Origin of the sequence: Kribbella sp. NPDC023855 (genome assembly GCF_040639475.1) — a bacterium.
GTDB lineage: Bacteria > Actinomycetota > Actinomycetes > Propionibacteriales > Kribbellaceae > Kribbella.
The window spans coordinates 168,009-223,476 of the sequence record NZ_JBFAAA010000011.1; the positions used below are offsets into that span (position 1 = coordinate 168,009).

Genomic DNA, 55,468 nt, shown 5'->3' on the forward strand with positions numbered 1-55,468 from the left:
GGCCAGTGGCGCCTGATCCGCGCGGGTCAACAACTGAACAGTGGAACGTCCGGTAGCGGCAAGGGCGAACAAGGCATAGAGGGCCGTGAGTGTTCGGCCGGCTCCGCTGGAAATCGAGCGGACGGTGGCTTCAGACACTGGCCGCGTCCCAGACCTGCTGGACTCTGGCCGCCATCGCGGGGACGGCCAGGCAGGCCAGGATGATGACCGCGGTTCCGAACCGGCTCTGTTCGACCAGCGCCCAGAGGGTCGACGCGGGAGCCAGGATCAACATCGCAACCAGGTAGGCGATGACAGTCCCACGCTCGACGGGCAGATCGGTACGCAGTACCTGCAGTACGCCGATCACGCAGGCAGCCAGTAACGCGAGCTCCAAGGCGGCGAGGGCGCCGATCAGGTACCAGCCGGGGAGTCGATCGCGAATCACACAGACCGCGGTGGCGGCTGCTGTCAGCAAGGCGATCCCGCTCGCGATGATGAGGGGCAGGTCAGTCATCCAGGTACTCCGGGTGGTGGCGAAGGTCGCTCACAGGCCCGCATAGGAGTGCAGGCCGGTGAACCAGACATTGACTCCGACGAAGTTGAACAACAAGGTGCCGTAGGCAACGATGCCGACCACGGCGGTGGTGCGTTTGCCGACTCCCCTGGTGTGTCGGGAGTGCAGGTACGCGGCCAGGAAGATCCAGGTGACGAACGCCCACACCTCTTTGGGGTCCCAGCCCCAGTAGCGGCCCCACGCGTACTGCGCCCAGACCGCGCCAGTGGTCACCGCGAACGTCCAGACCGGGAAGGCGAATGCATAGGCGCCCCGCGCCACCGCATCCGCCCGACCGACCGCGTCGGCATCACCACGGCGCTGGGCGCGCAGTTGCAACGCACATCCGACGGTGCCGACCGTGACCGCCCCGACCGCGAGGGCGGCCGCTGTCACGTGGATGGTCATCCAGTACGACTGCAGGGCCGGCACCAGCCCGCCCGGTTCGTCGTACAGGACGACGAGGGCGAGGGTCAGCGTGATGGTCACCGGCAGAATCGCCAGCAGCCCCAACTGCCGGGACTGCCCGGTCTTTCGGCCGATCAACAAGAAGGCGCCGGTCGCAGTAAACACCGAGACGATCGCAAACTCGAACATGTTCCCCAGCACCGGCTGACGCCCAGCCACCGTCCGAACAACCACCCCCACCCCAACCAGCCCAAACGCCAAGACGGACAAACTCACCCCAACCATGCCCGCCACATCCCGCCCCACCACCGCGGTCCGCACCTCCCCGCGGTCGGGTGATGCGCTGCGGAGTAAAGCTGACCGCACGCTGAAGGCGAGCGTCGCCAGTACATAGACGACCAGCGCGGAGACCAGCAGGCTCTCGCTCAGTGAGGTCCACAGTCCGACCATCCGCCCAGCTCCCCACTCGTCTTGAAGTGCTACAGCTTGTAACACTACAGTAGATAGCAGATCAGTTGCAGTCGCCCGTGCGTGGGACGATGGGCTGCGTGACTGACGATCCAGGCCTGACCCGCGAGGGGCCGTCGCGGCCGGGCACACTCGAGCGGGCTTTCCTGGAGGTTCTGTGGTCGCGCGACGCGCCGACCTCCGCGCGGGAAGTGCAAGCCGACTGCGCCGAGCGCAAGCTCGCCTACGCGACCGTCCGAACGGTCCTGGAACGCCTGGTCCGCAAAGGGCTGGTGACACGCACTCGTGACGGACGTTCATGGTCGTATCAGGCAGCGGGCCGCCGGGAGGAGTTCGTGGCCGAACTGATGATGCAAGCCCTCCAGCTGACCACCGACCGCGACGCCGCGCTCGCGTACTTCGCACGATCCGTCACCCCAGACGAGGCCGACACCCTCCGCGGCGCCCTGGACGACAGCGGCAGCGCCAGCAGCAGCGGGATTGGTGGCAACAGCGGGAGTGGTGGCGGCGACGGCGGTCGCCGCAGCGGCGGCGGCGGTCGGCGTCTGTAGGGCTGAGGATGGTTTACGTCTGGCATCATGCGGCGGCGCTGCTGGGGTCGCTTGCTCTGTCCGGCGCTGTGTATGGGCGGGCCTGGACTCGGGCTCATCCGCGTCAGGCCGTGGTTCTCTGGCATCTGATCGTCTTCACCGCCGGCGCCTCGCTGATCGGGCTGCTCGTCACGCTGGCTCTCAACAGCCTGGGACTCGGAGTGGTCCCCGCGCTCGGCGCCACCCGGCCGCTCCGACTCAGCCTGCCGCAGACGGCCGGACTCCTGGCTGCTCTGGGCATCGTCGCGATCGGGGCGGGCCTGCAACTGAGCACGGGCGTCAGCCGGTCACGCAGCCGAGCCAGACATCGCGCCCTGCTCGACATCATCGCGGACGCCAGCCATCCACAGCTGACCGTCGTACCGCACCAGGGCGTACTGGTGTACACCGTGCCCGGGAGGAACCCCCGCATCGTCGCGACGTCCGGAGCGCTCGAGCGACTCTCTCCCACGGAACTGGAGGCGGTCCTCGCACACGAGCACGGCCACATCGACGGCCGTCACGACCTCGCGAGGTTCCCGTTTTCCGCACTCCGCAAGGGGTTCCCGCGTTCCAAGGCGATCGCGGCCACCGAAGCCGAGATCAACCTCCTCCTCGAACTCTGCGCCGACGCCGAGGCGGTCCGGCGCGGCTACCGCGAACCGCTGCTCACAGCGATGGACCACTTCTCCCCGACTGCCGACCAGGCCTGCATGCTGTCAGGACTCCGGATCCGGCGCGAACGGTTGCTCGCGGCACCTTTCAGGCGACCGGCCACCGTCGCCGCCCTGTACACAGCCGTCATCACCCTGAGTCTCACCAGTCTCAGCCTGTACGTCCTGCCCAGCTGAGCCACAGCACTGCTGGGCGGCACCCCCGGGACAGGAGGCGCCGCCCAGCGGGCGTGGCTGCGTTCTGACTGACGGTCTGACTGGTGGTCAGGCCGCCGGGGGCATCAGGACGGTGTCGATCAGGTACACGGTCGCGTTGGCGGTCTTCACGCCGCCGCAGATGACCTTGGCGTTGTTGACCATCAGGTTGTCGCCGGAGCCGGTGACCGTGACGGCGCCCTTCTGGACGGAGGTCTGCTTACCGACGACCGCGGCCGGGTCGAGCTGGCCGGGGATGACGTGGTAGGTCAAGATGCTGCTGAGCAGCGCGTCGTTGGTCTTGAGCGTGTTGATGGTCGCGGCCGGGATCTTGGCGAACGCGGAGTCGACCGGGGCGAAGACGGTGAACTCGCCGCCGTTGAGGGTGGAGACCAGGTCGACCTTGGGGTTCAGCTTGCCGGAGACCGCGGCAACCAGGGTCTTGAGGAGCGGGTTGCCGGAGGCGGCGGTGGCCACCGGTTCGGCCGCCATCCCGTCGACCGAACCGGCACCGGTCGGGTTCGCCTTCGCGTAGTCGGCACAGCCCGGCCCGACCAGACCGGCCGCGTTGTCCATCGACGCAGAGGCGGAGGGCGTCTCGGCCGGCGCGGACGAGGTGGCCGTGCTCGAGGGTGCCGAGCTGGCGGCGTCGTCGCCACCGCCACAGGCGGCAGTTGCGAAGAGCAACGAAACGGCGGAGGCAGCCAGGGCGACGCGCTTGATGGTGTTGGACATGACGATCCTTCTCCTTCGGATGGATTCCCGGCGCAACACTGATGTGCCGCCAGGGCGTGCGATGAGGAGCACTGCGGTCTACGCGGTGCGGTCGTGCGCGGAGCGGTAGGTGGTGTGTTGGTAGGTGATGCAGGGCCGGTTACTCGACCATGACGACGGTGTTGTGAAGACCGCTTGAACCGTTGGGTCTCGGGGCCGCGCGGTCGGCTGTCTGAACCTCGCCGGTGGCGTCGGTCGCCCGGACGGTGAGTTTGTGGTTGCCCGGCGTGGCGTTCCAGCGGAACGTCCATTGCCGCCAGGTGTCGATGGTGTCCTCGGCCGCGAGCGTCGCGGACTGCCAGTCACCGTCGTCGACCTGCACTTCGACCTTCGCGATCCCGCGGTACTGCGCCCAGGCGACGCCGGCCGCGACGGCCGGTCCCGCCTTGATCCGCGCAAAGCCTTTCGGTACGTCGATCCGCGAGGAAGTCTTGATCGGCGCCTCGACGGACCAGCCGCGATCGGTCCAGTACGCGCTGAACTCGGAGAACCTGGTGACCTCGAAGTCGACGATCCACTTGGTCGCGGAGACGTACCCGTACAGGCCGGGCACCACCATCCGGACCGGGAAGCCGTGCTCGAACGGGAGCGGCTCACCGTTCATGCCGACGGCCAGCATCGCGTCGCGCCCGTCGGTCAGTGCCTGCAACGGCGTACCGATGGTGAGACCGTCGACGCTGGTCGACTTGACCGCGTCGGCACCGTCGCGGACCCCGGCCTCGCGCAGCAGTTCGGCGATCGGTACGCCGATCCAGCGGGCGTTGCCGACGTACGGGCCGCCCACCTCGTTCGAGACACAGGTCAGGGTGATGTCGCGTTCGATCAGCCGCCGGTTGAGTAAGTCGGCGAAGCTCAACCGGAGCTCGCGGTCGACCAGCCCGTGGATCCGCAGTTCCCAGGTCCGCGGGTCGACCTTGGGCACGGTGAGCAACGTGTCGACCCGGTAGAAGCTCGGGTTCGGCGTGACGAACCGGCTCACACCTTGCACCTCGGACATCGCGGCGGCCGGTATCGCCTTCGCCCGGCTCGCGGGCAGTGGCAGTCTGATCGCCCGCCGCGTCGCTTCGCTGACACCTCCCGGCAGCACCAGCGAAGTACCAAGCCCGCCGACCCCGGCAACCCCTAGAGCCATCGCAGTCCCCATAAATCTCCGCCGATCAAACCCCTCCGGCGCTGCGGCCTCGGTGGTGGTGGGGCCTTCGGCGGCGGGGATCTTCCGGCGTCCGGCGCCGCCGAAGGGATTGGGGGGCAGTGCTCGGAGGACGAGCAGCATGCCGATTGTGGCTATCAGCAACGTGATGACGCCGGGCAGGACTTGAACGAAGTGATTGGTGGCGAGAGTACGGCCGGTGGCGGCCGCGAGGATCGCCAGAGCACCGAGAAGAACGGTCAGAGCGACGGCAACCCGAGGCTTGGTGGCGCCGATTGCGCCTGCTACCAAGGCGAAAACGGCGACCGCCAGCAGAACAGTACCGATGAGAACCGGTTTGTCGGCCGTGCCCAGGTTCTTGACTGCGAAGTCCTTGGCGGCGCCCGGTGCCAGGTCGATCAGTTGGGTGCCGACCCCGACCACGGGCGACGTACCACCGGCCAGTGCCGCGGTGAGTTCGCCGAGGCCGAGTCCTGCGCCTGCGGCGAGCAAACCTCCCAGCGCTGCCAGGGCCCGTCGTTTTCTCGTGGTCATGCCGGTACTTCGGACCGATCACCGCCCCGGATGGGTGAGAACCCAAAAGAATTCCGGGCAACCAAACATCCCTTACCGGTCAGACGTTGCGCGGACCCGCGTAGTCGCCCGGCCAGTCGGCGTACCGGATCCGGCTGATGTCCCGGATCTCGCCGAGGGTGGACCACTCGTTGCGCCCCAGTCGCGCGAGCGGTTGCAGCTTGGTGATCTCCGGATGGTTCCCGTCCAGCACCGACTCGTCGATGCTGATCCACCGCACCCGGCCGATCACCACGGTCGAGTCGCCCAGTTCCAAGGTGGTGTGCAGCGAACACTCGATCGCGACCGGCGACTCGGCCACCCGCGGCACGGCGACCGTCGTACTCGGCTCGGGGTGCAGTCCGACCGCGGCGAACTCGTCCACCTCGGCCGGGAAGTTCGTCCCGGTCGCGTTCACCTGCTCGAACAGCGGCTCGGCCGCGAAGTTCACCACGAACTCGCCGGTCGCCTCGACGTTCACCAGGCTGTCCTTGCGCCCGACCGAGGTGAACTGCACCATCGGCGGCCGCACACACGCCACCGTGAAGAACGAGTGCGGCGCCAGATTGAGCACCCCGTCCGCCGACCGGCTCGACACCCACGCGATCGGCCGCGGCACCACCACCGCATTCAGCACAGCGTAGAAATCCCTACCACTGACACTCTCCGGATCCAGATCTCTCCGCACATCCGCCAGTATCTCCCCCATGCACCCACCCCTCCGCCACGCCCTCGCCACCCGCTACGGCATCCCCGAGCACACCATCCACGAAGTGCCAGGAGGAGTCGCCAACCACGCCTAAACCCTTGGCGACCACCTCTTCCTCCGCATCCCCCGCACCGCCACATGGTTCTCGAGAAGGTCCGCGGCACAGACCTGGTCGACGCCCTCCGGTACTGCGAACTGGCTTCTCGCCGCGTTCGACCATCTGCAGACCCTCATCCCCCAGGACCAGTCGCAGGTGCTGCTGCACGGTGACGTGGCGTTGCAGAACTTGATGGCCCACGACAACCAACTGCAAGGGCTGATCGACTTGGGTGACGCCGCTTGGGGTCCGCCTGGCATGGAGTTCGCCAAGCTGCGGTTGGAGCAGGTGGTGGCCATGCTCGCCGACTACCGCGGTGGTGAGGGGCTGGAGGCGAGCATTCTCTGGTTTCACCTCGGCTGGGGGCTGGGCAACCTCACCCAAGGGCCCGCAACCCGGGCAGCGGCACTGGACTGCTCCGCCGGCCAGTCGGCTACTCGGCGTACTGCGGTTCTACGCGTCGTCACCGCCTCCACCGTGGGCTGGGTTGATCAAGAAGCCCCGGCTCTGAGACTCACAACCCGCGGAAAACAAGGGTTCGCGGACTTGTCACGACATGGGGCAGACTGCTGAGTTGTGACTGACTACGTAGCCGCTCCGGACCGGTACGACGACCAGATGCCCTATCGGCGCAGTGGCCGCAGTGGGCTGCAGCTGCCGGCGATCTCGCTGGGCCTGTGGCACAACTTCGGTGGTGACAAGCCGCTCGACACCCAGCGCGACATCCTGCGCCGGGCGTTCGACCTCGGCGTCACCCACTTCGACCTGGCGAACAACTACGGCCCGCCGTACGGCTCGGCCGAGACCAACTTCGGCGGGCACTTCGCGCGCGACTTCAAGCCGTACCGCGACGAGCTGCTGATCTCCACCAAGGCCGGCTACGACATGTGGCCCGGTCCGTACGGCCAGGGCGGCGGGTCCCGCAAGTACCTGCTGTCCTCGCTCGACCAGTCGCTGGGCCGGATGGGCCTGGACTACGTCGACATCTTCTACTCGCACCGCTTCGACCCGGACACCCCGCTGGAGGAGACGATGGGCGCGCTCGACGCGGCCGTCCGCTCCGGCAAGGCGCTGTACGCCGGCATCTCGTCGTACTCCGCCGAGAAGACCCGCGAGGCGGCCCGGATCCTCGACGAGCTCGGTACGCCGCTGCTGATCCACCAGCCGTCGTACTCGATGCTGAACCGCTGGATCGAGGAGGACCTGCTCGACGCCGTCGGCGAGCTCGGGGTCGGCGTGATCGCCTTCTCGCCGCTGGCGCAGGGAGTGCTCACCAACCGCTACCTGAACGGCGTGCCGGAAGGCTCCCGGGCGACCCAGGGCAAGTCGCTCAGCACCGACATGCTGACCGAGGAGACCCTGAAGCACGTCCGCGCGCTGAACGAGATCGCCCAGCAGCGCGGCCAGTCGGTGGCCCAGCTGGCGCTCGCCTGGACGCTGCGCGACGACCGCGTCACCAGCGCCCTGATCGGCGCCTCCAGCGTCAGCCAGCTGGAGGACAGCCTGGCCGCCGTGAAGAACCTGAAGTTCAGCCAGAAAGAGCTCGAAGCCATCGACGCCGACGCCGTCGAGGCCGGTATCAACCTGTGGAAGAAGAGCTCCGAAGCCTGAGTTCACGGCGGACGGGCTGCTCGTGACGTCCGAACATTTGCGACCCGGGCGACAATCCCGGGTCACCCGTCACCGAGCGGAGCGAAGGTGACAGGGCGTGGTGGCGCAGTTGCGCATCGGCGGGGTCGAGCGCAGAGTGGGAAGTACCCCCCAGGAGATGGTTCCGATGACCGCTTCGACCCTTGAAATCGCCCTGACCTACGAGCACGCCATGATCCGCGACCTGGCCGCCCCGGCGCACGAACCGGAGGCGGCGCGCCCCGATCGCCGGCACGAGACCGACTGGTTCTACGCGATCGCGGCCCAGCATCTGGCCGCCGCGGAGGACGTCCTGCTCCCCCACGTGAGACACCTCCCCGACGGCCGCCGCCTGGTCAGCCGGTACGTCGCCAACGCGCGGCAACTCGAGAGAGCACTGCGGTTCCTCAAAGCCCGCCAGTACGGCGACAGCCGGGTTCAGCACCTCGAGGTGGGTGACGTCTGGCAGGTGATCGACCAACTGCTGGACGAGCACGAGCAACTCGAGGCGGACTACAGCCGGATGATCGGCGAAGAACTCGACGACGACGGCGTCACCACGCTGACCAACGACCTGCTCTCCGCCGAGGAGGTCGCACCGACCCGCGCGCACCCGTTCTCACCGCACACCGGTACTGCGGGCCGGCTGGCGCACCGGATGTGGCGGCTGGCCGATCTCGCGTGGGACAGCGCGGAGGGTCGCGTCGTACCGGCGAAGTACCACGCGCACCCGAAGCGGGACTCGGCCCTGTCCCACTACCTGCGCGGCACCCCGATCCCGGACAGCGAAGAGGACTAGCCGGCGACAGCGATCGGGCCCGTCACCACCGGATGCCTCCGATGGGACGGGCCCGACCTGAAACCCTCCCCCACTGCGCCTGGTTGTGAGGGTGGGCCTGGTTCCCGCCGCCGCTGCGCCTGGTGTGCGGCGGTGGGTCCCTGCGCCCTCCCCCGCTGCGCCTGGTGTGCGGGGGAGGACGCGGATCATGGGTTACTTCAAGGACTCGATCGCCTTCTTGGCGCCGGGATGCAGTTCCACCGGTGCGGTGTTGGCGGCCTCCTCCAGTTTGATCCCCTTCGCCGCGGCGTTCACCTGGACCAGCGTCTCCTTGTTCTCGAAGATCGCCCTGGTCAGCTTCTCGGCCAGCTCGTCCGACATGTTCTTGCGGACCAGCAGGACGTTCGGCACGATGATCGTCGCGACGTCGGCCGGCTGCTTGTAGGTCGCCGCCGGAATGTTGCCTTGGGCATACATCGTGCCGTAGCTCTTGGTCAGCGGGGGCAGCAGGTCCGCGATCGGGATCAGTTTGACGTTCTTGCCCATGCTCGTCATCAGGTCGGTGATGCCGCCGGTCGGCAGCCCACCGGACCAGATCAGCGCGTCGATCGAGCCCGACTTCATCGCGTCGACCGACTCCGGCAGACCGAGCCGCTGGGCGGTGACGTCATGGGCCGGGTCGAGGCCCGCCGCCTCGAGCAGCCGCCGGGCGATCACCTCGGTACCGGAGTTCGGCGAACCGGTGGAGACCCGCTTGCCCTTCAGGTCCGCGATCTTGGTGATCCCGGACGAGGCGCGGACGGCGACCTGGGTGTAGTTCGGGTAGAGCCGGGTCAGCGCGACGACGTCCTGCTTGGTCTTGAAGCTGTGCTCGCCGTTGACCGCGTCGGCCGCGGTGTCACCCAGCGAGAAGGCGATGTCGTAGTTGCCCGCCACCAGGCCCTGGACGTTCTGCACCGAGGCGCCGGTCTCGCTCGCGGTCGCCCGGTAGCCCTCGACCTTCTCCGAGATCACCTTCGCCATCGCGCCACCGAGCTGGTAGTAGACCCCGGTGGTGTTGCCGGTGGCGATGGTCAGCCGGCCACCGTCGGTACCGGCGGCCCCACCCTCGGGCTCTCGTTGCCCACCGCAAGCAACCAGCGAGACGGCGGCTGCGACCGCGACCACGGCGGCGGGGAAGCGTCGACGGATTCTCATGAAGTGGCGGGTCCTTCCGTTGGTTCAGCCTGGCGTTGCCGCCGGACCAGATTGATGACGACGGCGACAAGTAGCAAACCGATTCCGGCGCCGATGGTTACGGGCGCGAGGTAGAGCAGCAGCAGAGCGGCCGGGACGCACAGCAACCGCTCGAGCCAGCCGGTCGCGACAAAGATCCAGCCACCGGTGACGACGGCCAGCGCGGCGACGGCGAGCATGGAGACCGCGAGGGTCCACACCATGCCGAGCAGGTCGCCCTGGCCGAGCAGGTTGGCGCCGTTGTCGGTCAGCACGAACGCGAACGGCACCAGGAACGCGGGCAGCGTGTACTTCCAGGCCTGCCACATCGTCGCCATCACCCTGCCGCCCGTGATCGCGGAGGTCGCGACGGCGGCCAGCGCGGTCGGCGGCGACACCTCGGACAGGACGGCGTAGTAGAAGATGAACATGTACGCCTCGGGCTGGGTGATGCCCAGCTGCACCAGCGCCGGCGCGATGATCACGGCCGCGATGATGAACGACGCGGTCACCGGGACAGCGAGCCCGAGCACCAGTACTGCGAACGCCGACAGCACCACGGTCAGGATCAGCACCACGGTGTGGTTGTCGGTGAGCCCCTTGGCCGCGTCGACGATGATCGCGGCCAGGTTGAGTCCGAGCCCGGTCTGCGTGGTCACCGCGACGATCACTCCGGCGGTCGCGCACGTCGCCACCACCGGCAGCACCGAACGGGTGCCCTGGGCAAGGGCCAGGAAGAGACGTCCTGCCGTCAGCCGGTGCTCCTTGTCCAGGAAGGACAGCCCGAACTGGATCAGTACGGCGTACACGACCGCTTTGAACGGCGGCACGTCCACGGCCATGAACGCGATGATCACGAACAACGACAGGAAGTGGTAGCCGAACCGGATGAGCAGCTTCCAGGCGGACTGGGTGGAAGTCTCACCCTCGGTGGTGCCGTGCCTGCGGGCGTCCATCTCGATCGCGAGCAGGATGCCCAGGTAGTACAGGATCGTCGGGATCACCGCATAGCCGAGCACGGTCAGGTACGACACCTGCAGGAACTCGGCGATGATGAACGCGGCGGCACCCAGCGTCGGCGGCGACAGGATCGCGCCGATCCCGGCGGCCGCGAGCATGCCGCCGGCGGGCTCGGCCGGGTAGCCCGCACGACGCAGGATCGGCCACGAGACGGTGCCCAGCGAGACGGCGGTCGCAGTACCGGAGCCTGAGACGCTGCCGAGGAGGAAGCCGGCCATCGTGACGGTCCGGCCGGGCGCAGTACGGCTGCGCTTGAACGCGGCGAAGGACAGGTCGATGAAGAACTTGCCGGCGCCGGAGTAGTCCAGCACGGCGCCGTAGATGGTGAAGAGCACGATGTAGCTGGCGGCAACGTTCAGTGGCGTCCCGTAGAAACCGGCCGTGCCCATCGTGAACTGCGCGATGATCGCGGAGAAGTTGAAGCCTTGGTGGGCCAGCGACCAGGTGTAGGGCAGGAAGCCGCCGTAGTACGCGTAGGCGATGAACAGCAGGCTGACCACGGGCAGCACCCAGCCGGTGGTCCGGCGGCACGCCTCGAGCAGCAGGACGAGCAGGACGGCGCCGGTGAGGATGTCCAGTGTCGTCGGCGCCTGCCGGCGTTCCAGGAAGCCGTCGAAGTCGAGCAGTGGATAGACGCAGACAACCAGCGCGACCACGGCGAGGGCCCAGTCCGACAGACCGGGGTCGTCGGTGGACCGGGCCTTGAACGGATTCATCACGGCCGGCACTCGCCAGCCCCGATAGCACAACAAAGTGATCGGCAGGACGGCTGCGAGAAAGATCACTAAATAGAACTGCGTTCCGGCCGACAGCGGGAAGAAGACCTGCAGCAGGACGCCGGCGCTGATCACCGCGCACCACACCGAGATCGCCCGGTCCAGGGCAGGCCGGAGCCGCCGAGCGGGCTTTTCCTGCTCGTACTCGGCTAGTTCCGACTCGGTGAGCGTGGCGCTGCCACCCCCCGATGTTGCACCGACAGTCATCGCCCGGTTCCCTCCTGTGCCCGAAGGCTAGTGTTGCCGACCACTCCGTGCAGTCACGTGATTACGTCTTTACCAAGATCTGACACATGAGACCGCTCCCTGCCCTACGATCACGGCATGAGCGGCGCCGTCAGGATTTTGTTGGTCGAGGACGATCTCGATATCGCGAACGCTCTGATACCTGCGTTGCGCCGGTACGGGTTGATGGTGACGCACGTCCGGACGGCTGCGGACGCGCTCGCCGCCGACCCTGGTGACCTCGTGCTGCTGGACCTCGGACTCCCCGACGGCGACGGCATCAACGTGTGCCGGCAGATCCGTACGGTGTCGGACGTTCCGGTGATCGCGGTGACCGCACGGGGTGAGGCGGCCGACCGCGTCCGGGGCCTGCGCAGCGGCGCCGACGACTACGTGGTCAAGCCGTTCGCGATCTCCGAGCTGCTGGCCCGCATCGATGCTGTACTACGGCGTACCGGCTTGTTGCAGCCCCGCCCCCGGGTGACCGTCGGAGACTTGACCGTCGACATCGAGGCACGGACGGTCCAGGTCGCCGACAAGCCCATCAGCCTGACCCGCAAGGAGTTCGACGTGCTAGCTGTGCTGGCCGCCCACCACGGCCGGGTGGTGCCGCGCGAACAGGTCGCTCTGTACGCCTGGCAGTCCGTCTTCGAGGCCTCCTCGCGGACGATGGACGTGCACGTCGCCAGCCTGCGGGCCAAGCTCGGCCGGCCCGAGCTGGTGCAGACCATCCGCGGCGTCGGCTACCGCCTGGGCTCGGACTGACCGTTGCGCCGTCGCCTGCTGCAGTCCCTCGTCCCGATGGTGATCGTGCTCGCCATCGTCGCTGCCGTCCCGCTGGCCAACTTCATCGCGACCGGTACGTCGCGCACCCTCTTCCTGTCCCGCAGCAACGACGCGGACTGGTTCGCCACCATGGCCGAGGCGCCGCTGCAGTCGGGCGACATCGCCAGCCTGCGTGAGCTGGCCGTCCGGTACCACGAGCTCTACAACACCCCGGTGTTCGTCGTCGACGTCGACAGCCGGGTGATCGCCACCTCGCGATCCGGGGTCGACGTCGACGAGCCTGAGCTGGCCAAGGCCTTGGCAAGCACCCTGGCCGGCCGGCTCCCCGCCGAACCGCCCGCTATGTGGCCGTGGCGGTCCGGCGAGATGGTCGTCGCGCGGCCGGTCGTCAACAACGGTCGTGTGCTTGGCGCCGCAGTACTGCGGGTGCCGACCGAGCGCGCCCGCGACCAGGTGCAGAACGGGCTGCTCCTGCTCCTCGGCGGTCTGCTGATCAGCATCGGCGCCGTCGTCATCGGCATCGTCCGCCCGGTCACCCGCTGGGTCCTCCGGCCGCTGAACGACCTCGACAACGCGACCCACCAGGTCACCCGCGGCGCCCTCGACACCCGCGTCTCCACCGACGGCCGCGCACCCGAGCTGCGCCGGCTCGGCGACAGCTTCAACTCGATGGCGCTGAGCCTGCACCAGGCCCGCCAGCGCGAGCGCGAGTTCGTCGCCGACGCGTCCCACCAGCTCCGTACGCCGCTGACGTCGGCCCGGATCCACATCGAGGGCCTGTCCCGCCTGTCGCCGACCGCCCGGTTCGCGCTCAGCGACATCGACCGGCTCGGCCGGATCGTCCAGCGTCTGTCGCGGCTGGCCGGCTCCGACCGCCCAGGTGATGTCGAGGGCAACGAAGAGCCGCTGGACCTGGCCCAGGCCGTCAAGGAGCGGCTGGTCGGCTGGAAGGCCGTCTACGCCGCCGACGACATGGAACTGGTCATCGGCGAGATGGTGCCCGGCGGCGTCGCAGCCGAGCTCGAGGTGGACGACATCCTCGACGTGCTGCTCGACAACGCCTCGAAGTACGGCGCTCCGCCGGTCGAGGTGTCGGTCCTGCGCGACGGCACCGAGGTCGTCCTCTCGGTCCGCGACCACGGCCTGGGCCTCGGCTCCCGCGACCTCAAGAAGGTCGGCGAACGGTTCTGGCGCAGCGCCCACCACCGCGAGATGCCCGGCACCGGCCTGGGCCTCGCCATCGTCCGCTCCGAAGCAGCCCGCGTCGGCGGTCGCGTAGTGGCCCGCCCCCCGATCGGCGGCGGCCTGGTGATCGAGGTCCGGGTCCCCCTGATCGACGACTACGACGTCTGAGTACTACGCCCCCGCGCTGACTCCTGCGTGCGGAACGACTCAGATGTGGTTGTTCCGGTACCAGCGTTCGGCCGCGCGGTGCAACGGAATCGGCATCGTCGCGATCGCCGAGCGGGCGTCCAGGGAGCCGGCCTCGGGGTGGACCTTGATCAGGTCGGCCTGGCGGCGGAACATCGTGTTCAGGGTCCACCAGGCCCACGAGTCGGACAGTCCTTCGCGGGCCAGCAGGTAGTTCGGTACGGCGAGGGTCTCCACCGCGCTGGCCAGGGAGTAGACCGACGGCGGGATCGAGGACAGGACGTAGCCGCCGAAACGCATCAGGGCGATCTCCTTGGCGACCTCGCCGATGGGGACCAGCCGGAAGCCGATCGTGCTCTGCAGGTCCTTGATCGGTTTCGTCGGCAGGCCCCCGCTCCAGATCAGCGCGTCGATGCCGGCCTTGCTCCCCTTGTTCTCCGCCTTGAGCTTCAGCGCCTCCACTGCCCCGTCGAGATCCAGGTTCACCATGTTCACGCCCTTGATCCCGGCCGTGGCCAGGATCCGCTCCGCCACCACCTTGGTGCCGGACAGCTTCGGGCCGACGTTGACCGTCATCCCGGACAACTGCTTCAGCGAGCTGATCTTGGAGCTGGCCGGTACGACGATGTGCACGTAGTTGTCGTAGGTCCTTGCCAGTGCCGTGAACCGCAGCTGACCGGACGAGAAAGCCTCGAGCCCGTTGTAGGCGTCCAGCGCCGAGTCCGACAGGCTGAAGCCGATGTCGGCGGTGCCGGCGTCCAGCATCTTGAGGTTCGCCACCGACCCCTCGGTGTTCTGCGCGGTCATCTCCACACCGGTCACCTCGGTGACCAGCTTCGCCAGCCCTGCACCGTAGGTGGCGTAGACCCCGCCCTTGTTGCCGGTGACCAGCTTGGCCGGCCCGGCCGGAGCCGGCTCGGTGGAGCGGCCGCGCGAGCATCCAGGGGTGACCAGGACGGCCGCGGCGGCGGTTCCGAGTCCGAGCACACTGCGGCGATTCAGGAGGCGGGGACGATCCATGAAGGACAACCTAGAGGGGAAGTGGTCCCTCCCGGTAGTTGCTTCAGCGCCGGCGGTGTTCAGGTGGGTGCATCGCAAGGCGGATGAGGAGCCTCGATGCGGGGTTCATCGTGGCTTCTCATCCGCCGCCGCGAGGTGCCCGCCTGAGCGCCGCCGGTGCGAAGGAACTGCCGGGAGGGACCACTTGGTGGTCTATCGGCTACCAAGAGTGCCGGAACGAACAGCGTCTGGACGGGCCCCCGGTGTTTGTGACAGCGTTGTCATCGCACCGGCCGCGAGGGCCGCGCCAGACCGTCATCGGAGGATGATTTCGTGCACGACGACCGTCAACTCATCGAGGAGCGGCTCCAGCGCGCCCTGCGGGAGCGGATCCGCCCCGCGATCTACGGCGCGGCCGTCCCGCTGGACATCAAGGTGTGGCACGCGCCTGGTGAGCCGGTATCGCCCGCCGAGGCGCTCGCCGCCTCCTACGAGCCCGCCGAGATCGGCCTGCCCTGGGGTCCGGCCTGGGGCACCGCCTGGTTCCACTTCAGCGGCCAGGTCCCGGCCGAGTGGGCCGGGAGTGAGATCGAGGCGGTCATCGACCTCGGCTTCAGTGGCGGCCCGGGCTTCTCCGCGGAGGGCCTGGTGCACACCACCAAGGGTGTCCCGCTGAAGGGCCTGCACCCGCGCCAGACCTACGCGCCGCTGTCCATCCTCGGCCCGGACGGTACTGCGGCCGCGCCCGGCGACAGCATCGAGTTCTACGTCGAGGCGGCCGCCAACCCCGAAGTACTCGGTCACAACGCCTTCGCGCCGGTCGACGACCTCGGCAGCAAGCCGGAGCCGGGTGGCAAGCCGATCTACCAGCTCACCCGTGCGGACCTGGCCGTCTTCAACGCGGAGGTCTGGGACCTGATCCTCGACCTGGAGACGTTGGACGGCTTGCAGAAGCAGCTCCAGCCGCAGGAGCCGCGCAGTCGCGAGATCCTGCGCGCACTGAGTCGCGCCCTCGACGTACTGGACTACGAGGACGTCGCCGGTACTGCGGCCGACGCCCGCGCCGAGCTGACCGACGTACTGAGCCGCCCGGCGCATGCCAGTGCTCACCAGCTGTCCGCGGTCGGCCACGCGCACATCGACTCGGCCTGGCTCTGGCCGCTGCGGGAGACCCGGCGCAAGGTGGCCCGCACGGTCTCCAACGTCGCCAACCTGGCCGAGGAGTACCCCGAGCTCGTCTTCGCCTTCTCGCAGGCCCAGCAGCACGCCTGGGTGAAGGAGAACTACCCGGAGGTCTGGGAGCGGCTCAAGAAGGCCGTTGCCGCGGGCACCATCGTCCCGGTCGGCGGCATGTGGGTCGAGTCCGACACGAACCTGCCCGGCGGCGAGGCGCTGGCCCGGCAGTTCGTGCACGGCAAGCGGTTCTTCCTGGACGAGTACGGCATCGACACCCAGGAGGTCTGGCTGCCGGACTCGTTCGGCTACACCGCCGCGCTGCCGCAGCTGGTCAAGCTGTCCGGCTCGAAGTGGTTCCTGACCCAGAAGATCTCCTGGAACCAGAAGAACAAGTTCCCGCACCACACGTTCTGGTGGGAGGGCCTGGACGGCACCCAGGTGTTCACCCACTTCCCGCCGATCGACACCTACAACTCCGACCTGTCCGGGCGCGAGCTGGCCCACGCCCAGCGCAACTTCGCCGAGAACGGTGCCGCGACCCGCTCGCTGGTGCCGTTCGGGTACGGCGACGGCGGTGGCGGCCCCACCCGCGAGTTCGTCGCCACGGCCCGCCGGGTGGCCAACCTGGAGTCCTCGCCGCGGGTGACGATCGAGTCGCCGACCGAGTTCTTCAGCGCGGCGCAGGAGGAGTACCCGAACGCGCCGGTCTGGTCGGGTGAGCTCTACCTGGAGATCCACCGCGCGACGTACACCTCGCAGGCCAAGACCAAGCAGGGCAACCGGCGCAGCGAGCACCTGCTCCGCGAGGCCGAGCTCTGGTCGGCGGCGGCCGTGGTGGCGGGCAAGCTGGACAGCTACCCGTACGAGGAGCTGGACCGGATCTGGAAGGCCGTGCTGCTGAACCAGTTCCACGACATCCTGCCGGGCAGCTCGATCGCCTGGGTGCACCGCGAGGCCGAGGCGACGTACGCGAAGCTGGCCGCCGAGCTCGAGGCGATCATCGGCAAGGCCCAGCAGGCGCTGGCCGGCGAGGGTTCCGCGCAGATCGTCTTCAACGCGGCACCGCACACCCGTGGCGGCGTCGCCGGCCTCGGCGCGGGCGTCACGGTCGGCGAAGGTGCCGCGGTGACGATCGAGAACGGCGTCCTCGACAACGGCGTGATCCGGGTGACGATCGACGAGCGCGGCCTGATCACCAGCCTCTACGACGTGGCCGCGGGGCGCGAGGTGATCGCATCGGGCAGCGTCGCGAACCTGCTGCAGCTGCACGTGGACACGCCCAACCAGTGGGACGCCTGGGACGTCGACTCGTTCTACAAGAACAACGTCCGCGACATCACCGAGGTCGACAGCGTCGAGTTCAGCTCCGTCGAGGGCGTCGCCACGGTCGTGGTGAAGCGGTCCTTCAACCGGTCCAGCGTCACCCAGACGCTGCGGTTGCGGCCGGGCGCGAAGCGGGTCGACATCGAGACCTCGATGGACTGGCACGAGTCCGAGAAGTTCCTCAAGGCCGCTTTCCCGGTCGACGTGCACGCGGACCGCTCCGCCTCGGAGACCCAGTTCGGGCACATCTTCCGGCCGACCCACCAGAACACCTCGTGGGACGCGGCGAAGTTCGAGATCGCGGCGCACCGCTGGGTGCACGTCGGCGAGCCCGGCTACGGCGTTGCCGTGGTCAACGACTCGACGTACGGGCACGACATCAACCGGACCGCGCGCGAGGACGGTGGCAGCACCACCACGATCCGTACGTCGCTGATCCGGGCGCCGCGCTTCCCCGACCCGCAGACCGACCAGGGTGTGCACGTGGTCAACCACGCGCTGGTCGTCGGAGCCGGCATCCCGGAGGCGATCGAGGAGGGCTACCGGATCAACCTGCCCGAGCGGGTCGTCACCGGTGCCGAGGGCACCGACCCGATCGTTGCCCTCGACAACGGCAATGTGATCGTCGAGGCGGTCAAGCTGGCCGACGACCAGTCCGGCGACGTGGTCGTCCGGCTGTACGAGTCGAGCGGCGGCCGGTCCCGCGCGACCCTCACCACCGGCTTCGCCGCCGCGTCGGTGGCCGAGGTCGACCTGCTCGAGCGCCACCTGGCAGACCGTGAACTCAGCGACGGCAAGATCACCTTCGAGCTCCGCCCGTTCCAAATCCTCACCCTGCGCTTCCAACGCGCCTGACCCACCAACCAGAACGGCCGCCCCTCGGTTTGGGGGCGGCCGTTCTGGCGTTTCAGCGGGCGAGGGCGTTCCGGCGTCAATGCCGTGCCGGCCAAAACTGTTGCTGCACTTCCCGGCCAGTACGTCGTACTGGGGCTGGCGTTCGGCGTTCACGCGGACGAGCAGCAGCCCGGGGTGGACACCGAGATTGTTGCCCGCCGCAAGCTTCGTCGCCTCCGGGTGGAGCTGGACCGTACGCCGTCCGGTCCCAGCATGTCCACGCTGACCACAGACCACGGTGTGGCTCTCCTGCCCCTCCGCGGCGCTGGACTCGAGCTGGAGGAGCTCAGAAAGCGGATGAGCCGAGCGGCCGGGGTCGAGGTGACGATGACGGCGACCACTGCGGTGCCGGAGGAAGCGCCAAAGGCGGTGACCCTCGTACGCGAACTGCTGGAGGTCGTACGGATCTACCAGTTGGCGGCCGGCGTTCACCGGCTGGACGATCTCGTACTGGAGTACCAACTCACCCGCCCCAATCCGGCGCGTGACCAACTTGCTCTGTGGGTGGCTCCCCTGATCGCACGGCCGGACCTGCTCCAGACCCTGCGCTGCTACCTCAACCACAGCCGGAACAGGCGACAGACAGCCACTGAACTCCACGTCCACGTCAACACCGTTGACTACCGCCTCCGCCTGGTGGACAAGCTCACCGGCCTCGACCCGGGCCAGGCCGATCACCTGCCTCGCCTGGTGGCAGCCCTTGCTGCGTACGACGCTTCCTGTTCACCGGGCTGAAGTAGCGTTGTGGATAGACCTGGGAGGTGCAATGACCCCGCCTACGCCCTTGCTCGGATCGCGCACACTCGACCGGGCGACCGCGCGCACGTTGCCACCCGGACCGCGGTTGCCCACGCTGGCGCAGACGGTGCTGTTCGCCAGTCACCGCTCGACCTACTTCCCGCGGCTGCGGGCGCAGTACGGGGATGTCTTCACGATCCGCCTGGTGCCGTCGAGCCGGGTCGTGGTGGTGCTCAGCCGGCCCGACCACATCCGCGAGGTCTTCGGTACGCCGCCCACGATCGCGCACGCCGGCGAGAGCAACACCGCGCTCGAACCGATCATGGGTTCACACTCACTGTTGCTGCTCGACGATGACGACCATCTCCGGATGCGCCGCCAGTTGATGCCCGCGTTCAACGGTCACGCCCTGCGCGGGTACGCCGAGATGATCGCCCGGCTGGCGCGGGGGGAGGTCGACCGCTGGCCGATCGGCACGCCTTTCCGGCTGCACGAGCGAATGCGCGACCTCACCCTCGAGGTGATCCTGCAGGTGGTGTTCGGGGTGACGGACTCCGACCGGCTGGACCGGTTGCGTCCGCTGGTCGACAAGGTGGTGTCGGTCCGGCCGATCATCATGCTCGGCGGCTTCTACCGTTCACTGCTGAAGCTGCCGCCCTGGCGGACATTCCTTCGCGTCCAGCGGCAAGTCGACGAGATCCTGTACGACGAGATCGCCCGCCGGCGCACCGACCCGAAGCTCGCCGAGCGCAACGACGTACTGTCGAAACTGCTTGCCGCAGGCACCTGGTCGGACGTGGAGCTGCGCGACCAGCTGGTCACCTTGCTGCTGGCCGGGCACGAGACGACGGCGACCTCACTGGCCTGGGCCTTCCACGAACTGGCCCGCAAACCCGACCTCTTGCAGGCCGGCCAGCGCGCGGCGGATGCCGGTGACGACGACTACCTGGAAGCGATCGCGAAGGAATCACTGCGCCTGCACCCAGTCGTCTACCAGGTCGGCCGTCGACTCACCGAACCGACCGAGATCGCGGGCTACCGCCTGCCCCGCGGTACGACGCTGATGGCGGCGATCGGTCTGGTCCAGGCCGACGAACAGAACTACCCGGATGTGCGGGCGTTCCAGCCGGAGCGGTTCCTGGGCGAGGACCCACCGCCTGCGGGGACCTGGATCCCCTTCGGTGGCGGCACCCGCCGCTGCATAGGCGCCGGCTTCTCACTCCTCGAAGCCACCGAAATCCTCCGCGCAGCCCTGTCCCGCTTCACCGTGACTGCCCCCGAAAAACCCGAACCAGCCAAACCCCGCAACGTAACCCTGGTCCCCGCCAAAGGCTGCACCCTCACCGCCACTCGCCGCCGGGGGTAGGCGCCGCGCGCGGTGAGCGGTGCTCCGAGCGCCTGCCCTCACTCCACAGCGCAGCACCCCGCGCCGCAGGCGCGGGGTGCTGCGAACTGGCTGTCAGTCTTCGAGGTCCTCGATGTCGCCGAGGTCCACGTCTCGGACGGCTTCGAGGTCGTCCTCCTCGTCCAGTTCGAATGGTTCGGCGTCGTCGACCACGTGGACGGCGGCTTCCTCGGCACTGGCGCCTGCTCCGTCGAAGCCGACGTCCTCAGCGACCAGATCCTTCTCGGCGTCACCGTGGGCGCCCTCGTCCGGCGCGACCAACCGCCCGGACCGGACCTCGCCGACCTCGGGACCGCCGACGTTCTCGCCTTCCTCGGCGTACGGGTCGATGTCGGGCTCCTCCTGGGCGATCCGCTGGTCCAGGGTCTCGCCCTCCAGCGCCTCCTCGGCGGTGGTCCCGAAGCCTTCGCCCGCGGACCACTTCTCCGGCGGCGAGTAGCCCTCGTCCAGCAGGTCGTCGACGCCGCGGTCGTTCAGCGTGTCCGCCGGCTGCAACTGGTCCTCGTCGTCGACGCTGTAGCTGCCGTAGTCCTCACGGTTGTTGTCGGTCATGCCACCACCCTTGCTGTCCAGGCCACCCGAATCAAGGCGGCGCCCGGCAGCCCAGTGCCCAGCAATCCCGGCCGTATCCCCGATGATGGAGCGATGGACCCGGTCCGGCTGACCCTGGAGCAGCTGCGCGAGCTCCGCGACGACGTCGCGCCTCGCGCGGCCCGGCGCTCGGCAGCCTCCGTGCACCGTCGGGTCGACCGCTGGCGCAACCGGGCCTTCTTCATCGCCCAGTGCTCGCTGGCCGCCGCCATCGCCTGGGCCCTGGCCCGGTACGCCCTGGGCCACCAGCAACCGTTCTTCGCCCCGGTCGCCGCGATGGTGTGTCTGGGCTTCAGTTTCGGTCAGCGGCTCCGCCGGGTCGCCGAGGTGATGGTCGGGGTGGCCGTCGGGGTCGGCGTCGGCGACCTGTTCGTGGCCCTGTTCGGTACCGGTGTGGTCCAGATCGTCTTCGTGGTCGCTCTCGCGATGAGCATCGCTGTCCTGCTCGGCGCCGGGAACCTGATGACCACCCAGGCCGGGGTCCAAGCGGCGATCGTGACCACCCTGCTGCCCAACCCCGGCGCCGGCTTCAGCCGCTGGCTCGACGCGGCCATCGGCGGGGTGGTCGCGTTGGCCGCGGCAACGATCGCCCCGGCCGCCGCGATTCGTCGCCCACGGCAACAAGCCACCGGCGTACTGAACGAGCTGAGCGAGATCCTGATCGAGACCGCCGACGGCCTGCGGGCCCATGACGCCGAGGCGCTCACGGACGCCCTGCGCCGCGCCCGCGCCAGCGAGTCCCTGCTGGACGACCTCCGCAGCGCCGCTGAGGAAGGCGTCGCGGTCGTCCAGCTGTCACCGTTCCGCCGCCGGCATCGCGGCCGGGTGCAGGAAATCGCCGACCTCGTCGTCCCCCTCGACCGCGCGATCCGCAACATCCGGGTCCTGGTACGCCGCGCCGCCGTCTCGGTCTGGCGCGACGAACGGATGCCCGACGAGTACCCGCAACTCCTCGACCGCCTCGCCGATGGCACCCGGCTGATCGCAGAGTCGCTGTTCGAGCCCGCCGCCGACGTCGCCGCACACCGGGTCCTGGGCGAGCTCGGCCGCCGTACCGCCGTCCTGCCGACCCCACCCGCCCTGTCCGCCGTAGTGGTCCTCGGCCAGATCCGCTCCACCATCGTCGACCTGCTCGAGCTCACCGGCGCCACGTACGACGAAGCCCGCGATCTGGTCCCGCTCCGCCCCGACGGGCTCGATGAGAAGTAGCTCACACCAAAAAGTTTTTGGAAATCTCCGTCATACCTGGTGGGTGCGTGCGTCTCACTGGCATGACGATCCACCGACTGATGACTGTCATCGCCAGCGAGCAGGTTCAGCTGCGCCGCGATGACCGCAGTGACAAGACGGCTCCGGCAGCCGCCTCAGTGGGGTCCACCGACGACCGGAACGACGCCGCCGCCGAGCAGTAAAGGCGCCAACCGGACGGACGGACAGGCGGCGCACCCGGACGGTCTTCCCCACCGAGGTAGACCGCGCGGAGGTCGCATGACGCACGAGGCGCCCCTATGCGAGGCGCCGCCTGTTCCGTCACCCCGTGACCCGCCACAGCGGAGCACGGGAGAACCACCCTGGCTGTCCTGACGCCGATTGCGCGAGGCTCAGGCCGGCCCGGGTGGTTCTTTGTTTCCCGGCCACGAATTGTTTCCCGGCCTAGCCGGCGACCACGACCTCGGTGGTCACCGAGTTCGCGATGAAGCACTGCTCGTGCTACAGGTGGTGGATCCGCTCCAGCGTCGCCTCGTCCGGCGTCTCGCCGGCGAAGGTGATCACCGGATTCAGCGTCACCTTGGTGATCGCCAGCCGGCCGGCCTCGTTCTTGGCCATCTCGCCGACCGCGTGATCGACGTACGAGTCGACCACCAGCCGCTTCTTCGCCGCGATCGCGAGGAAGGTCAGCATGTGGCACGACGACAGCGCGGCCACGAACGCCTCCTCGGGATCCACCGCTCCGGTGTCGCTGCCCAGGTACGCCGGTGCGGCGGACCCGGGCACGGTCACTCCGCCGTCGAAGCGCCACTCGTGATCGCGGCTGTAGGTCTGGTAGGTGAACTCGCGCCCACCGCGGCTCCAGCTGACATCGACCACGTGCTCCGACATCGACTCACCTCTCCGAGATGCTCCTGGGGCACCACGCCGGCGCCACCACAGGGTTGCATCGTACGGCGGTGTGGCCAGGCAGCTTGGCGACGAAGTCACTGTCGTACCGCGCGGCCATGCCCGCTACCGGGAAGTCCGTGGTGACCCACTGGGCGCCGCTGCCGAGCGCGATACCGACCCGGCTGATCTCGTTCGTCAGCACCGTCGACATCGGCTCGTCGGACCGGGTGCGAACCAGGTAGCCCTTGGTGACCAGCCGCTGGATCTCGGCCTGGTTGGCGCCGCGCGGGTCGTTCACCATCGTCACCGCGGCGTCCGGCTCACCTTCCGGGCCCCGGGTGAAGACGGCCCGGCCTTCGAGGTTCGGCTTGCCCGTGCGGTAGAGGTCGCGGATCTCCCCGGGACCGCCGTTGTCGAAGAAGAACATCACCTTGCCCTGGGCCTGGCCGAGCGTCGGCCAGCCCTTGGTCAGCACGGACTGCTCCAGCGTCAGGCCGTCCCGCCGGACGTCGTCGGGTGACAGCAACTGCTGCTCGGAGAAGACCGACCGGATCTCGGCGTCGATGCTGTTCAGGTTGCCGAGGTCCCACGGCGGAGCCTTGACGCCGCCGGCCGCGACCAGCCGCGGGTCGGACTGCTTCAGCTCCAGCTGGATGGCGATCGGCGCGTGCTTCGGGTGCGCGTCGGACCAGGTCTTCACCTGCGTCAAGCACTTCACGAACGTCGAGCAGGTGGTGTCGTAGTCGAAGTCGACCCAGTGCAGCACCTTGATGCCGGGCTTGGCCAGGTCCGGATCGGTCAGCGGCCCCTTACCGGCCATCTTCCGGATCAGCGGATGCGTGTAGAGCCCGCCCTGCGGGTCCGGGAACAGGTCGAGCTCGACCATCCGGATGTTCTGGTCCTCGAGCTGGTCCGGGATCGACGCGTGCGAGTAGAACAACCCGATCGCGCCGGGATCCTGCGCGAGCTGGATCTTCTTCTCGTCGTCCGGCAGCTCGCGGTGGTAGGCGTTGTGCGCCCCGATCTGCTGAAGCTGGTTGATCCGTACTGCGTGCCCTCCCCTGGCGTCGGCCTCGGCGGCCACCTGGCTGTTCTGGTCCGGCGTCAACGCGGACCCGGCCAGACCGGCGGCCGCGACGCTCAACGACGCAAGTCCCGCGATCCACTTGCTGCTGATCTGCATGCTGATGTTCCCCTCGACAGGCTTGGCGGCAGTCCTGCTGTGATTCTCGTCAGCAGAAGGTCACCTGAAGCCTGCATCGAACTGTCATACAAGTGAACGGCCCGGGATTGGCAACGTTGTCGCTGAGTAGGGGCACAATGAACCCATGGTGACCACTTCCGCCGGCGAAGAGCCGGGCGCGGACGCCGGTACGGCGTACCCGCTGCGCCGGACGCCGACTCAGGACCGGGCCAACCGCCAGGTCGAGCGCATCCTCGACGCAGCCTGCGCCGAGGTGGTCGAGCGCGGGTACGACGCCGCCTCGACCAGCAGCATCGCGCGCCGGGCCGAGATCGCGGTCGGCAGCGTCTACCGGTACTTCCCGGACAAGCGGACGCTGATCCAGGCGATCGAGCGGCGCAACCAGAACCGCTACACCGAGGCGGTACGCGAGCGGCTGGCCGCGGTGGCGGACTGGCGCGAGGCCGTCGACGTCACGCTGGACACCTTCCGCGAAATGCACAGCACCGATCCGGGCTTCCGCGCGGTGGTGCTCAGCGGTCTGGGCGATCCGGACCTGGAGGCGACGCCGGGTGAGTTCGACGACCAGCACGCCGGTGAGTTCGCCGAGCTGCTCGCGCTGCGGTTCGGCGCTCGGGACAGTCACGAGTTCCGGATGTCGGTCACGCTGACGATCGCGATGGGCGAGGCGCTGGCCCACCTGGCCGACCGGTTGCCGGCCGCGGACGCGGAGTACGTGTTGGCCCAGGGGCGCCCTGCGCTCCATCGCCTGCTCGAACCGCACCTGCCCAGCCAGGCCTGAGAAGAACGGTTGCCCGAAACCACTGTTGCCCGCGCCGAGAGTGGCGCGAGCAACCTCGTCAAAATCAGAACACCCCCGCCGGGTGGCGAGGGATCGGGTTGGGCCGGTTGATCACCGGCAAGGAAGGTAGGACTCTAGGCCTGCGGCACCGGTGATCTCGGACCGATCTGTGGCCAGTGGCTGACCTTGCCGGCGATCCGGGCCCGGCGCGGCGCCCTGATGTCGTAGCTGACGATGACCCGGTCGTTCTTCGCGTAGCTACCGGCCGCCGTCAGCGGGATCATCCGCTGCACCTGGAACGGGCCTTCGCCGTGCCGGGTGTAGTACTCGACGGTGATCTCCAGGCACTCCGCGGTCGCGCCGCTCTCCAGCTGACCGCGGACCGGGCCGCGCACCTTGGTCACCCGTCCGGCTGTCTTCTCGACCCCATCGCTGCGGCGCCGGACGCCCGCAACGATGTCTGCCACGATGCATGCCGTGACCAGCAGCACCAGGCTTAAACCACCGAATACAACGATAGTCAACATGGCACTCACCCCCGACGCGCCGCCCGCTGCGACGCGGTCGTCGTTTGTCGAAACTGCTTGCGCGGGCCTTCCCGCACAACGGTGAGACGACGCCTTTGGCGGGGCGGTTCCCACTTACCGAGAATTGTGCTTCAGCTGTCGCCCGACATCCCGAACTGATACCGCGACGGCACCGGCCGGAACGATCCGAGCTCGCGCTGCGCCCATTGCCAGTACTCGGCCAGCGGGTTAGCGCCTTCGCGTACGCCGGGCAACTCGATTCCCTCGTCCAGCAAGGCCTGAGCGGCCGCGGCATCGCCGGTCTGCAACAACTGTTTGACCCTCGCCAGCCGGATCCGCGGATGAGCCTGCACCTCGTCGGACGCTCGCTGGTAGATCTCGTTCGCGAGCCGACTGTCCTGCTGCTCCACGGCAGCATCCAACGCCTCCACGAACAACGGTGCGAAATCGCTGGAAACCAAGGCGATCGCCTGCTCATACTCGCTCGGTTTGTTTGTGCTGAGCGCGAGGTTGCGCACTGCCCAAGCCGTCGCCTGATGCCGGCGCGACTCCTCCCAAGCGGCGATTGCGCCTTCCTCGTCCTCGGCGTACCAGCGCGCGACTCCTCGGTGGTACCAGATCAACCAGTTGTCGTCCTGGACCGCTTCGAGCAGCTCCTTCCAGGCCACCAACGTGCCGTCCGGCGCAGCACTGATCGATTCCGGAGCGGGCATCCGGCCGCCGAGCACAGGCAACCAAGCGCGTTCGCGCTCCGTCATCGTCTCCTCGGCAAACGGCGTACCAGCGGACACCTTCCAGCCGGTACGACGTAACTCCAGCGCGCCCCACCCTGATGCCGTCACCAACTGTTCCGCCGGCTCGGCGTCGATGACTTTCAGCCATTCGGTTTCTCGCTCGGCCAGCGAGGCCAGGACGGGTTCCAGTACTGCGCCCGTCGCGCGGCGGGCCGCCTGCCATTCGCCGTGCACAGACGCCGGATCGACCGACACCCGCCCGTACGCTTCGAGCCAGTGCCAATTAGTTGCCCTAGGCAACTTCAAGTGCTCCAGCTGGGTCCTGGCCAGCCCGGCCTGGATCTCGGCGTACCCGGGTCCCTGCAGGTCCGGCGAGAGCCATTCCTGCCAGCGCCGGCCACCGCTCGCCTCGCCCCAGACGAACAGCTTCCGGCCGCGCAGCCGATCCGTCGACGCCTGCACCAACCCGTTGCCCTCGGCATCGAGTGCGGCGATCCAGGGCTGCTCCTCCGACGGCAGCTCGAAGAAGAAGTCGACCGCACGCTGGTGTTGCATCGGATAGGTCAGATCGATCCCGTCGTACTCCGGTACGCCGACCAGGTCGAGCCGGCTGCCGTATCCGAACCGCCACGCCTGGTCGGCCGGTACGAGGACCCGCGTCCGCGGCGACTGCTCGACCGCGATGTTCGACCACCAGTACGCCGGAACCGTTTCGCCGGACGGGTTCTGGATCCGCGCCCCGACGTACAGCTGGTCGGAGTCCTCGGGCAGCCAGAAGTCGAGTTGGGTGACGAGGTTGCGGGTGCGTTCCCACTCCCACAGCCGCAGCATCGGCGTACCGTCCGGGCCGTCGACGCGGGCTGCGTGCATCGGCGAGCAGGTGCCGGTCCAGTGGCCCGTGCTGCCGAGGTTCCACTCGACGCCGCCGGCGAACCAGGCGTTGCGCAAAGCCAGGTTGGCCGGCTGGAAGACCGGGTTGCGGTAGAGCAACTCCTGGTCGCTGGCTTTGTGCACGAGTGAGTAGAGGCGTCCACCGAGGCTCGGCAGGATGGTCGCGCGGAGGTGTGCGTTCTCCAGTACCAAGGAAGGCAACGCGCGCTCGACCAGCTTGCGGTCATAGCCGTCCTGGTCGAGTGTCGGCAACGCGTTGCGCAGTTCGCCGTACTCGATGTTCTCCCGCATCTGCGGTGGCAGCTCGGCCAGGTTCGCCACGCGATGCAGCCGATCTTGCGGGGCCAGCGGCGGCAGCGGGTTCTCCCCACCGAGGTCGGCGGCCGGCAAGGTCAACTGCTGCGCAGTAAGGGTCGTCACTTGGCAGATTCTTGCAAGTTTGCGCAGTGTCGTCCATGGTCAATCGTCCGGAGCGCACGGTCGGCTATACATGGACGATCGACGCGAGGGGATGGGGACCGATGGACGCAGATGTGATCGTGGTGGGCGCCGGCCTGGCCGGACTGACCGCCACCGCCGAACTGGCCGACGCGGGCAAGAAGGTGCTGCTGCTCGACCAGGAACCGGAGGCCTCCCTCGGCGGGCAGGCGTTCTGGTCGTTCGGTGGGCTGATGTTCGTGGACTCACCCGAACAGCGGCGGATGGGCATCAAGGACTCCCGCGACCTCGCGTTGCAGGACTGGCTCGGCTCGGCCGGTTTCGACCGGCTGGACGACGAGGACCACTGGGCCCGGCAGTGGGCCGAGTCCTACATCGACTGGGCCTCCGGCGAGAAGCGCCGCTGGCTGCACGACCAGGGTGTCCGGTTCTTCCCGGTCGTCGGCTGGGCCGAGCGTGGCGGCTACAACGCCGACGGCCACGGCAACTCGGTTCCGCGGTTCCACATCACCTGGGGCACTGGGCCCGGTCTGGTCGCGCCGTTCGAGCAGCGCGTCCGCGAGGCGGTCGCCAGAGGGCTGGTGGAGTTCCGCTTCCGGCACCGGGTGGACGAGCTGACCATGACCGGCGGAGTTGTCGACGGAGTGTCCGGCAAGGTGCTGGAGCGCAGCGACGTCGAGCGCGGAGCCCCGAGCTCGCGGGTCGAGGTCGAGGACTTCGCGCTGACCGCGCAGGCGGTGATCGTCACCTCGGGCGGTATCGGCGGCAACCACGACCTGGTCCGCGCCTCGTGGCCGGCCCGACTCGGCAAGCCCCCGAAGGAGATGATCTCCGGCGTACCGGCGCACGTGGACGGCCGGATGCTCGGCATCACCGAGGCGGCCGGCGGCCGGTACGTGAACCGCGACCGGATGTGGCACTACACCGAGGGCATCCGCAACTGGGACCCGATCTGGCCGATGCACGGCATCCGGATCCTGCCCGGTCCGTCGTCGCTGTGGTTCGACGCCACCGGCAAGCGCCTGCCGGTCCCGCTGTTCCCCGGTTTCGACACCCTCGGCACGCTCGAGCACATCATGAAGACCGGCTACGACTACAGCTGGTTCGTGCTCACCCAGAAGATCATCGAGAAGGAGTTCGCGCTGTCCGGGCAGGAGCAGAACCCGGACCTGACCGGCAAGGACATCCGCGGTGTTCTCGGCCGGGCCCGCGGTGGCGCGACCGTCCCGGTGCAGGCCTTCATGGACAAGGGCGCCGACTTCGTGGTCCGGGACAACCTGGCCGATCTGGTCCGCGGCATGAACGAGGTGACCGGCACCGACCTGATCGACTACACGACCCTCGAACGGCAGATCGTCGCCCGCGACCGGGAGATGGACAACACCTTCACCAAGGACCTCCAGATCACCGCGCTGCGCGGGGCCCGCAACTACCGCGGTGACAAGCTGATCCGGGTCGCCCCGCCGCACAAGATCCTCGACCCGAAGGCCGGACCACTCATCGCGGTCAAGCTCAACATCCTCACCCGCAAGTCCCTCGGCGGCCTGCAGACCGACCTCGAATCCCGCGTACTCCGCGCCGACGGCACCCCGTTGCCCGGCGTCTACGCGGCCGGCGAGGTAGCGGGCTTCGGTGGCGGCGGCATCCACGGCTACCGCTCGCTCGAAGGCACCTTCGTCGGCGGCTGCCTGTTCACCGGCCGTACTGCGGGTCGCGCCGCGGCCAAGGCTGTGTCCTGACGGCCCATCCGGGCAGGCCTTCTTGTGTGGCCTGACCCTCTGTCTGTCCCTCGGTCGGACTCCTAGCGTTGCGCGCAGCCGACCCTGGGAGGACCTGTCATGCGCCGCCTCGCCCTGTCCGTTGCCGCTCTGTCCGTTGCCGTAGCTGGTGGTCTCACCTTGCCCGCCGAAGCCCATGGGTGCCCGCAGCTGCGGGTCCCGGGGGCGGAGTACCAGGTTGTTGCCTGTCTGGATGAGCTGACGACTGCGGGGACGGTGGCGTCGGGGCATACCAATCCGGCGGACTACGCGGGGCTGACGCAGGTGGGGTTGCCGCAGCAGTCGGGAGTGCCCGGCGTACAGGTTGACGGGTACTTCCCGGACAGTTCGCGGACGAACACGAATCACGGGTGGAACCACGATGCGCAGTACGTGATCAGGCTGCCCGACAAGTGGAACGGCGGGCTCGTGGTCGCGGGGTCGCCGGGCGTGCGGGCGCAGTACGCGAACGACAAGGCGATCTCGGACTGGGTGCTGGCGAAGGGGTACGCGTTCGCGGCGACCGACAAGGGCAACACGGGCGTCAACTTCTTCACCGACGGCGTGCGACCCGGCGACGCGATCGTGGAGTGGAACGTTCGGATGACGCAACTGACCCGGGCGGCGCGGACGGTCGTTGCCCAACGCTACGGTCGCGCCCCTCGCGAAGTGGTGGCGGCGGGGATCTCCAACGGTGGCTATCTGGTGCGCTGGCAACTGGAGAACCATCCCGAGCTCTACACCCGCGGCGTCGATCTCGAAGGCACATTGTGGACTGCCAATGGGCCGAACCTGCTCAGCTTCTTGCCCCCAGCAATCAAGGGCTATCAGCACCAGTCGCCCTCGGCAATTGTTGCCGCAGGCTTCGATCCGCGTTCGGACTTCCTCTGGGACTACCACTACGCGGTCTACTGGAAGCTGACCCAGCGGATCTACGCGGCCGAGCTCGACCCGACGTACACCGGCAGCGAAGCTGACTACGACTACGCGTCCCGCCCCGCCGCGCAGCAGGCCGTCCGGCGGATCGCCCTGACCGGCCGGATCGGGCGACCGCTCCTCACCCTGCATGGCACGCTCGACAGCCTGCTGCCGATCAGCAAGGACTCCGACGTGTACGCCGGGCTGGTGCGGCAGGCGGGCAGGGCGCGGTTGTTCACGTACCAGCGGGTCGAGGCAGGCAACCATGTCGACGGTCTCGTCGACGCCTACCCCGACCGGCTGGTCCCGCTGGTTCCCCTGCTGCAGAAGGGGATCACCGGTAGTGCCCTGCGTCCGCAGTTGTTTGAGTGATTGCGGTGTTCAGGTGCGTGCATCGCGGTGGCGGAGGAGCGGCCTCGATGCTTTTCCATCGTGGCCGTTTCTCCGCTGCCGCGAGGTGCGTGCCTGGGCGCCGCAAGCGCCAAAGAACTGCGGACGCAGGGCACTAGAACACCATGGTCAGGAGGTCGGCGAAGAGTTCTTGTTCGTCGACCTCCAGGCCGCGGCTGGTGAACCACGTGCACATGTTGTGACAGTCGCGGAGGAGAAACTCCATCCCCTTCGGGTTGCCGACGATGTCGACCACCTGCGGGAGATCGATCATCACGATCCGCTCGCCTTGGGCCAGCACGTTGTACGGCGACAGGTCTCCGTGGGCCAACCCCGCCCTGGCCAACTCGCGCATCCCGTCCCGGAGCTGTTCGAAGTACGCGTCGAGCAACTCCCCCTTGGGCCGGACCTGCGCCAACCGCGGCGCCGCACCGCCGTCACCGTCGTCGATGAACTCCATCAGCAGCTCGGTGCCGTCGACCTGGACCGGGTACGGAACAGGGACACCGGCCTTCCAGAGCCGGCAGAGTGCGTCCCACTCCGCGTAGGCCCATTGCCCGGCCGCGACACTTCGCCCGTGCGAGGTTTTCTTCGCCATCGCGCGGCTGTCCCGGCTGTTGCGCGTCCGCCGGCCTTCGACGTACGACGTACTGCGGTGGAACGAGCGGTGCTCCTCGGAGCGGTACCGCTTGGCGGCCAGCAGCGACCGCCGGCCCGGGTTGTCGCCGATCTGCTCCACTGCTCGCTCGAGCAGGAAGACATCGGCTTCCTTACCGGTTTTGAGGATGCCGAGCTCGGTGTCGATCGCGGCCTGTTCCGTCACGACCCAGTCGGGTCGGGGCTCCGGGCCGCGAGAACCGCGCTCGACATCCAGCCAGGTGGACCAGCGCTGACCGGCGCCGAGTTCCTCTTCGACTTCGCTGAAGTTGAAGACGAACGCGTCGGCGATCTCAGGTTCGCTGGGGGTGTCGGAAAGATCAGAGAAGAACGATGGATCGGTACGGAAGACGTCGGAAGACATCGGATGTGCTCCTGAAGGAAGAAGAGAGGCTGATGCGGACATGCCGCAGCACAGTGATGGACATCCGTTCAGCCCTCCTTAGTTCAGGCAGCACACTCAGCTGCACGATCCTGATCAGGATGCAGTCCGCGCGACCACACCGCAACCGAATTAAATCCGCCCACTCAGCGGAACTGGGAACGAGCCGTCGGGCGGAGGCGCAACTGCTGCGGTGGCGCGACCGATCGGCAGACGATCTCGGGCAAGAGCTTGTTCTGCCAGGTCGGCGAAGCGTCCACCTGGCGGCGATGTTCGGCGTACGCCGAATCGCTGGGGAAGACGGCGAACCAGGCCAGCACGACCTCGTCCCGCAACGGCAGGGGCGGGAAGTTGTTCTCGGCAACGAGTGTCTCGAAGACGGCCGCGAGTCCGGCGCCGGTCCCGGCCAGTGCCGGCGCGACCTGGTCGGTGAAGAACTCGGTGAAACCGTCGTCGAGCGAGGCGCGGTGATAGACCGCTCCGGCCACCACCGACGACGGGATCTCGGTGGCACCGACCGGCGGCCGGTGGGCGTCGAGAGCCGGATAGCGATCACCGAGCTCGATCGGCCGCAGCAGCAGCGCGTTGTCGGAGTCCTTCATCGTCACGTTGGCAGCAGGGCCGTGCTCCTTCCAGACCGGGCCGTAGTAGAAGCCGTTCAAGGCCGCCGCCCGGGCCGGCAGGTCGGGGAAACCCCGCAGCCAGACGAACCGGTCGGGGTCGTCGAGATCGCGGAACTGTCCCACGATGTGCATGCCCTGCTGTTCCTGCCCGTCGACCAACTCCTGGTCGAAGACGTCGATCAGCGCGTCCCGCTGCCCGGGATGCAGGGTGTACTGCCGCAGATCCACCACGGCACAACACTCCGCCCGTCGCCCGTCACCCAACACTCGACTCCCTTTCGTCCGGCGGTTGACCCGCGCCCTCCAGTCAACCCGGAAAAGCTGACATCAAGTGTCAGCTTTCATCGGCGAAGTTTTTGCCGGACATGCCGAGGACCCCGGCCAGGGGCCGGGGTCCTCGGACGACTACAGGCGGGCTAATTGAAGATGCTGACGCCACCCGGGCCTACCAGCAGGCCGACGACGATCAGTGCGGCGCCCATCAGCAGCTGACCGCGGACGAGCGAGACGATTCCAGAAATGACGAGGATCGCCGCGATGATCCAGAGGATCGTGAGCATGGTCGTTCCTTTCTCGACGAGCCGGACCCGATTGCGGGCACCGGCGGCTATACCCCGTGCACAAAGTCGTCGGTGACCCCTCCCCGACGTTCTTGCCGTCCCTTCTGGTGCCCGTCGTCCCGGACCGCAAACGGGGTGCCTTCGCGACGGCGCTCCGGAGGCAAATTCAAACGCCTGTAACACGGGAGGGGTTGCGTGCGCCGTCAGCGTTTGATCTGGTGGAGGTGAGTGGTTCAGCCGTGACGCCACTACCGCAGGAACGACACGACGAGGTCTCTCACCGTGACGATCGCACCTGTCCGTAGTACCGATTCGCAGCAGTTGATTGCCGAATCCACCGAGGAGTTGCTCGCCCAGGCCGCCGGCCTCCCGGAAGCACAACGCCAGGAATTGCTCGACGAGGTGATCATTCTCAACGCGCCGGTCGCGCGTTCGATCGCTTCCCGCTACCGCCGCAAGGGAGTGGACGCGGACGATCTGGAGCAGGTCGCCTATCTGGGGCTGGTCAAAGCCGCCAACGGTTACCGTCCCGAGGCCTCGACGGCCTTCCTGTCGTACGCCGTACCGACGATCCGGGGTGAGCTGAAACGCTATTTCCGCGACTGCGCCTGGACCGTCCGGCCGCCGCGCCGGGTGCAGGAGATGCAGGGATCCATCGCGGCCGCCGAACCGCAACTGACCCAGCAACTCGGCCATCTGCCGACCGACAAGGAGACCGCCGAGGCGCTCGGGACCGATCCGGAGGAGGTGGCTGAGGCGACCTCGGTCCGGGGTTGTTTCACCGCTCTGTCGCTTGACGCGCCGGCAGCGCCCGACAACGGTGCGCGACTGGTCGATACGGTCGCCGACGCCGAGGAAGGGTACGAGCTGGTTGAGAACGTCCACACTCTGGCACCGGCCGTCTCGGATCTCGATGATCGGGACCGCAAAATCCTGGCACTGCGGTTCTGTGGCGGGCTGACGCAGGAGGAGATCGGCAACGAGCTCGGCGTGAGCCAGATGCAGGTCTCGCGGTTACTCCGCGGAATCCTCGACCGGCTCCGTGAGGATCTGACCAAACCCACCGGTTGAGATCCGCCCGGCCGGGAACCGGGATCGGGTCCAGTACTACGGAGGTGGAACCCGATGGGTATCGACGACAAGGCCAAGAACGCGGCTGACGCGGTCAAGGGCAAGGTCAAGGAGAAGACCGGCGACGCGACCGACGACCGGGACCTGCAGGCCGAGGGCCGCAAGGACAAGACCAAGGCCGACCTGAAGCAGGCGGGCGAAAAGGCGAAGGATGCCTTCAAGGACTGACGGGGAGTCCGTCTCCATCCAGAACACCGTCAACAGCAGTCCGCCGCAGCGCCCAGCGCTGCGGCGGACGTTGTTCTGAGAGGTTTGCGGTAGCTTCGGGGGATGGATTTCGAGGAGGCGGCGGGGGCGTTGTATGCGGCGCCTTCTGGGGAGTTCATCGCGCGGCGGAACGAGCTGGCCAAAGAACTGAAGGCGTCCGGCGATCAGCTGGGTGCGACGCGGTTGAAGGCGTTGCGGAAGCCGACGGTCGCCGCCTGGCTGACGAATCTCGTCGCGCGCGAACTGCCCGACGAGATCGACGACCTGCTGGCACTGGGCGACGAGTTCCGCGAAGCGACCGCCGACCTCGACGGGGAACGCCTTCGCACGCTGACCCCCAAGCGCCACAAGCTGCTCGACCAACTGGCCAAGTCCGCGGCCGAGCTGGCCGAACGCGAAGGACAGAAGGTCAGCGCCGACGTCGCGCAGAAACTGCGCGAGACGCTCGACGCCGCGCTGGTCGACCCGGCCGCCGGTGACGCGGTCCAGGAGGGTCGGCTCAGCAGCGCCTTGCGCCACGTCGGTTTCGGCGTCGTCGACGAGAGCGGCGAACCCTCGAACGTCACCCCGCTGACCGACGAACGCCGGCAGCGCGCACAGGACCGCCGCCGCGCCAAGGCTGCCAAGCCCGAGCCCGAACCGGAAGAGACCGAATCCCCCGCGGCCAAGGCGAAACGCGAGAAGGCCGAGCGCGAGCAGGAGAAACGCGAGGCCGCCGAGAAGGCCGCCGCCAAGAAGGAATTCGAGGAAGCGGTCGCAGCGGCGGAGGCAGCCGAAGCGACGGTTGCCGATCTCGACACCCAGCTCACCGATGCCCGCGACGCCTTAGTCGCAGCCCAGGAAGCCGTGCACCGCATCGGCGAAGAGCTCGACGAGGCACGCAAGGCGGCCCGCGCAGCACAGAAGGAAAGCCGGGAAGCACGCAAGCGGTACAACCGGCTCTGAGCACCGATGCGACAAGCCACGGCGACTGCGCGTGACGGTTGCACTCACTGGGTACCTGAGCCGCGACCGGTTCGTACTACGGGCTCGTAGAAGGGACGCAGACGATGGCGCGCGCGATCTGGAGTGGCTACATCAGCTTCGGCCTGGTGTCGGTACCGGTCGGCCTGTACTCCGCGACCGAGGAGCACGAGCTCGACTTCCACCAGTTCCAGCGCGGTACGTCGGACAGGGTCCGCTACAAGCGGGTGAACGAGCGCACCGGTCGCGAGGTCGACTACGACAAGATCGTGAAGGGCCATGACGTCGGCGGCGGCGAGTACGTGATCGTCGAGCAGGAGGAGCTGGCCGACATCGCGCCCGGCCGGTCCCGTCTGCTGGAGATCACCCGGTTCGTCGATCTGGACGAGATCGACCCGATCCACTTCCAGAAGAGCTACTACCTGGCCCCCACGGACGCCGAGAACGCGTCGTCGTACGGGTTGTTGCGGGATGCGCTGGCGAAGACCAACCGGGCCGGGATCGCGTCGTTTGTCATGCGCAGCAAGGAGTATCTCGCGGCGATCCGTGCCGACGGCAAGGTTCTCGTGCTGGAGACGATGTTCTTCGCCGACGAGATCCGCGACCCGGCCAAGGAGCTCGGCGACCTGCCGGGCAAGTCGTCCGGCGGCAAGCAGTTGTCGATGGCGGTCGACCTGGTCGAGGCGATGAGCGGCGACTGGCGGCCCGGCGAGTACAAGGACAGCTACACCGAGCGGGTGAAGAAGCTCGTCGCGGACAAACGCAAGGGCAAGGAGATCGTCTTCAACGAGGAGGAGCCGGAGGCAACCACCACCACCGACCTGGTCTCCGCCTTGCGCGCCAGCGTCGAAGCCGCCCGAGCCCGCCGCGCCGGCAAGACCCCGGCCAAGAAGACCGCAGCCGCGAAGAAGACCGCCAAGAAGGCGACGACGGCCAAGAAGTCACCCGCCAAGAAGACCACCGCGAAAAAGAGCGCAGCCAAGAAAACCACCGCAAAGAAGACGACAGCCAAGAAGGCTGCCTCCAAGAAGAAGGCCGCTTAACGGAGGGCTTCCAGCAGGATTGTGCGTAGGAGGGCGGCTGGGGAGCGGGGGCCGGCGTCGGAGCGGATGGCTAGGTAGCCGGTGTTCAGGGGTGGGAGCTCGGGGGTGGCTAGGAGGCGTAGGCGGCCTGCTTGGATGTCTTCCTCGCAGAGGTAGAGCGGGAGAACACTTGCGCCGGCGCCGGCCAGCACGGCATTCAGGACTCCTCGCAGATCCGGTACGACGAGCGCAACGCTCCTGGTCAGCCGTACTCCGAACACGCTGCGCCAGTACCGCCGCAGGATCGGCGCCTCCTCCGCAAACGCCACCAGGGGAACGTTTCGCAACTGCTCCGGCCCGCTCACCGGCGTACCGGAGTACCAGCGGGGTGCGGCCACCAGGGCGAACGTCTCGTCATAGAGCGGCGTCGTCTGTACTCCGGGTCGGCGCGGCCGGACCGAGCTGATCACCACGTCGAGTGAACGTGCGGCGAGCCCGTCGAGCAGTTCGTCCGGCAGGCCGAAGCGGGTGCGCAACTGAAGCCCGTCGGCTACCCGACCCGCCAGTGCCGGCAACACCTGATGACTGATGAAATCGGCCGGGCCCCCGAGATGCACGGTCGCGGCGACCGGCTCGTCCAGCTCATCGACAACCAGCCCTCGCAGCGTGTCGATCGGCTCGGCGATCCGGCGGGCCAGTTCGTCCCCCGCCGCGGTCGCCAGTACGCCGCGGGCCCGCCGCTCGAACAGCGGCCGGCCGACCGCGGACTCCAGCGCCTTGAGGTGTGCGGTCACGGTCGGCTGGGACAAACTCAGCTGTTCCGCCCCCGCCGTGATCGAACCGGCCCGGTGGACGGCCAGGAAAGTCCGCAGCAGGTCGAGAGAAATCGTCACATCAGAAATCCTATGCCTTCACCAAGGGAGTCCTATTGGTCTCCGATGGTTCGCCCGGCCATGATGGAACGCATGACACGCGTACTGATTGCCCTCACCAGCCACTCCGAGCTGGGCGACACCGGCCGGAGTACCGGCTTCTACGCTTCCGAGGCCGCCGAGCCGTGGAGCGTTTTCAAGGACGCCGGTTTCGACGTCGACCTCGTCTCGGTCGCCGGTGGCAAGCCGCCGGTCGACGGCGTCGACGAGTCCGACCCGGACCAGCAGCGCTTCTTCGCCGAGGCCGATCTCGACAACACCCCGACGGCCGCCGACCTGACGGCGACCGACTACGACGCGATCTTCTACGCGGGCGGCCACGGCGCGATGTGGGACTTCCCCGGCGACAAGGCCCTGGCCTCGCTGGCCGCGGGGATCTACGAGAACGGCGGCGTCGTCGCGGCGGTCTGCCACGGACCGGCCGGACTGGTCGAGCTCCGCCTCTCGGACGGCAGCTACCTGGTCGACGGCAAGAACGTTGCCGGCTTCACCAACTCCGAGGAGAACGCGGTCGGCCTCACCGAGGTCGTCCCATACCTGCTGGCCGACGCGCTGACCGCCCACGGCGCCATCCACCACCCGGCCGCGGACTTCACCGACCAGGTCATCACCGACGGCCGCCTCGTCACCGGCCAGAACCCGGCCTCCGCTCGCAGTACAGCAGCCGCGGTGACCGCAGTACTCAAGGGCTAGTCGCCGGGGCAGGGCAGCAGGTAGGTGCCGGGGTCTGCGGGGGCGCCGGCGTCGAGCCAGCGGCGGAAGCCTTCGGGGTTCCGCCGCTCGAACTCGTCCAGGCAGATCCGGCGTACCTCGGCGACCGCCTGCCGATCCCGGGTCCCGGCACCGTGCGCCAGCGTGTCGGCCGTCTCACCCCAGACCTTGCAGAGCTCCTCGATCGACAGCGGGCACCGGAGCGAGGCGATCAGCTTCTCGTCCTCCAGCTCCTCATCCCGGCTCGACTCCGGCAGTTCCCCGTACTCCGGTCCGCCCCGCCGCGGGCGCGAGGACCGCGCCCGGCGCGAGGCCCGCTGCCGGCGCCACGGCCGCCTCTCGCGGCGGGTGTCCGGCAAGGCCAGGTCGGCGAGGACGAAGACCACCGCCGCGATCAACGCGACCAGGACCCCGAGCGCACCCCAGCCAATCAGCGTGACGACCCCCGGCAGGGCGAGCACTGCACCCGCCGTACCGGACGCAACCAGCACGGGCGAGGGGTAGGTGGCGTCGTCCGCGAGGTACCTGACCAGGGCGGCCAACGGCCAGACCAACCCGAACACCGTGGCGAGCAGGATGGACGTGACCAGCGGGCCGAGCAGCATCACCCCGGCCAGCAACCCGGCCGTGCCGATCCCCGCGCCGGCGGCCACCGCCGTACGCCGAAGCCAGAGGGGAACGCGCATCTCGCCAGGCTCTCGTCATCACCGAGCAGACAACACTCGACCAAACCCTGAAACAACCTGCACTGTCAACGACTCGCCGCCCCGATCCGTTCCGGACTGGGTGGGGAAGAGGGCGACGGGGTTCCGGGCGGGGACACGGGTCGGGTGGCCCGGCCCGGGCGGGGAGAGGGCCACGGGAAATGCGTCGCTGGGGTGCGGGGTGGCGTGGCAAGCTGCTGGGGTGTTGAGTCCGGTGGTTCGAGAACGCACGGCAGCTGATCTTGATGACTGTGTTCGGCTGCTCGCCGAGGTCCACGCGTCGGCCGGCTATCCGGTGAACTGGCCGGCGGACCCCGCCGGCTGGCTGTCTCCGGCCGACGCACTCGGCACTTGGGTCCTGACGATCGACGGCGCGATCGCCGGCCATCTGATCGTCACCGGCGAAGGCGCCGACGGCGCGCTGGTCGAGCGCTTGTTCGTGGATCCTCGCCGGACCCGCGGCGGGCTCGGCGGGCGCCTGCTGGAGCACGCGATCGCGTTCGCCGCGGAGCACGGCCGGCGCCTCACGCTCGACGTCGTGGACAACCACCACGGCGCCGTCGACTTCTACCGCAGGTCCGGCTGGCGCGAGGCCGGCCGGACGCCGATCGACTGGGCCGGGGATCAGGCGTCGGAGCTGATCCGGTTCGAGGCACCTTCGGTCCGCTGAGAAGCGAGGTCGAGCGGGTTGAGGATCTCGTCGGAACGCATCCGGCCGAACCAGATCACCGCGAAGCTGACCAGTACCGGCCCGACGCCCGCGACGATGAAGACCGCGGTCACCCCGAACAGGCTGCCGGCCGGCCCGGCCAGCGCCATCGAGACCGGCATCAGCAGCAGGGAGACGAAGAAGTCCAGGCTGGCGATCCGGCCGCGCAGGTGGTCGGGAACGCGCCGTTGCAGCAGCGTCCCCCAGATCACCATCGCCGCGGATCCGGTGGCACCCACGACCGCGGCACCGACCGCCATCACCCACAGGTCGGTCGCGAAGCCGAGCACCAGGATCGGCGCCGACCCGATCCCCCACATCAGCGTCATGATCGTCAGGTACCGCCGCGGCAGCCGCCGGGACGAGATCGCCAACGCACCAAGCGCTCCGCCGATCCCGAACGCCGCCAGCACCAGCCCGAAGTCACCAGGACCACCACCCAACTGATCCCGTACTGCGAACGGCAGCAACACCTCCAACGGCCCAAGAATCAGCAACACGTAGAAGGTCCCGAACAACAGCGAAGCCAGCAGCCACCGCGTAGCCCGCACATACCCCCACCCTTCGCGCAGATCCCCCACGATCGCCCGCACTCCCGAGGAACCTTCAGCGGGAGCCTCCAACTGCTCAGCGGTTTCTGGGCGGACATGCATGGCCATCACGCAGGCGGCGGAGAAGAAGTAGGTCAGCGCTGCTACCAGGATCGCCACGCCGGGTGACAGCGCGGCGATCGCGAGGCCGCCGAGGGCTGGGCCGGTTGCCTGCTGGGCCAGTGGGCGCAGGGTGCCTTCCAGGCCGTTGGCTGCCAGCAACTGGTCCGCAGGCAGCAGCTTCGGCACCAACGCCGTGTACGCCGGGATGAGGAACGCCTCGCCGGCCCCGATCAACACCGCGCCGACCGACCCCGGCGGGCCGGGAACAGCTCGAACGCGCCCGACCCGTGGTCGACGCTGTGGTTTCGACGTTCTTCGCGGATCATGTTGCGAGTGAGGATCTTCGACGCGCAGCCCGGATTCTGGAGAAGCTGGCCGACGCCAACCCGGATGACGAAGGCTTCGACTGCGGACTCTGACCTGTGACCGCGGTCGACGAGCAGTTCGCCGCCCGGGTCCGGGCGCTGAACCCGGTCGCCTGCGAGCACCCCGCCGACGTTCTCCTCGGCCTGTACGACGCCCAGCTCGGCAGCCGCCACGCCGACCTGGCCGCCCGCTGGCTCCAGTCGCAAGGGCGCGGCTACTACACGATCGGCTCGGCCGGCCATGAGGGCAACGCGGCCGTCGCCGCCGCTCTGCAGCCGACGGACCCGGCGCTCCTGCACTACCGGTCAGGTGCCTTCTACCTCGCCCGGGCAGCGCAGTACCAGGACAAGGACGGGCTGCGGGACATCCTGCTCGGCGTCGCGGCGGCGACCACCGAACCGATCTCGGGCGGCCGGCACAAGGTGTTCGGCCGGCACGACCTGGCGATCATCCCGCAGACCTCGACGATCGCCTCGCACCTGCCGCGGGCGATGGGGGTCGCGTTCTCGATCGCCCGCGCCGCCAAGCTCGGCGTACCGTCGCCGTGGCCGGTCGATGCGGTCGTGGTGACCAGCTTCGGGGACGCCTCGGCGAACCACTCGACGGCGACCGGGGCGATCAACGCCACCCTGCACGCGTCGTACCAGGGCATCCCGATGCCGTTGCTGTTCGTCTGCGAGGACAACGGGATCGGGATCAGCGTGCGCACTCCGGACGGCTGGATCAAGCAGACCTACGGCCAACGGCACGGCCTCCGGTACTTCGATGCCGACGGCACCGATCTCGCCGCTACCCTGACGATGGCGACGGAGGCGGCGACATTCGTCCGGCGGAACCGGCGGCCCGCGTTCCTGCGGTTGCGAACGGTCCGGCTGATGGGCCATGCCGGGTCGGACGTCGAAGCGGCGTACCGGAGCCCGGCCGAGCTGCTGGCCGCCGAGGAGCTCGACCCACTGCTCGGTACTGCGCGACTGCTGCTGGGCGCGGGCTATGACGCTGACGACATCGTGGAGTTGTACGAGAACAAGCGGTCCGAAGTACTCGGGATCGCACGGGAGGTGGCCGGACTGCCGCAACTCGACTCGGCCGCAGCCGTTGCGGCGCCGCTGGCGTTCCCGGATGACGCGAGTGTCGAGAAGTCGTTGCCTGGTCACCATATCGAGGTCGGCAGGAGCGAGCCGCTGACGTTGAGTCAGGCAATCAACCGGGCCCTGGCTGACGTGCTCGCGGCGTACCCGGAAGCGCTCGCGTTCGGTGAGGACATCGGCCGCAAGGGTGGGGTCTACGGCGTGACGCGGGGGTTGCAGAAGTCGTTCGGGGCCGCTCGCGTTTTCGACACGTTGCTCGACGAGCAGTCGATTCTCGGACTGGCGCTCGGGGCCGGCGTCTCGGGATTGTTGCCGTTGCCGGAGATCCAGTACCTCGCCTATCTGCACAACGCCGAGGACCAGTTGCGTGGCGAGGCGGCGTCGCTGAAGTTCTTCTCCCAGGGGCAGTTCCGCAATCCGATGGTGCTGCGCATCCCGGGGTACGGCTACCAGAAAGGCTTCGGCGGGCACTTCCACAACGACGACGCGATCGGCGTACTGCGGGACATCCCGGGGATCGTGATCGCGTCTCCGTCACGGCCGGACGATGCGGCGGCGATGCTGCACACGTGCGCGGCGGCCGCTCGGGCGGACGGCACCGTGTCGGTGTTCCTGGAGCCGATCGCGTTGTACCACCAGCGTGATCTGCACGAGCAAGGCGACGAGCAGTGGCTGGCGCCGTACCCGACCGAGCACGTGCCGATCGGGCGCGGCCGCACGTACGGCGAAGGTCGCGAGCTCACCATCGTGACCTTCGGCAACGGTCTGCCGATGAGCCTGCGGGTTGCCGCGCGGGTGCCCGGCATCCGCGTCCTCGACCTGCGCTGGCTCGCCCCGCTGCCGCTGGACGACTTTTTGCGCGAGGCAACAGCTACCGGACGCGTCCTGGTCGCCGACGAGACCCGCCGCTCCGGTGGTGTCTCCGAAGGCATCCTGGCCGCCCTCATCGACGCCGGCTACACCGGCCGGCTGGCCCGAGTCACCAGCGAAGACTCCTACGTCCCACTGGGCAACGCCGCCCGCCAAGTCCTGCTCAGCGAGAAGAGCATCGAAACCGAGGCCCGCAAGCTGCTCAGCTGAAGAGGCGTTGCCAGAAGGTGCGTTTGGGTTCGGCCTCGGACTGCTGCTTGGCTGCGGCCGCGCGTCGGGTTTGGCGGGCCTCGTGGCCTTCGCGCCACTGGGCCAGCATTTCCTCTTCGTCGACCGGGCCGACCGGGACCACCACACCGGTGGCGTCGCGGATCTGGACGAGGATGCGCCGGTTCAGATCCTGCAGGTAGTCGCGGACCTCAGCCTCGGTCCGCAGTACTGCGAGCTTGTCCTGCAGCGCCTGCTTCTCCTTGCGCAGCTGGACCGACGGCGGCAGCAGGACATCGGTCTCGATCTTCTCCCGGCGGATGAAGTCCTTCACCCACCAGTCGGGATCGTGCGCGTCCGCCAGCTTCGGCAGCGGCTTGCCCGAGCCCTCGAGATCGTCGAACTCCCCGCGCCGCTGGGCCTGCTGGATCTGCCCCTCGACCCAGTCCTCGGTCTTCATCCCGGGCGGCTTGCGCTCCGTCATGTACGCCCTCCAGTCCACTCCGACGTGGTGCTGCACGCCGCCGAGTCTACCGGCTTGTGAATGCAGTCACAAGGTCACCTCCGGGGTGACTCGCGATCCGGCCACAGCTCCGGCATCGGGATCGGCACCCGCCACATCCGGGTGCCCGGCTCGACCATGCCGTGCCGGATCGCGACGTACCGCATCAACCGCAGCGGCCCGGCGATGAGGACCAAAGCCAGCGGCAACTCGAAAAGCAGCGCACTGATCACCGCCTGCATCAGGTCCGCCCCCGGCTGGCTGGTCATCACGTCGAACCATGCGTCACACACCAGCAGTACGCCGGACGCGAACGCGGTCGGGAACACCACCTGCAGCCGCCGCCAGCCGGCGATCGCGGTGGCCGTCAGCATCACCACGAGCGCGATGTCGAAGCCGACCCAGGTCGCGACCCAGTGCCGCGCCTCGTAGTGATTGGGCAACGTGTTGGCCAGGTAGACGGTCCACGGAATCAGCGCCACCGCACAGAGCAACGTCAGCCCGATCCGCCACTTACGGATCCGCTCGAGCGTCCGCGACGGCGGCACCAGCCCGCGGGCCTGCACCAGCCGCAGAGTCAACTCCCGCCGCTCCGCCGGCGACATCGCCGCAATCTCCTCGTCACTCAAGCTCACCCTTGAACTCTCACACGCCAACCCGGGATTCCCACGCCACCGGCGCGCGGGTGGGGGTTGGCAGGGGTGGGTGGGATGGCTGAGGGTGGGGGCACCGAAGCGTTGAGCGAGAGGACCTACCTGTGTCGTCTGTCATCTTGTCCGTGGTTGCCGGGGAGCGGGTCCACGATCCGGTCCGCACCGCTCCGTCCACCAACCCGGCGAACACCGCCGACGTGGTCGGCACCATCGGCGTCGCCGGGCCGGACGTGTTCGTCCGGGCCACTCAGGCCGCCAAGGACGCGCAGCCGAGCTGGGCCGCGCTGCCGGCTCCCCAGCGCGGCCAGGTGATCGCGAACGTCGGCCGCCTGATGACCGCCAACAAGGACCGGCTGGCCGCTCTGGTCACCCGCGAGATCGGCAAGCCGCTGGCGGAGGCGCTCGGCGAGGTCCAGGAGATCATCGACACCTGCGACTTCTTCATCGGCGAGGGCCGTCGGCTCTACGGCCAGACCGTGCCGTCGGAGATGCCGGACAAGCAACTGTTCACCTTCCGCCGCCCGGTCGGCGCGGTCGCGGTGATCTCGGCCGGCAACTTCCCGGTCGCCGTCCCGTCCTGGTACATCGTCCCGGCGCTGCTCTGCGGCAACACAGTCGTCTGGAAACCAGCCGAGTACTCCGCCGTGGTGTCCGACGCCTTCTACGAGATCTTCGCGCATTCCGGCGTACCGGCGGGTGTATTCAACCTCGTGTACGCCGACGGGCCCGACACGTTCGCCGGGTTGGAGCAGTCCCTGGAGGCCGGGCTGATCGACAAGGTCGGCTTCACCGGATCGAGCGAGGTCGGCACCCGGATCGGCGAGCTGTGCGGACGGCACCTGCAGACCCCGTGTCTCGAGCTCGGCGGCAAGAACCCGATGGTGATCACCGAGGACGCGGACCTCGACCTGGCCGTCGAAGGCGCCCTGTTCTCCGGCTTCGGTACTGCGGGTCAGCGGTGCACCTCGCTGGGCACGGTGATCGTGCACGAGTCGGTGCACGACGAGTTCATCAGCCGCTTCAGCGCGGCCGTGAGCGCTGCCGCGATGGGCGACCCGACCCAGGACGTGTTGTTCGGCCCATTGCTGGACGAGAAGTTCGCCGCCGGGTTCGAGAAGTCGCTCGGCTGGATCGGCGGCCACCACACGGTGATCGGCGCGACCGGCCGGGTGTCGGCGGACAACCCGCGAGAGGGCTTCGTCGGCGATCCCGCGGCCGGGCTGTTCTACCACCCGGTGATCGTCGACGGGGTCCGGCCGGACGACGAACTGTTCCTCAACGAGACGTTCGGCCCGATCGTCGGCATCACCAGCTACGCAACGCTCGACGAAGCGATTGCCTTGGGCAACAAATCGGGGTACGGGCTGTCCAGTTCGATCTACACGACCGATCCGAACAAGGCCTTCCGGTTCGCACAGGGCATCTCGGCGGGCATGGTCAGCGTGAACAACTCGACCTCCGGCGCCGAGGCGCATCTGCCGTTCGGCGGCAACGGCAAGTCCGGCAACGGTTCGCGCCAGAGCGGCATCTGGGTGCTCGACCAGTTCACCCGCTGGCAGTCGCTCAACTGGGACTACTCCGGCAAGCTGCAGAAGGCCCAGATGGACACCGTCACAGTTGAGGCGGACGACGACTTCAGGTTGGCGTGAGGCTTCCTGAAAGCGCCGCCGTCGTGATCGTCGGCGGCGGGGTGATGGGCACCAGCATCGCGTTCCACCTGGCGGAGGCGGGTGTTCGGGACGTCGTACTGGTGGAGCGCGACGAGCTCGGTTCGGGGTCGACGTCGAAGGCCGCCGGTGGGGTCCGGGCGAACTTCTCCGACGAGCTGAACATCGCGCTCGGCGTCCGCAGCCTGGAGGCGTTCGCACGGTTCGGTGAGCGGCCAGGCCAGGAGATCGATCTGCATCGGGTCGGCTATCTGTTCCTGCTGTCGTCGGACGAGCAGGTGGAGTTGTTCGAGGAGAGCGCCCGGCTGCAGAACGCGGCCGGCCAGCCGACCAGGATGCTCGACGTCGCCGAGGCCGTCCAGCTCGCGCCGATCCTCTCACCCGACGGCCTGGTCGCCGCCTGCTTCTCACCGAACGACGGGCACTGTACGCCGGAGTCCGTCGTCCTCGGCTACGCGTCAGCGGCCCGCCGATTGGGCGCGACCCTGGTCACCGGCTGCGAGGTCACCGGAATCGATGCCGTCGGCAACGAGATCCGCGCGGTCCGGACCAGCCGGGGCACGATCGCGACGTCGACGGTCATCTGCGCGGCCGGCGCCTGGTCCGGTCCACTCGCGGCGATGGTCGGCGTCGACCTGCCGGTGACGCCGCTGCGTCGCCAGATCGTCGTGACAGAAGCGATTCCGGGTCTGCCGCGGGGCATGCCGATGACGATCGACTTCACCAGCACCTTCTACTTCCACGGCGAAGGCCCCGGCTTGCTGGTCGGCATGTCCGACCCCGAAGAGCAGCCCGGCTTCCACCTGAACCGCTCGGAGGACTGGCTCCCCCGCCTGACCGCGGCGATGGAACAGCGGGCGCCCTCGTTGCTGGACGTCGGCCTGGCCAGCGGCTGGGCCGGCCTCTACGAGAACACCCCCGACCACAACGCCCTGATCGGCGAGGCACCCGGCCTCGACCGTTTCCTCTACGCCACCGGCTTCTCCGGCCACGGCTTCCTGCAGGGCCCGGCCATCGGCGAGATCACCCGCGACCTCTACCTCGACCGCGAACCGTTCGTCGACATCTCCCCCTTGAACGCCACTCGCTTCCAGACCGCGAACCTCCGCGCCGAGCAGAACATCGTCTAGGTCAGCCGCTCGCCGATGCGGTAGTCGAGGAGGACGAGGCGGCCGTCGAGGACGGTGCTGTCGATGAGGTTCAGCGTGACGTCAGGCAGGTCGGTGAAGACCGGTTCTTCACCCGAGGTGCCGTGCAGGGTCGGGAAGACCATCACCCGGAGACGATCGACCAGGTTGAGCCGGAACAGGCTGCGGGCCAGGGAGAAGCTGCCCATCGTGCGCATCGGCAGACCATCGTCGAGCGCCTTCAGCGCGGGCACCGCCGTCTCGACGGACTCGCTGACCAGCGTGGTGTTCGCCCAGGTCAGGGGTGGGGTCAGCGTGCGGGAGAAGACGATCTTGGGCAGCTCGGCCATCCGCGCGAAACTCGGATCGTCGCCCTGCTCGACCACCTCGGACATCGCCCGGTACGTCGTCGCGCCCATCAGCGTGACGTGCTCGACCGCGAGCTGATCCGCGACCCACTTCTGCAACTCCGGCCCGTCGTAACCCCAGTACGGCGCCGACTGCGGACCCCCGCCGCCGTACCCGTCGAGCGTGCTGAACAGATCGACCATCAACTCCCGCATCGCAGCCCTCCTCGGCCAGTCGCGTGACGAGCTCTCGCTGATCAGACCAGCCTGCTCCAGCGCCGGGCCGGAGTCGACAGCTCAGCGGCGGTGCGGGTCGTTCGGGTTGGACCAGTTGTCGGGGTCGCACCAGGCGGGATCCCAGCCCTGGGCGACGCAGTACTGCGCGAGCATCTCTTCGCGGGTCAGCGTCCGGGTCGGTGCCGGACGGGTCGGCCGGACCGTGGTCCTGGTGGCCGTCGGCCTGGTCGGGGTGGGCACCCGCTCCTCGGTCGACCTGCGCTCCTCGGGCTTCTTGGTGGTGCGCGTCTTGGTCGGTGTCGCGGTCGGCCTGGTCGTCTTCAGCACCGGCGGCGGCGCCGACTTCTCGACGGTTGTCGTGGTCTTCGGCGGCACTTTGGTCGGCAGCACGGTCGGCGTGGGAGTGGACTCCACGACCGGCAGGGCCTGGGTGTTGGACGGTCCGCCGTCGAACAGACCGATCGCGGACAACGCCCAGAAGTTCACCGCCAGGAAGAGCATCAGGCCACCGGCACCCGCCGCCACCACGCGCCGCGAGGGACCGCCGTACCGGCCGACGGGACCGCGGACCGGGTTGCCCTTGCCGTCGACCCAGAACTTCCAGTCGTCGGGCGCGGCGGGCCAGGACGGATCGGGACGCCACGTCTTCGGCGGCACCCAACTGCGGCGGGGCGGCGTGGGCCAGCTTGGCGGTACTACGAACCGCTTCACAGCATCCTCCACGTCGCCAACGAAAACCCGACTCAGGGTAGTGGATCAGCAACCACCGCCGACAGTCCGGGCGGAGATCGTTCACCAACCCCTCATCCCACCCAACGAGGCAGGTGCGGCGAAGCTACTTTTCCTCGGCGTGTCTCGCGGGTGGACCGCTGGTGTCGCGGACCTGCAAGGTCATCGGCAAGGACAGCGGTTCGTCGTCGGACGTGTTGACCAGCAGGCGTTCCAGGATCTCCCCGGCCCGCCGGCCGAGCTCGTCGCGCGGCACGGACACAGTGGTGAGATTGGCGTGCGCGACCCGTTCGAGCGAGATGTCGTCGAACCCGATCACCGACAACTCCTCCGGTACGCCGACTCCCAGCTCACGCAGTCGCGCCATCGCGCCGAGAGCGACCAGGTCGTTGTAGGTCAGGATCGCGGTCACGTCGGAGCGCAGTACCGGCTCGACCGCGTCGTACCCGGCCTGGCTGGTTGCGGCGCCACACTCGATCACGGTCACGTCGAGCCCGAATGCGCGTGCTGCTTCGAAGGCGCGGATGCGTTCGCCGTTCGCCCACGAGGCCGGTGGTCCGCCCAGGTACGCCGCGCGCCGGTGGCCGAGCTGGGCGAGATGCCCACAGACCTGCGTCATCCCGCCGACGAAGTCGACCGAGATCGACGGCACGCGCAAGCCAGGCACGATCCGGTTCACCAACACGACCGGATGTTTGCGATCCAGCAGCTCGGCCAGTTCCGCTCGCGACATCCGTGGCGAGCAGAGCAGGACGCCGTCGCAGCAACGCATCAGATCCTCGACCAACTCGTACTCGAGCGCCGGATCCTCGTCGGACTCCATCACCATCATTCGCCGGCCGTGCGCGCGGGCGACGGACGAGACCGCCTTCAGGACTTCGGGAAAATAGGGGTTCGCGAGGTCGGGCACGAGGACGCCGATCGTGCCCCACTCGCCCCGCGCGAGTCCCTGGGCGGCGGCGTTCGGCCGGTATCCGAGTTCGCGAACGGCGTCGTGCACCCGCTCGACGAGCACCGGATCGACCTTCGCGGTGCCGTTGAGGACCCGCGAGACGGTCGCGGCGGAGACGTTGGCCGCCGTACTGACATCGCTGATCGTGATCCGTGGAGGCCGGCCCGGGCGGTTCTGCACGCCCTCCTCCCCTCTCGTGAAAACGCTTGCTCAGCGTCGCCGATTGCGCCGTAGTTGTGCAAGACCCTGGTCTGAAACCGCTTTCAGACGAGCTCTTGCGTCAGCGGTGGAGACCAGACTAGCCTGCTTTGGCAAACGCTTGCCACGAAAGGATCCCGGCATGGTGAGACACGGTGCGTTCGCCTACACCTGGGACCTGGTCGGCGACCCCTCGGCCGCCGCGCGGATCGCCGGCCTCGGCGTCGACACCGTCACCTTGCAGGCGGCGTACCACTCGGTCCGCGCCACGACCGCCTGGCATCCGGCGCACCGGGTGGTCCACGCCGACCACGCGGCGGCGTACTTCCGGATCAGGCCGGAGCGGTGGCGCGGCCTGCGCCCGCCCGCACCCTCATGGGGAGTCGAGGACGAAGACCCCTTCGGTACTGCGACCGCCGCGCTGACCGCCGCCGGGCTGCGAACCGAGGCCTGGGTGGTACTCACCCACAGCTCGGTGCTCGGCCGATCGGCACCGGAGCTGGCCGTCCACAACGCTTACAACGAAGTCTTCAGCTATGCCTTGTGCCCAGCGCAGCCGGCCGTCCACGACTACGCGCTGACGATTATCCGGGAGCTCTGCGACCAGTACGACGTACCGGCGCTGATGCTGGAGGCTTGTGGCTGGCTCGGTTTCGACCATGCCTGCCAGCACGAGAAGACGTCGGGTGCGGATCTTTCTGCCTGCGCCCGCGACCTCCTCTCCATCTGCCTCTGCACTGCCTGCGCGGAGCGGCTAGAGGTGGACGTTCCCCGACTCGCGGCCGACATCAGGGCGATCGTGGATCGCGAACTCCAGCAGGGGATTCCCGCCGGGAGCGACCTGGCCGATGCCCTCGGCGCCGAGCGAGCCAACGCGATCTACCACCATCGGCGAGACGTCATCACCGGGCTGGTCCGCGAGGCCGGAGCCTTGGCGGGCCGGCGCGAATTGTTGCTGATGGCAACCGATAGTCCGCAGGTGACCGGCCCCGACGTCGGCGTGGAGCTGGCCGGGTTCGAGCCCGCTCCGGACGGGTTCGTGCTGAAGTGCTGGGACGACGAGGAAGCGGCGATCGCACGGCTGAAGAGCGCCGCCACGCGGACCGTCGTACCGCTGATTGCCAATGTCAACGCAGTGGGTGACCATCCGGAGGAGTTGCCTGCCCTGGTCAAGGGAATCGTGGCAGCAGGGGTCACGCAGGTCCGCTACTACCACGCCGGCCTGGCGTCGCCGGCGCGCCAGGCGGCCATTCGCGCCGCCGTGCAGGAGGTGTCCTGATGCTCAACGGGCTCTACGTGATGGACCTCGCTCGCTTCCCCGACGTGTACGGCGAGGAGGAACGCGCGGCGATCGAGAAGCACCTCCAGATCGTCGCCCCGCCGCTCGCCCCGGCCGAACTGACACCGGAGCTTCTCGCCGAGGTCGACGTGCTCGTCACGGCCTGGGGTGGACCACAACTGACCGCTTCGTTGCTGGCTGCGGCTCCCCGGCTCTCCCTGGTTTTGTACGGCGCCGGCTCTGTCCGATCGATCGTCACGCCGGAGTCGTGGGCGCGGGGCGTACGGGTGACGACGGCCAACTCCGTGATCGCGGCGTCGGTCGCCGAGTTCACTCTCGCTCAGGTGCTGTATGCGCTGAAGCACGGCTGGCGCTATGTGCTCGGTGCCCGAGCCAGAGGCGAGTCGCTGCCGCGAGCGACCGACGAACCTGGCGCGGCGGGCTCGGTGGTCGGCTTGATGTCGCTCGGAGCCACAGCCCAGGCGACCGCGCGTTTGCTCGCTCGGCACGACCTGGTCCTCCAGGCTTACGACCCGTACGTCGATCCTGCGGTGGCGTCGGCGCTCGGCGTCCGGCTGGTCTCGCTGGAGGAGCTGTTCGCCACCTCTGACGTGGTTTCGCTGCATGCGCCTGTGCTGGACGAGACCCGCAAGATCGTCAGCACGAAACTGCTCCGGTCCATGAAGCATGACGCGACGCTGATCAACACCGCCCGAGGTGCGTTGATCGACGAGGACGCTTTGGTCAGGGTGTTGCGGGAGCGGGTGGATCTGTTCGCAGTACTGGATGCGACTGATCCCGAGCCGCCGCTGCCTGGTTCGCCGTTGTTCTCGGCGGCGAACATCGTGGTGACGCCACATCTGGCCGGCACGCTCAACACCGAGCGACGGCGGCATGGGCAGTTGATGGCCGCCGAACTGGCTCGCTACGTCACCGGCGAACCGCTGCGTCACGAGGTCTTCGAGTCGGGCCAGGCGAAATCGGCATGAGCCTGCTGGTTCTGGTGCCACCGCAACGAGACAGTACTGCGGACTGGCCCGAGCGGCTGATGGCCGCGGTGCCCGGTCTGACGGTTGTCCGGCCAACTGCGGAGGACGCGGCGGGGGCGCTCAAGACGGCGGACGCGGCGTACGGCGTACTGCCGGTTGAGTTGTTACGGGCAACCACTCGGTTGGCGTTGGTGCTGGCGTTGGGTCGTGGACTTCCGCGTTACGTCCGTCATCAGGCGATCGCGCTCTGGGAGCCCGACTGGGACCCGGGTTCCGTCGTCTCGTTGTCGGAGGCAACGGCCTTGGTGGTGGGAGTCGGTGCTCTGGGCACCGAGATCGGACGGCGCACTCGACGAGCAGTTGCCTGCCGCCGATCTGGTGATTCTGACCGTGCCGCACACTCCCGACACCGAAGGGATGTTCGACGCGCGACGGTTCGAGCTGCTCAAGACCTCGGCGTACTTCGTCAATGTCGGTCGCGGGCCGACCGTGCGGCTGGACGCGCTCGACGCGGCACTGGCGGCCGGGCGGTTGCGGGGTGCGGCCCTGGACGTGTTCGAGACCGAGCCGTTGCCCGCCGGTCATCCACTGTGGCGGCGACCCGAAGTACTGATCACCCCGCACGTCGCCGGAGTCGGTCCGCACGAGGCCGAGCGGCGGTTCGCCGTCCTGCTGGAGAACGCCCGGCGGTTCGTCGCCGGTGACGCTTTGATCAACATCGTCGACAAGTCCAAGTGGTTCTGAGGAGAACGCCCTATCCGCTGGTGATCGACCAGCCGATCGACAGGCTGCATCCCGGTCGGCTTCACCACCGGCTACTTCAAAGCCGACACCCTGGCCACTGCGACAACTCGTCGCCCTGCACCACCGGCAACTACGGCCAGACGACCATCTACGGCTTGTCTGTCAGCCACAGCTGATCGAGTCCGCCGAAGGCACAACACACCGCAGCACCCGGAGGTACTGCGGTGTGTTGTGTCCCCGTTGCGTTACCGCTTGCGGTTCTTCGTCGTGTCCTCGACGTCGATCCGCTCCTTGCGAACGGTGTCCTTGATCTGCTGCTCCTCCTGCACCTTCTCGGTCTCCAGGCCGACGCGCTCGACCGCGACCGTCTCCTTGGCGACCACCGGCCGCTCCTCGTGCAGGACGACCTCGCGCTCCTCTTCCTGGATCGCTCCGCCGCGCAGCTCACCGTCCCGGACCGGTTCCCGGGTGACGTGGACCTCCTCGTGGCTGACCGGCACGGTGATCTGCTGCTCTTCGGTCACCACGTGCTTCTGCAACCGCACCCGGCCGGTCTCGACCGTCTCGGTGCCGGCCCGCAACCGCTCCTCGGAGCGGACCATCGACTCCTGACCGGCCATCCCGGTCCGGCCGTCCATTCCCTTGCCCGGCTTGCCCTTCTTGCCCTGGGCATGCTTGCCCTGCGGCCCGGCCATACCGTCCTGCGGCGCGTTCAGCTGCAGGTTGTAGTGGCGGTACAGCTCAGCAGCCTCCGCCTCGGACAGGTGTCCGTTGTCGTCGATCCGCGGCGCATCCTTGATCACGTCCTTGGGCGCGCCGACATGCAGCCCGTCCTTCTCGGCATGCGCACCGACCAACGGCACAAAGGATTCCTTGTTGCCGAACAGACCGGTCTTCACCGTCACCCACTCCGGCACCCCGGACACGTCGGAGGCGTAGAGGTGGGCGGCCGTACCGACCTTGTGGCCGTCGACGTCGTAGACGTCCCGGCCGATCGCCCGTTCCAGCTCCTGCGTGGTGCTCATCGGAAACCATCCCCGTTCTTGTTGTCTTCAGCAACTGTCTTCGCCCGCTGGGTACCCGCCGTGACGAACGTCAAACAGCCAGTGATCAGTCCGGGCTCACCAAAATCAGGCCGCTCGGATCAGTTCGTGCTAAATTCAGGCCGTGCGGTCGAAAAACGGAGCAGCTGGTCGAGTGTCCTTCATCCAGGCGGCGCGGCGCCGCCAGATCATCGCGGCCGCGATCAGTACCGTCACCGCGGTCGGCTACGGGCAGGCGTCGCTGGCCCGGATCGCGGACGAGGCGCAGATCAGCAAGAGCGTCATCTCCTACCACTTCGCGAACAAGGACGCCCTGCTCGAACAGGTCGTCCACCAGGTCGTCGACGACTGGGCGCGGTACATGCGTCCGTTCCTGGACGCCGAGACGACGGCCGGCGGGCGGCTCGCGGCGTACATCCGGTCCCGGCTGGCCTACATGCGCGACAACCACGTCCAGCTGATCGCGGTGGCCGAGATCGTCGTCAACCATCGCGGACCGGACGGTAAGCCGGTCTTCGCCGAGCGGGACGCGGCCCCCGTCGCCGAACTGCTGGCGATCCTGCGGGAGGGCCGGCAGACCGGCGAGTTCCGCGAGTTCGATCCGGTGGTGCTCGCGATGACGATCACCCAGGGCATCGACGGGGCCCTGACCTACTGGGCCGAGCATCCCGGCACCGACCTGACGGCGTACGGGGAAGAACTGGTCACGCTCTTCCGCCTGGCCACCCAGAAGAAGGAGCGCAGGAAATGAGCACGGACTCCGCCACCCGGACGGTGATCGGCCACTCGATGGCCGACAAGGTCATCCTGTACGGCGGGCTGCCGCTGCTCGGGCTGGTGCTCGGCTTCTTCCTGCCCCGGATCGCCGACTGGGCCAGCGCCCAGCGGTGGGCACCGTTCCAGGGTCCGCTCGAGCTGATCGCCGGCTGGGACAGCTGGTGGGTGGTGCTGATCTTCATCGCGGTCGGCGGCATCGCCGGTTTCCTGCTCGCGGCGATCGCGATGGAAGACACCCTCAAGACGACGATCACCACCTCCGAGGTCGAGTTCCTGAAGAACAAGAAGACCGTTCGGGTGCCGCGGGAGAAGGTCGCCGTCGCCTTCCTGGACGGCAAGGAGATCGTGCTGCAGGACGCGCGGTCGGCCGAGCTGGCCCGGGAGCGGCACGACCAGCTCGGAAGCCAGGTCAAGGCGATCGGGCCCGCCTTCCGCGCCCACGGCTATCCGTGGTCCGACGCGGGCGATCCGCACGAGAGCGAGTTCCGCCGCTGGGTCGAGGACGATCCGGACCTGTCGCCCAGTGCGAACGCAGTACTGAAGGCGCGGTCGAAGGCGTTCGATCAGGGCGACAAGGGCAAGGCCGACCTGCGCGAGTTGCGGCAGGAGCTGGCCAAGCTCGGCTATGTCGTCCGCGACCGGGACAAGAAGCAGTACTGGCGATCGGTGAGCTGACGTTCGTCGTTTGCCCGGGGTGGGCACGATGGAAGGGTGATCACGGTTGAGCAGGCGCGGAGGTTGCGGAAGGCCGGTGCACTGTGGGTGCCCGCGGCCGGCGACCGGTTCGTCGTACCGGACCGGGACATGGACGGCGACGTGTTCGTCGTCAGCGACATGACGGTCGAGGTGCACGACTATCCCGGCGGCAAGGTGATCGGTTTCAACGGGACGACCGAGTGGGCGCTGGACAGCATCGAGCAGCGCGAGGTGATCTGGCTGCCGCGGGAGGAGCAACTCCGCAAGCTGCTCGGCACGCACTTCCAGCGGCTCGAGGCGGTGCCCGGTGGCTACGCGGTCATCCTGACCGACGGCCGCTACGCGTCCGAGGACGCCGAACAGGCTTATGCCGAAGCGCTTCTCGCCTTGCTCAACGGCTGACCCACTCCCAGTCGGTGATGGCCGATCGCATCAGCAGCGCCGCGGGTGAGAGACGGCTCGCCGCGCCCCAGTAGAGCGTCGTCGTACGACGGCAGTCGGGGTGGTCGACCGCGATCCACACGGCGGGCGCACGGATCGCCGTACGGCGGGCGAGACCGGGAACGAGTCCGACGCCGAGTCCCGCGCTGATCAGCTCGGCGATGGCGCCGGCCTCGTCGGTTTCGCAGACGATCCGCGGGGTCAGCCCGCTGCCGGCGAAGAGCCGATCGAGCAGCAGGCGCAGCCAGTGTCCTTTGCGGGCGGTGATGAACGGCTGATCGGCAAGCTCTTCGATCGTCACCGAGGCCCGCTCGGCCAGCGGGTGGCCGACCGGCATCCCGACCCCGACGGGCTCCTCGAACAGCTGGACCGACTCCAGGTCAGGGCCTTGGTTGAGACCGCCGCGGATCGGTTGGGAGGCGACGCAGAGGTCGACCTCCTGGGCGCGCAACCGGCGAGCCATCTCCTCGGCCGACAGCTGGTGGAGCTCGATCTCCACCGCCGG

At 68.4% G+C, this 55,468-nt stretch carries 57 protein-coding genes (2 of these 57 only partly in view); 30 read left to right on the forward strand and 27 right to left on the reverse strand.

Annotated features, from left to right (window positions below; genetic code table 11):
• From AB0F51_RS31050 to ccsA, 3 genes are all read right to left on the reverse strand, one after another.
• Positions 1-30, reverse strand: the beginning of a protein-coding gene (locus tag AB0F51_RS31050; RefSeq protein WP_360285582.1) for a hypothetical protein. It extends 267 nt beyond the left edge of the window; 30 of the gene's 297 nt are visible here — the first part of the coding sequence; its start codon is at positions 28-30; its stop codon lies off the left edge, out of view.
• Between the two features lie 100 nt (positions 31-130).
• Positions 131-496: a hypothetical protein gene (locus tag AB0F51_RS31055; RefSeq protein WP_360285583.1), complete on the reverse strand. Its 366-nt coding sequence runs from the start codon at positions 494-496 to the stop codon at positions 131-133.
• Between the two features lie 30 nt (positions 497-526).
• Positions 527-1,393 (reverse strand): cytochrome c biogenesis protein CcsA, encoded by an 867-nt coding sequence (ccsA, locus tag AB0F51_RS31060; protein WP_360285585.1) that lies wholly within the window; start codon positions 1,391-1,393, stop codon positions 527-529.
• A 98-nt stretch (positions 1,394-1,491) separates the two neighbouring features.
• On the opposite strand from ccsA, the gene AB0F51_RS31065 reads away from it, so the two are divergent.
• Complete coding sequence (locus AB0F51_RS31065; RefSeq protein ID WP_360285586.1) at positions 1,492-1,962, forward strand: BlaI/MecI/CopY family transcriptional regulator; 471 nt, start codon at positions 1,492-1,494, stop codon at positions 1,960-1,962.
• Between the two features lie 110 nt (positions 1,963-2,072).
• Complete coding sequence (locus AB0F51_RS31070; RefSeq protein ID WP_360285587.1) at positions 2,073-2,831, forward strand: M48 family metalloprotease; 759 nt, start codon at positions 2,073-2,075, stop codon at positions 2,829-2,831.
• A gap of 87 nt (positions 2,832-2,918) precedes the next feature.
• Here the strand turns inward: AB0F51_RS31070 and AB0F51_RS31075 are convergent, their stop codons facing one another.
• The 3 genes from AB0F51_RS31075 to AB0F51_RS31085 form a co-directional block, all read right to left on the reverse strand.
• Entirely contained in the window at positions 2,919-3,584 is a 666-nt protein-coding gene (locus AB0F51_RS31075) for a fasciclin domain-containing protein (protein WP_360285589.1), read from the reverse strand.
• Positions 3,585-3,723: 139 nt separating this feature from the next.
• Entirely contained in the window at positions 3,724-5,307 is a 1,584-nt protein-coding gene (locus AB0F51_RS31080; protein WP_360285591.1) for a molybdopterin-dependent oxidoreductase, read from the reverse strand.
• A gap of 79 nt (positions 5,308-5,386) precedes the next feature.
• A complete protein-coding gene (locus AB0F51_RS31085; RefSeq protein WP_360285592.1) occupies positions 5,387-5,962 on the reverse strand; it encodes a flavin reductase family protein in 576 nt (191 codons plus the stop codon).
• Between the two features lie 193 nt (positions 5,963-6,155).
• Between AB0F51_RS31085 and AB0F51_RS31090 the strand changes: the two genes are divergently transcribed.
• The 3 genes from AB0F51_RS31090 (at position 6,156) to AB0F51_RS31100 (ending at position 8,559) form a co-directional block, all read left to right on the forward strand.
• Positions 6,156-6,704, forward strand: a complete 549-nt coding sequence (locus AB0F51_RS31090; protein ID WP_360285722.1) for a phosphotransferase — start codon at positions 6,156-6,158, stop codon at positions 6,702-6,704.
• 3 nt (positions 6,705-6,707) lie between these two features.
• Positions 6,708-7,742, forward strand: a complete 1,035-nt coding sequence (gene mgrA / locus AB0F51_RS31095) for an L-glyceraldehyde 3-phosphate reductase (RefSeq protein ID WP_360285594.1) — start codon at positions 6,708-6,710, stop codon at positions 7,740-7,742.
• Positions 7,743-7,908: 166 nt separating this feature from the next.
• On the forward strand, positions 7,909-8,559 hold the full coding sequence (locus AB0F51_RS31100; RefSeq protein ID WP_360285595.1) for a hypothetical protein: 651 nt from the start codon (positions 7,909-7,911) through the stop codon (positions 8,557-8,559).
• Positions 8,560-8,751: 192 nt separating this feature from the next.
• On the opposite strand, the gene AB0F51_RS31105 is transcribed toward AB0F51_RS31100, so the two are convergent.
• Positions 8,752-9,735, reverse strand: coding sequence for a TAXI family TRAP transporter solute-binding subunit (locus AB0F51_RS31105; RefSeq protein ID WP_360285596.1), 984 nt, complete (start codon positions 9,733-9,735; stop codon positions 8,752-8,754).
• Positions 9,732-11,756, reverse strand: coding sequence for a TRAP transporter fused permease subunit (locus AB0F51_RS31110; RefSeq protein WP_360285598.1), 2,025 nt, complete (start codon positions 11,754-11,756; stop codon positions 9,732-9,734). Before AB0F51_RS31110 ends, AB0F51_RS31105 begins: the two co-directional genes overlap by 4 nt.
• A gap of 117 nt (positions 11,757-11,873) precedes the next feature.
• On the opposite strand from AB0F51_RS31110, the gene AB0F51_RS31115 reads away from it, so the two are divergent.
• Both AB0F51_RS31115 and AB0F51_RS31120 read left to right on the forward strand, forming a co-directional pair.
• Entirely contained in the window at positions 11,874-12,539 is a 666-nt protein-coding gene (locus AB0F51_RS31115; RefSeq protein WP_012918592.1) for a response regulator transcription factor, read from the forward strand.
• A gap of 3 nt (positions 12,540-12,542) precedes the next feature.
• On the forward strand, positions 12,543-13,913 hold the full coding sequence (locus AB0F51_RS31120; protein WP_360285600.1) for a HAMP domain-containing sensor histidine kinase: 1,371 nt from the start codon (positions 12,543-12,545) through the stop codon (positions 13,911-13,913).
• 39 nt (positions 13,914-13,952) lie between these two features.
• Here the strand turns inward: AB0F51_RS31120 and AB0F51_RS31125 are convergent, their stop codons facing one another.
• Positions 13,953-14,951 (reverse strand): TAXI family TRAP transporter solute-binding subunit, encoded by a 999-nt coding sequence (locus AB0F51_RS31125; RefSeq protein WP_360285602.1) that lies wholly within the window; start codon positions 14,949-14,951, stop codon positions 13,953-13,955.
• Between the two features lie 312 nt (positions 14,952-15,263).
• On the opposite strand from AB0F51_RS31125, the gene AB0F51_RS31130 reads away from it, so the two are divergent.
• From AB0F51_RS31130 to AB0F51_RS31140, 3 genes are all read left to right on the forward strand, one after another.
• The gene (locus tag AB0F51_RS31130) at positions 15,264-18,284 is read left to right on the forward strand and encodes a glycoside hydrolase family 38 C-terminal domain-containing protein (RefSeq protein ID WP_360285603.1); all 3,021 of its coding nucleotides are present in this window, start codon (positions 15,264-15,266) and stop codon (positions 18,282-18,284) included.
• An 84-nt stretch (positions 18,285-18,368) separates the two neighbouring features.
• Positions 18,369-19,058 (forward strand): helix-turn-helix domain-containing protein, encoded by a 690-nt coding sequence (locus AB0F51_RS31135; protein ID WP_360285604.1) that lies wholly within the window; start codon positions 18,369-18,371, stop codon positions 19,056-19,058.
• 31 nt (positions 19,059-19,089) lie between these two features.
• On the forward strand, positions 19,090-20,427 hold the full coding sequence (locus AB0F51_RS31140) for a cytochrome P450 (protein ID WP_360285605.1): 1,338 nt from the start codon (positions 19,090-19,092) through the stop codon (positions 20,425-20,427).
• Positions 20,428-20,520: 93 nt separating this feature from the next.
• Here the strand turns inward: AB0F51_RS31140 and AB0F51_RS31145 are convergent, their stop codons facing one another.
• Positions 20,521-21,018 carry a DUF5709 domain-containing protein gene (locus AB0F51_RS31145; RefSeq protein WP_360285607.1) on the reverse strand — a complete coding sequence of 166 codons (498 nt, stop codon included), beginning with the start codon at positions 21,016-21,018 and terminating at the stop codon, positions 20,521-20,523.
• A 93-nt stretch (positions 21,019-21,111) separates the two neighbouring features.
• Here AB0F51_RS31145 and AB0F51_RS31150 point away from each other — a divergent pair, with 93 nt between their 5' ends.
• Both AB0F51_RS31150 and AB0F51_RS31155 read left to right on the forward strand, forming a co-directional pair.
• Positions 21,112-22,266 carry an FUSC family protein gene (locus AB0F51_RS31150; protein WP_360285608.1) on the forward strand — a complete coding sequence of 385 codons (1,155 nt, stop codon included), beginning with the start codon at positions 21,112-21,114 and terminating at the stop codon, positions 22,264-22,266.
• Between the two features lie 62 nt (positions 22,267-22,328).
• Positions 22,329-22,469, forward strand: coding sequence for a hypothetical protein (locus AB0F51_RS31155; protein WP_360285609.1), 141 nt, complete (start codon positions 22,329-22,331; stop codon positions 22,467-22,469).
• Positions 22,470-22,767: 298 nt separating this feature from the next.
• Here the strand turns inward: AB0F51_RS31155 and AB0F51_RS31160 are convergent, their stop codons facing one another.
• Entirely contained in the window at positions 22,768-23,157 is a 390-nt protein-coding gene (locus AB0F51_RS31160; RefSeq protein WP_360285611.1) for an OsmC family protein, read from the reverse strand.
• Positions 23,158-23,161: 4 nt separating this feature from the next.
• Positions 23,162-24,340: a phosphatidylinositol-specific phospholipase C1-like protein gene (locus tag AB0F51_RS31165; RefSeq protein WP_360285613.1), complete on the reverse strand. Its 1,179-nt coding sequence runs from the start codon at positions 24,338-24,340 to the stop codon at positions 23,162-23,164.
• Between the two features lie 145 nt (positions 24,341-24,485).
• On the opposite strand from AB0F51_RS31165, the gene AB0F51_RS31170 reads away from it, so the two are divergent.
• Positions 24,486-25,142, forward strand: a complete 657-nt coding sequence (locus tag AB0F51_RS31170) for a TetR/AcrR family transcriptional regulator (protein WP_360285615.1) — start codon at positions 24,486-24,488, stop codon at positions 25,140-25,142.
• 134 nt (positions 25,143-25,276) lie between these two features.
• On the opposite strand, the gene AB0F51_RS31175 is transcribed toward AB0F51_RS31170, so the two are convergent.
• Both AB0F51_RS31175 and AB0F51_RS31180 read right to left on the reverse strand, forming a co-directional pair.
• Positions 25,277-25,669 carry a DUF3592 domain-containing protein gene (locus AB0F51_RS31175; protein WP_360285617.1) on the reverse strand — a complete coding sequence of 131 codons (393 nt, stop codon included), beginning with the start codon at positions 25,667-25,669 and terminating at the stop codon, positions 25,277-25,279.
• Between the two features lie 131 nt (positions 25,670-25,800).
• Positions 25,801-27,714: a DUF5107 domain-containing protein gene (locus AB0F51_RS31180; RefSeq protein ID WP_360285618.1), complete on the reverse strand. Its 1,914-nt coding sequence runs from the start codon at positions 27,712-27,714 to the stop codon at positions 25,801-25,803.
• A gap of 101 nt (positions 27,715-27,815) precedes the next feature.
• On the opposite strand from AB0F51_RS31180, the gene AB0F51_RS31185 reads away from it, so the two are divergent.
• Positions 27,816-29,471, forward strand: a complete 1,656-nt coding sequence (locus AB0F51_RS31185) for an FAD-binding dehydrogenase (protein WP_360285619.1) — start codon at positions 27,816-27,818, stop codon at positions 29,469-29,471.
• A 99-nt stretch (positions 29,472-29,570) separates the two neighbouring features.
• Positions 29,571-30,779 (forward strand): 3-hydroxybutyrate oligomer hydrolase family protein, encoded by a 1,209-nt coding sequence (locus tag AB0F51_RS31190; RefSeq protein WP_360285621.1) that lies wholly within the window; start codon positions 29,571-29,573, stop codon positions 30,777-30,779.
• 133 nt (positions 30,780-30,912) lie between these two features.
• On the opposite strand, the gene AB0F51_RS31195 is transcribed toward AB0F51_RS31190, so the two are convergent.
• The 3 genes from AB0F51_RS31195 to AB0F51_RS31205 form a co-directional block, all read right to left on the reverse strand.
• Positions 30,913-31,818: an RIO1 family regulatory kinase/ATPase gene (locus tag AB0F51_RS31195; RefSeq protein WP_360285623.1), complete on the reverse strand. Its 906-nt coding sequence runs from the start codon at positions 31,816-31,818 to the stop codon at positions 30,913-30,915.
• A gap of 164 nt (positions 31,819-31,982) precedes the next feature.
• Positions 31,983-32,690, reverse strand: a complete 708-nt coding sequence (locus tag AB0F51_RS31200) for an NIPSNAP family protein (RefSeq protein ID WP_360285624.1) — start codon at positions 32,688-32,690, stop codon at positions 31,983-31,985.
• 185 nt (positions 32,691-32,875) lie between these two features.
• On the reverse strand, positions 32,876-33,019 hold the full coding sequence (locus AB0F51_RS31205) for a GPGG-motif small membrane protein (RefSeq protein ID WP_360285625.1): 144 nt from the start codon (positions 33,017-33,019) through the stop codon (positions 32,876-32,878).
• A gap of 282 nt (positions 33,020-33,301) precedes the next feature.
• Here AB0F51_RS31205 and AB0F51_RS31210 point away from each other — a divergent pair, with 282 nt between their 5' ends.
• The 4 genes from AB0F51_RS31210 (at position 33,302) to AB0F51_RS31225 (ending at position 36,363) form a co-directional block, all read left to right on the forward strand.
• Positions 33,302-34,090, forward strand: coding sequence for a sigma-70 family RNA polymerase sigma factor (locus AB0F51_RS31210; protein ID WP_360285626.1), 789 nt, complete (start codon positions 33,302-33,304; stop codon positions 34,088-34,090).
• 54 nt (positions 34,091-34,144) lie between these two features.
• Positions 34,145-34,318: a CsbD family protein gene (locus AB0F51_RS31215; protein WP_360285628.1), complete on the forward strand. Its 174-nt coding sequence runs from the start codon at positions 34,145-34,147 to the stop codon at positions 34,316-34,318.
• A 102-nt stretch (positions 34,319-34,420) separates the two neighbouring features.
• The gene (locus AB0F51_RS31220; RefSeq protein WP_360285629.1) at positions 34,421-35,302 is read left to right on the forward strand and encodes a hypothetical protein; all 882 of its coding nucleotides are present in this window, start codon (positions 34,421-34,423) and stop codon (positions 35,300-35,302) included.
• 104 nt (positions 35,303-35,406) lie between these two features.
• Entirely contained in the window at positions 35,407-36,363 is a 957-nt protein-coding gene (locus AB0F51_RS31225) for a Ku protein (protein ID WP_360285631.1), read from the forward strand.
• On the opposite strand, the gene AB0F51_RS31230 is transcribed toward AB0F51_RS31225, so the two are convergent.
• Entirely contained in the window at positions 36,360-37,235 is an 876-nt protein-coding gene (locus tag AB0F51_RS31230) for a LysR family transcriptional regulator (protein ID WP_360285632.1), read from the reverse strand. The two genes, AB0F51_RS31225 and AB0F51_RS31230, sit on opposite strands and share 4 nt — an antisense overlap.
• A gap of 72 nt (positions 37,236-37,307) precedes the next feature.
• On the opposite strand from AB0F51_RS31230, the gene AB0F51_RS31235 reads away from it, so the two are divergent.
• Positions 37,308-37,967 (forward strand): type 1 glutamine amidotransferase domain-containing protein, encoded by a 660-nt coding sequence (locus AB0F51_RS31235; RefSeq protein ID WP_360285633.1) that lies wholly within the window; start codon positions 37,308-37,310, stop codon positions 37,965-37,967.
• Here the strand turns inward: AB0F51_RS31235 and AB0F51_RS31240 are convergent.
• A complete protein-coding gene (locus AB0F51_RS31240) occupies positions 37,964-38,671 on the reverse strand; it encodes a hypothetical protein (protein ID WP_360285634.1) in 708 nt (235 codons plus the stop codon). The two genes, AB0F51_RS31235 and AB0F51_RS31240, sit on opposite strands and share 4 nt — an antisense overlap.
• A 232-nt stretch (positions 38,672-38,903) precedes the next feature.
• Here AB0F51_RS31240 and AB0F51_RS31245 point away from each other — a divergent pair, with 232 nt between their 5' ends.
• A complete protein-coding gene (locus tag AB0F51_RS31245) occupies positions 38,904-39,359 on the forward strand; it encodes a GNAT family N-acetyltransferase (RefSeq protein ID WP_360285635.1) in 456 nt (151 codons plus the stop codon).
• On the opposite strand, the gene AB0F51_RS31250 is transcribed toward AB0F51_RS31245, so the two are convergent.
• Entirely contained in the window at positions 39,314-40,288 is a 975-nt protein-coding gene (locus AB0F51_RS31250; RefSeq protein ID WP_360285636.1) for an MFS transporter, read from the reverse strand. The two genes, AB0F51_RS31245 and AB0F51_RS31250, sit on opposite strands and share 46 nt — an antisense overlap.
• A 185-nt stretch (positions 40,289-40,473) precedes the next feature.
• Here AB0F51_RS31250 and AB0F51_RS31255 point away from each other — a divergent pair, with 185 nt between their 5' ends.
• Positions 40,474-42,585: a thiamine pyrophosphate-dependent enzyme gene (locus AB0F51_RS31255; RefSeq protein ID WP_360285638.1), complete on the forward strand. Its 2,112-nt coding sequence runs from the start codon at positions 40,474-40,476 to the stop codon at positions 42,583-42,585.
• On the opposite strand, the gene AB0F51_RS31260 is transcribed toward AB0F51_RS31255, so the two are convergent.
• Positions 42,578-43,102, reverse strand: coding sequence for a DUF1992 domain-containing protein (locus tag AB0F51_RS31260; protein ID WP_360285639.1), 525 nt, complete (start codon positions 43,100-43,102; stop codon positions 42,578-42,580). The two genes, AB0F51_RS31255 and AB0F51_RS31260, sit on opposite strands and share 8 nt — an antisense overlap.
• 38 nt (positions 43,103-43,140) lie before the next feature.
• A complete protein-coding gene (locus AB0F51_RS31265) occupies positions 43,141-43,719 on the reverse strand; it encodes a hypothetical protein (protein ID WP_360285640.1) in 579 nt (192 codons plus the stop codon).
• Positions 43,720-43,841: 122 nt separating this feature from the next.
• Here AB0F51_RS31265 and AB0F51_RS31270 point away from each other — a divergent pair, with 122 nt between their 5' ends.
• Together AB0F51_RS31270 and AB0F51_RS31275 are read left to right on the forward strand one after the other, a co-directional pair.
• Positions 43,842-45,386 (forward strand): aldehyde dehydrogenase family protein, encoded by a 1,545-nt coding sequence (locus AB0F51_RS31270; RefSeq protein ID WP_360285641.1) that lies wholly within the window; start codon positions 43,842-43,844, stop codon positions 45,384-45,386.
• Complete coding sequence (locus AB0F51_RS31275; protein ID WP_360285643.1) at positions 45,383-46,534, forward strand: FAD-binding oxidoreductase; 1,152 nt, start codon at positions 45,383-45,385, stop codon at positions 46,532-46,534. The genes AB0F51_RS31270 and AB0F51_RS31275 overlap by 4 nt, the downstream gene beginning before the upstream one ends.
• Here AB0F51_RS31275 and AB0F51_RS31280 read toward each other — a convergent pair.
• From AB0F51_RS31280 to AB0F51_RS31290, 3 genes are all read right to left on the reverse strand, one after another.
• Complete coding sequence (locus tag AB0F51_RS31280; RefSeq protein WP_360285644.1) at positions 46,531-47,094, reverse strand: dihydrofolate reductase family protein; 564 nt, start codon at positions 47,092-47,094, stop codon at positions 46,531-46,533. The two genes, AB0F51_RS31275 and AB0F51_RS31280, sit on opposite strands and share 4 nt — an antisense overlap.
• Positions 47,095-47,175: 81 nt before the next feature.
• Positions 47,176-47,838, reverse strand: coding sequence for a hypothetical protein (locus AB0F51_RS31285; RefSeq protein WP_360285645.1), 663 nt, complete (start codon positions 47,836-47,838; stop codon positions 47,176-47,178).
• A gap of 112 nt (positions 47,839-47,950) precedes the next feature.
• The gene (locus AB0F51_RS31290; protein WP_360285646.1) at positions 47,951-48,976 is read right to left on the reverse strand and encodes a LacI family DNA-binding transcriptional regulator; all 1,026 of its coding nucleotides are present in this window, start codon (positions 48,974-48,976) and stop codon (positions 47,951-47,953) included.
• A gap of 160 nt (positions 48,977-49,136) precedes the next feature.
• On the opposite strand from AB0F51_RS31290, the gene AB0F51_RS31295 reads away from it, so the two are divergent.
• The 3 genes from AB0F51_RS31295 to AB0F51_RS31305 all read left to right on the forward strand — a co-directional run bounded on the left by AB0F51_RS31295 (position 49,137) and on the right by AB0F51_RS31305 (position 52,006).
• Complete coding sequence (locus tag AB0F51_RS31295) at positions 49,137-50,273, forward strand: hypothetical protein (RefSeq protein ID WP_360285647.1); 1,137 nt, start codon at positions 49,137-49,139, stop codon at positions 50,271-50,273.
• Positions 50,273-51,262: a hydroxyacid dehydrogenase gene (locus AB0F51_RS31300; RefSeq protein ID WP_360285648.1), complete on the forward strand. Its 990-nt coding sequence runs from the start codon at positions 50,273-50,275 to the stop codon at positions 51,260-51,262. The genes AB0F51_RS31295 and AB0F51_RS31300 overlap by 1 nt, the downstream gene beginning before the upstream one ends.
• A 318-nt stretch (positions 51,263-51,580) precedes the next feature.
• Positions 51,581-52,006, forward strand: a complete 426-nt coding sequence (locus tag AB0F51_RS31305) for an NAD(P)-dependent oxidoreductase (protein WP_360285649.1) — start codon at positions 51,581-51,583, stop codon at positions 52,004-52,006.
• A 245-nt stretch (positions 52,007-52,251) separates the two neighbouring features.
• Here AB0F51_RS31305 and AB0F51_RS31310 read toward each other — a convergent pair whose 3' ends face one another.
• The gene (locus tag AB0F51_RS31310) at positions 52,252-53,031 is read right to left on the reverse strand and encodes a PRC and DUF2382 domain-containing protein (protein WP_360285650.1); all 780 of its coding nucleotides are present in this window, start codon (positions 53,029-53,031) and stop codon (positions 52,252-52,254) included.
• 172 nt (positions 53,032-53,203) lie between these two features.
• On the opposite strand from AB0F51_RS31310, the gene AB0F51_RS31315 reads away from it, so the two are divergent.
• Genes AB0F51_RS31315 through AB0F51_RS31325 form a run of 3 tightly spaced genes read left to right on the forward strand, consistent with a single transcriptional unit; the run spans position 53,204 to position 54,924 of the window.
• Positions 53,204-53,800 carry a TetR/AcrR family transcriptional regulator gene (locus AB0F51_RS31315; protein WP_360285651.1) on the forward strand — a complete coding sequence of 199 codons (597 nt, stop codon included), beginning with the start codon at positions 53,204-53,206 and terminating at the stop codon, positions 53,798-53,800.
• On the forward strand, positions 53,797-54,501 hold the full coding sequence (locus AB0F51_RS31320; protein ID WP_360285652.1) for a hypothetical protein: 705 nt from the start codon (positions 53,797-53,799) through the stop codon (positions 54,499-54,501). Before AB0F51_RS31315 ends, AB0F51_RS31320 begins: the two co-directional genes overlap by 4 nt.
• A gap of 36 nt (positions 54,502-54,537) precedes the next feature.
• A complete protein-coding gene (locus tag AB0F51_RS31325) occupies positions 54,538-54,924 on the forward strand; it encodes a pilus assembly protein CpaE (RefSeq protein ID WP_360285653.1) in 387 nt (128 codons plus the stop codon).
• Here AB0F51_RS31325 and AB0F51_RS31330 read toward each other — a convergent pair.
• On the reverse strand, positions 54,914-55,468 hold the 3' portion of the coding sequence (locus AB0F51_RS31330) for a LysR family transcriptional regulator (RefSeq protein WP_360285654.1). Its footprint extends 339 nt past the window's final position; the window shows 555 of its 894 coding nt (coding positions 340-894); the start codon falls outside the window, past its right edge — the gene reads right to left on this strand; the stop codon is at positions 54,914-54,916. The two genes, AB0F51_RS31325 and AB0F51_RS31330, sit on opposite strands and share 11 nt — an antisense overlap.

Excerpts from the sequence above, each read along its gene's own strand:
- AB0F51_RS31300 (WP_360285648.1), top strand. The coding sequence starts at position 50,273 with ATGCTCAACGGGCTCTACGTGATGGACCTCGCTCGCTTCCCCGACGTG.
- AB0F51_RS31215 (WP_360285628.1), top strand. The coding sequence starts at position 34,145 with ATGGGTATCGACGACAAGGCCAAGAACGCGGCTGACGCGGTCAAGGGC.
- AB0F51_RS31175 (WP_360285617.1), bottom strand. The coding sequence starts at position 25,669 with ATGTTGACTATCGTTGTATTCGGTGGTTTAAGCCTGGTGCTGCTGGTC.
- AB0F51_RS31075 (WP_360285589.1), bottom strand. The coding sequence starts at position 3,584 with ATGTCCAACACCATCAAGCGCGTCGCCCTGGCTGCCTCCGCCGTTTCG.
- AB0F51_RS31190 (WP_360285621.1), top strand. The coding sequence starts at position 29,571 with ATGCGCCGCCTCGCCCTGTCCGTTGCCGCTCTGTCCGTTGCCGTAGCT.
- AB0F51_RS31080 (WP_360285591.1), bottom strand. The coding sequence starts at position 5,307 with ATGACCACGAGAAAACGACGGGCCCTGGCAGCGCTGGGAGGTTTGCTC.
- AB0F51_RS31165 (WP_360285613.1), bottom strand. The coding sequence starts at position 24,340 with ATGCAGATCAGCAGCAAGTGGATCGCGGGACTTGCGTCGTTGAGCGTC.
- AB0F51_RS31320 (WP_360285652.1), top strand. The coding sequence starts at position 53,797 with ATGAGCACGGACTCCGCCACCCGGACGGTGATCGGCCACTCGATGGCC.
- AB0F51_RS31235 (WP_360285633.1), top strand. The coding sequence starts at position 37,308 with ATGACACGCGTACTGATTGCCCTCACCAGCCACTCCGAGCTGGGCGAC.
- ccsA (WP_360285585.1), bottom strand. The coding sequence starts at position 1,393 with ATGGTCGGACTGTGGACCTCACTGAGCGAGAGCCTGCTGGTCTCCGCG.
- AB0F51_RS31110 (WP_360285598.1), bottom strand. The coding sequence starts at position 11,756 with ATGACTGTCGGTGCAACATCGGGGGGTGGCAGCGCCACGCTCACCGAG.
- AB0F51_RS31055 (WP_360285583.1), bottom strand. The coding sequence starts at position 496 with ATGACTGACCTGCCCCTCATCATCGCGAGCGGGATCGCCTTGCTGACA.
- AB0F51_RS31205 (WP_360285625.1), bottom strand. The coding sequence starts at position 33,019 with ATGCTCACGATCCTCTGGATCATCGCGGCGATCCTCGTCATTTCTGGA.
- AB0F51_RS31240 (WP_360285634.1), bottom strand. The coding sequence starts at position 38,671 with ATGCGCGTTCCCCTCTGGCTTCGGCGTACGGCGGTGGCCGCCGGCGCG.
- AB0F51_RS31185 (WP_360285619.1), top strand. The coding sequence starts at position 27,816 with ATGGACGCAGATGTGATCGTGGTGGGCGCCGGCCTGGCCGGACTGACC.
- AB0F51_RS31160 (WP_360285611.1), bottom strand. The coding sequence starts at position 23,157 with ATGTCGGAGCACGTGGTCGATGTCAGCTGGAGCCGCGGTGGGCGCGAG.
- AB0F51_RS31310 (WP_360285650.1), bottom strand. The coding sequence starts at position 53,031 with ATGAGCACCACGCAGGAGCTGGAACGGGCGATCGGCCGGGACGTCTAC.
- AB0F51_RS31225 (WP_360285631.1), top strand. The coding sequence starts at position 35,407 with ATGGCGCGCGCGATCTGGAGTGGCTACATCAGCTTCGGCCTGGTGTCG.
- AB0F51_RS31115 (WP_012918592.1), top strand. The coding sequence starts at position 11,874 with ATGAGCGGCGCCGTCAGGATTTTGTTGGTCGAGGACGATCTCGATATC.
- AB0F51_RS31295 (WP_360285647.1), top strand. The coding sequence starts at position 49,137 with ATGGTGAGACACGGTGCGTTCGCCTACACCTGGGACCTGGTCGGCGAC.
- AB0F51_RS31195 (WP_360285623.1), bottom strand. The coding sequence starts at position 31,818 with ATGTCTTCCGACGTCTTCCGTACCGATCCATCGTTCTTCTCTGATCTT.
- AB0F51_RS31150 (WP_360285608.1), top strand. The coding sequence starts at position 21,112 with ATGGACCCGGTCCGGCTGACCCTGGAGCAGCTGCGCGAGCTCCGCGAC.
- AB0F51_RS31105 (WP_360285596.1), bottom strand. The coding sequence starts at position 9,735 with ATGAGAATCCGTCGACGCTTCCCCGCCGCCGTGGTCGCGGTCGCAGCC.
- AB0F51_RS31145 (WP_360285607.1), bottom strand. The coding sequence starts at position 21,018 with ATGACCGACAACAACCGTGAGGACTACGGCAGCTACAGCGTCGACGAC.
- AB0F51_RS31125 (WP_360285602.1), bottom strand. The coding sequence starts at position 14,951 with ATGGATCGTCCCCGCCTCCTGAATCGCCGCAGTGTGCTCGGACTCGGA.
- AB0F51_RS31280 (WP_360285644.1), bottom strand. The coding sequence starts at position 47,094 with ATGCGGGAGTTGATGGTCGATCTGTTCAGCACGCTCGACGGGTACGGC.
- AB0F51_RS31100 (WP_360285595.1), top strand. The coding sequence starts at position 7,909 with ATGACCGCTTCGACCCTTGAAATCGCCCTGACCTACGAGCACGCCATG.
- AB0F51_RS31155 (WP_360285609.1), top strand. The coding sequence starts at position 22,329 with ATGACGATCCACCGACTGATGACTGTCATCGCCAGCGAGCAGGTTCAG.
- AB0F51_RS31170 (WP_360285615.1), top strand. The coding sequence starts at position 24,486 with ATGGTGACCACTTCCGCCGGCGAAGAGCCGGGCGCGGACGCCGGTACG.
- AB0F51_RS31140 (WP_360285605.1), top strand. The coding sequence starts at position 19,090 with ATGACCCCGCCTACGCCCTTGCTCGGATCGCGCACACTCGACCGGGCG.
- AB0F51_RS31220 (WP_360285629.1), top strand. The coding sequence starts at position 34,421 with ATGGATTTCGAGGAGGCGGCGGGGGCGTTGTATGCGGCGCCTTCTGGG.